This window comes from Mycobacterium sp. NAZ190054 (genome assembly GCF_001545925.1).
Classification (GTDB): domain Bacteria; phylum Actinomycetota; class Actinomycetes; order Mycobacteriales; family Mycobacteriaceae; genus Mycobacterium.
On record NZ_LMVQ01000334.1, the window covers coordinates 1 to 55,884 of the forward strand.

Genomic DNA, 55,884 nt, shown 5'->3' on the forward strand with positions numbered 1-55,884 from the left:
GTGCGCTCGCCGATGTTGACGAACAGGGAGTCGTCGTCGATGTTGAGCGGCTCCAGACCGGCGAGCCGGGTGGCCACCGGGATGTCCGGCACCTTCCGCGGCGGCTTACCCTCGACCACCTCGGCGATCTCGGCGATGTGCGCGGGCGTCGTCCCGCAGCAGCCACCGACCAGGTTGACGAAACCGGCCTCGGCGAACTCGGCGACGTAGCCGGCCTGACGCTTCGGGGACTCGTCGTACTCGCCGAACGCGTTGGGCAGCCCGGCGTTCGGGTAGCAGGAGACGTAGGTGTCCGCGATCCGCGCCAGCTCGGCGATGTAGGGCCTCATCTCCGGCGCGCCCAGGGCGCAGTTGAGGCCGACCGCGAGCGGCTTGGCGTGCCTGATCGAGTTCCAGAAGGCTTCGGTGACCTGACCGGACAACGTCCGCCCGGACGCGTCGGTGATGGTGCCGGAGATGATCACCGGCCAGCGGCGTCCGCGGTCCTCGAACAGCGTCTCGATGGCGAACACCGCGGCCTTGGCGTTCAGCGTGTCGAAGATCGTCTCGACGATGAGGAGGTCGGCCCCACCGTCGACCAGGCCCTTCGCCGCTTCGAGGTAGGCGGCCACCAGCTCGTCGTAGGAGACGTTGCGGGCGCCAGGATCGTTGACGTCCGGCGAGATCGACGCGGTCCGTGTCGTGGGCCCCAGCGCGCCGGCGACGTAACGGGGCTTCTCCGGGGTGCTGAACTCGTCGCAGGCCGCCCGCGCCAGGGCGGCGCCGGCGTAGTTCAGTTCGTAGCCGAACTCCTCCATGCCGTAATCGGACAGCGAGACCGCGTTCGCGTTGAACGTGTTGGTCTCCAGGATGTCGGCGCCCGCCTCGAGGTACTCGCGGTGGATCGCCTCGATGATCTGCGGCTGCGTCAGGTTGAGCAGGTCGTTGTTGCCGACCAGATCGCTCGGCCAGTCCTTGAACCGCTCGCCGCGGTATCCGGCCTCGTCGGGCCGGTCCCGCTGGATCGCCGTGCCCATGGCGCCGTCGATGACCAGGATCCGCCGGTCGAGGGCGGCCTCCAGTTCGGCGGTGCAGTCGGGGCGGATGTTCGGCGCGGAGGTGTTCGGCTCAGGGATGTTCACGCACGTTCCTTCCGTAGTGGAAGGCGTCCTTGACTCTGCCGAGCGTGGCGGATACCAGGGGAAACGAGGCCCCGGGGTAGCCGTTGCAACGCCTCTCGACCGGCAAAGTCTACGTCGTCACCCGATCGACGTCTGGACGCCCAGCTCATCGCCGCGATCAAGCCCGACCCACTCGGCGATCGCGGTGCCCACGAGCCACAGCTCGCGGATCTTGTCGGCGATGTCGTCGTCACCAAGGTTAACCAGAGTGCAGCCGAACGAATTTCGTATCCACGCCGTCGGCCGCCGGCGGCTGGGTTCCCATCGTGCCGTCGCCGACCAAGACGTGCGTCGACGAAACGTCGAGCACGTCGGTGTCGTACACGCGGTCGTCTGCGCCAGTCACACCGCCAGGGTAGTCGGGCAGACAAACGCGGGCGCGGGTCGATGCCCGTCATCGAGCCCGTACAGGGCTTACGCTGGCCTTGTGACCACCTCGGATTTCAGCGGTCCGATGCGATCCGACCTGCCCGATCTTCGCGACACGATCGTCGTCGCGGCGTTCGAGGGCTGGAATGATGCCGGAGACGCGGCCAGCGACGCGCTGGAGCACCTGGACGCGATCTGGGAGGCCGAGACCATCGTCGAGATCGACGACGAGTCGTATTACGACTACCAGGTCAACCGTCCGGTGATCCGCCAGGTCGACGGGGTCACCCGCGAACTGGTGTGGCCGTCGATGCGCATCTCGCACTGCCGTCCCCCCGGCAGTGACCGCGACATCGTGCTGATGCACGGGGTGGAACCGAACATGCGCTGGCGCACGTTCTGCGCGGAGTTACTGGCCGTCGCCGACAAGTTGAACGTGCAGACCGTCGTGATCCTGGGCGCGCTGCTGGCCGATACCCCGCACACCCGGCCGGTCCCGGTGTCGGGCGCGGCGTACTCCGCCGACTCGGCCAAGACGTTCGGGCTGGAGGAGACCCGGTACGAGGGGCCGACGGGCATCGCCGGGGTGTTCCAGGACGCGTGCGTGCAGGCCGGCATCCCCGCGGTGACGTTCTGGGCCGCGGTGCCGCACTACGTGTCGCAGCCACCGAACCCGAAAGCCACCGTCGCGCTGCTGCGCCGGGTCGAGGACGTGCTCGACATCGAAGTGCCGCTGGCGGACCTGCCCGCCCAGGCCGAGGAATGGGAGCAGGCCGTCACCGAGATGACCTCCGAGGACGACGAGATCGCCGAGTACGTGCAGTCGCTGGAGGAACGCGGCGACGCCGAGGTCGACATGAACGAGGCGCTCGGCAAGATCGACGGCGATGCGCTGGCCGCGGAGTTCGAGCGCTATCTGCGCCGTCGCGGCCCCGGCTTCCGCGGCTGACGCTCGCCTCTTCCCCTACTCGCGAGGGTGCGCGCTTAGGCCTCGAGGTCCTGGGTGCGGGCGCCCATCGACCGGCCCAGCGCGGCGACCTCGGCGTCCATCCGTGGCAGCAGGTCCGGCACGAACTTGAGGACCTGACGCTCGCCGACCGGCGTCGCGAGCAGGGGCTTGAGCCAGCGCAGCGCCCCGACCCAGCCGGGACAGTTGATCTGGCGGCTGCGCTTCTCGATGCCTTTGACGAACGCCGCCCCGCACGCCTCCACCGAGGTCGTCTTGTTCAGCGGGAACGGCAGCCGGCTCAGCATCTCGGTGAACGTCGGCAGGTCGGCCTTGGTGTCGCGCACGAGTGGGGTGTCGATCCAGGACATGTGCGCCGAGCCGACGGCGACGCCGCGGTAGCCGACCTCGAGCCGTAGCGCGTTGGCGAAGTGTTCGACAGCGGCCTTGGCGCTGTTGTACGGGGCCAGCCCCGCGCGACCGCGACCCGCTCGCCGGCCAGCACGGTGTACACCGTGGCGTCGGCCAGCGCGCTGCGGGACGGGCGGGACCAGCCGAATCCCGCGGTGGCGCGCTCGAACATCTGCAGCAGCGCGGCGTGCCTGCTGTCGTCCTCGCCGGCCCGCAACGCGATGACACGCAGCGACGTGGGCGGCAGACCGAGCCGGCTGGCCAGTGTCGCGGCGTCCGCCGGGGACTCCAGCAGCCGGATCACCAGCTCCGATTCGACCTGACGTTCCAGGTCGGCGCTGGCCCGCGAGCGCAGCAGGTGCAGCGCGACGGTGTGGGCGCCGTCGGCCAGCGCCCGTCGCCGTTCGCCGGTCAGCGGGTCCCCGCACGCCACCCACACCGACCCCAGCAGTTCCCGTCCGGCGCGCGCGGCCACCACCATCCGACCGGTCAGCCCGATGCCGGCGTCCCCCGGCACGAACACCGGATCGTCGGACACCGCCAGGTGCGCGAACACCCCGTGGGATTCGAACACCGCCCGCACCTGCGGCGGCGCCTGCCGCGCAAGGATCGTCGCCGCGCGGCACGGGTCGGCGTCCTGCTGTTCCCGGGAGAACGCCAGCACCTGGGATGCGCGGTCCTCGATGACGACCGCGCCGCCGACGGCGCCGGAGAGGCTGTCGGCGAGCGCGAACAGATCGGTCGGACCCCGTCCCGACTCGGTTTCGCGGCCCTCCATGACCAGGCCGTAGACGATCGCGGCGAACTCGCTCCACGGCATCGCCGGGTCGAGGACGACGACCGCGACGCCGGCGGTGTGCAGGTCGGCGCCGGCGTCCGCGCAGCGGGTGAGCACGACGACGGAGCGGGCGGCCCGCGCCCACTGCAGCGCCTCGGTCTGCGAGGACGCTCCGACGGCGAGCAGCACGTCACCGGTCACCGTGCGGCCGTCGACCTGTTCGGGGAGCACGACACTGCGCAGTTCGACGCGCCGGTCCGCCGAGCCGCCGTGCCAGCGCGCACCGTATCCGCCCAGGACGTTGATCAGCCGATCCAGCGTGATCATGGTGCTTGACGCTACGCCGGCACGCAGGCCTGCCCGGTTACCCTGTGACGCGTGGCTGTGTCCGACAAGCCGGGTGGTTCCGACACCTCCGTGCGCGCGCCGCGCGCCCGGATGACCGGCACCGAGCGGCGCCAGCAGTTGATCGAGATCGCCAAGTCGCTGTTCGCGGAACGCGGCTTCGACGGCACCTCGATCGAGGAGATCGCGCTGCGGGCCAACGTGTCCAAACCGGTGGTCTACGAACACTTCGGCGGCAAGGAGGGCCTCTACGCCGTCGTCGTCGACCGGGAGATGTCGGCGCTGCTCGACGGCATCACGCGGTCACTGACCAACAACCGGTCCCGGGTACGGGTGGAACGGGTCGCGCTGGCGCTGCTGACCTACGTCGAGGAACACACCGACGGTTTCCGCATCCTGATCCGGGACTCACCGGCCAGCATCACCTCGGGCACCTACTCGACGCTGCTCAACGACGCGGTCAGCCAGGTCGCCTCGATCCTGGCCGGCGACTTCTCCCGCCGCGGGCTCGATCCCGATCTGGCGCCGCTGTATGCGCAGGCGCTGGTGGGGTCGGTCTCGATGGCCGCGCAGTGGTGGCTGGATGTGCGGGAGCCCAAGAAAGAGGTCGTCGCCGCGCATCTGGTCAACCTGTGCTGGAACGGGCTGACCCATCTCGAATCGGACCCGGCGCTGCACCAGGAGTGACCGCCCGGGCGCCGCGGTGCCCGACGTCGGGGACCGCCGGTGAGTGCCTACGATGGAGTCATCATGACCGTATCGGGGACCCTCCATGTCCACACCCCGATCGCGGGCCTCGTCGACCTGGCACTGCGTGATCCCTGCCTGCAGGAGATCTCCCGTCGCGCCGCCGACCGGCCCGCCGATCTCCAGCTCGTCGGCCCGGCCGGCGCCCGCGTGTTCGTCGCATCCGCGCTCGCCCGGTCGGGTCCGCTGCTGGTCGTCACCGCCACCGGCCGGGAGGCCGACGACCTGACCACCGAGCTGCACGGGGTGTTCGGCGACGCGGTGGCGCTGTTCCCGTCGTGGGAGACGTTGCCGCACGAGCGGCTCTCACCCGGGGTGGACACCGTCGGCGCCCGCATGATGTTGCTGCGCCGTCTCACCCACCCCGACGACGCGCGGCTGGGGCCGCCGCTGCGGATCGTGGTCACCACCGCCCGGTCGCTGTTGCAGCCGATGGCCCCCGACCTGGCCCGGGTCGATCCGGTCACGCTCACCGTGGGCGGTGAGGCGGACTTCGACGCGACGGTCGCGCGTCTGGTCGACCTGGCCTACACCCGCGTGGACATGGTCGGCAAGCGCGGCGAATTCGCGGTCCGCGGAGGCATTCTCGACGTCTTCCCGCCGACGGCCGAACACCCGGTGCGTATCGAGTTCTGGGGTGACGAGGTTTCCGAGATGCGGATGTTCTCGGTCGCCGACCAGCGTTCGATCCCGGAGATCGAGATCGACACGATGATCGCGGTGCCGTGCCGGGAACTGCTGCTGACCGCCGATGTGCGGGAGCGCGCCGCGGCGCTGTCGGCGGAGCATCCGGTCAAGGAGAACAGCGTGCCGGGCAGCGTGCCCGAGATGCTGGCCCGGCTGGCCGAGGGCATTCCGGTCGACGGCATGGAGGCGCTGCTTCCGTTGTTGCGCCCCAGCGACTTCGCGACGTTGCCCGACCATCTGCCCGCGGGCACCCCAATGCTGGTGTGCGATCCGGAGAAGGTCCGCACCCGCGCCGCCGACCTGATCAAGACGGGGCGCGAGTTCCTGGAGGCGTCGTGGTCGACCGCGGCGGTCGGCGGGGACGTGCCCATCGACATCGAGGCGCTCGGCGCGTCCGGCTACGTCGGCTATGACGACGCCCGCGACGCGGCGCGCGCCGGCGGACATCCGTGGTGGACGCTGAGCCAGCTCGACAGCGGTTCCGGGGAATCGGTCGCGGTCGACATCCGGCCGGCGCCGTCGGCGCGGGGTAAACAGCACAACCTCGAAGAGATCTTCGCGATGCTGCGCGCCCACGTCGCCACCGGCGGCTACGGGGCGGTGGTCACCCCCGGCAGCGGCACCTGCAAGCGCGTCGTCGAGCAGTTGTCCGAAACCGACACGCCCGCAGCGGTTCTGGAGCCGGGTGAGGAACCCAAGGCGGGTGTGGTCGGGGTGATCAAGGGCCCGCTGCACGACGGGGTGGTGCTGCCCGGCGCCAACCTGGTGGTGATCACCGAGACCGACCTGACCGGCAACCGCGCGTCGGCCACCGAGGGCAAGAAGCTCGCGGCCAAGCGCCGCAACGTCGTCGACCCGCTGGCGCTGACCGCCGGCGACCTCGTCGTCCACGACCAGCACGGGATCGGTCGCTTCGTCGAGATGACCGAGCGGGTGGTCGGCGGCGCGCGCCGCGAGTACCTGGTGCTGGAGTACGCATCGGGGCGCAGGGGCGCCGGAAAAGACGGTACCGACAAGCTGTATGTGCCGATGGACTCGCTGGACCAGCTGTCGCGCTACGTCGGCGGCGAGGCGCCCACGCTGAGCCGGCTCGGCGGCAGCGACTGGGCCAACACGAAGACCAAGGCGCGCCGCGCGGTGCGCGAGATCGCCGCCGAGCTGGTCGCGCTCTACGCCAAGCGGCAGGCCTCGCCAGGGCACGCGTTCGCCCCGGACACGCCGTGGCAGACCGAGATGGAGGACGCGTTCGGGTTCACCGAGACCGTCGACCAGCTCACCGCGATCACCGAGGTGAAGTCCGACATGGAGAAGCCGGTCCCGATGGACCGGGTGATCTGTGGCGACGTCGGCTACGGCAAGACCGAGATCGCGGTGCGGGCGGCGTTCAAGGCGGTCCAGGACGGCAAGCAGGTCGCGGTGCTGGTGCCGACCACGCTGCTGGCCGACCAGCACCTGCAGACGTTCACCGCGCGGATGACCGGCTTCCCGGTCACCGTCAAAGGCCTGTCGCGGTTCACCGACCCGGCCGAGTCCCGCGCCACCGTCGAGGGCATGAAGGACGGGTCGGTCGACATCGTGATCGGCACCCACCGGCTGCTGCAGACCGGTGTGACGTGGAAGGACCTCGGCCTGGTCATCGTCGACGAGGAGCAGCGCTTCGGCGTCGAACACAAGGAGCACATCAAGTCGATGCGCACCCACGTCGACGTGCTGACCATGAGCGCCACCCCGATCCCGCGCACGCTGGAGATGAGCCTGGCCGGCATCCGCGAGATGTCGACCATCCTGACCCCGCCCGAAGAGCGCTACCCGGTGCTCACCTACGTCGGCCCGCACGACGACAAGCAGGTCGCCGCCGCGCTGCGCCGCGAGATGCTGCGCGACGGGCAGGCGTTCTACATCCACAACCGGGTGCGCACCATCGACTCCGCCGCGGCCAAGGTGCGGCAGCTGGTGCCCGAGGCCCGCGTGGTGGTCGCCCACGGTCAGATGCCCGAGGAGCAGCTGGAGAAGACGGTCGAAGGCTTCTGGAACCGCGAGTTCGACATCCTGGTCTGCACCACGATCGTCGAGACGGGCCTGGACATCTCGAACGCCAACACGCTGATCGTGGAGCGGGCCGACACCTTCGGCCTGTCGCAGCTGCACCAGTTGCGCGGCCGGGTGGGCCGGTCCCGCGAACGGGGTTACGCCTACTTCCTGTATCCGCCCGAGGTTCCGCTGACCGAGACGGCCTACGACCGGTTGGCGACCATCGCGCAGAACAACGAGCTGGGCGCGGGCATGGCCGTGGCGATGAAGGACCTGGAGATCCGCGGCGCCGGAAACGTGTTGGGCGCCGAGCAGTCCGGGCACGTCGCCGGGGTGGGCTTCGACCTGTACGTGCGCCTGGTCGGCGAGGCCGTCGAAGCGTACCGGGCCGCCGCGGACGGGAAAACCGTTGCCACACCGGAAGAACCGAAGGACGTCCGGATCGACCTGCCGGTCGATGCGCACCTGCCGCCGGACTACATCGGCAGCGACCGGCTGCGGTTGGAGGCCTACCGCCGGCTGGCCGCGGCACCCGACGACGCCGCCGTCGACGCGGTGGTCGACGAGCTCGTCGACCGGTACGGGCCGCTGCCCGAGCCGGCCCTGCGGCTGGTCGCGGTCGCACGGCTGCGGCTGTTGGCGCGCAGGCACGGGATCACCGAGATGGGCGCCCCGTCGGCGTCGACGTTGCGGATCGCGCCGCTGACGCTGCCGGACTCCGCGCAGCTGCGGCTCAAGCGCCTCTACTCGGGTGCGAACTACCGCGCCACCACCTCCACGGTGCAGGTGCCGATCCCGCGCGCGGGCAGCGGGGTGGGGGCTCCGCGGATCCGCGACCTGGAGCTGGTCGCGTTCGTCGCGGGATTGTTGCTGGCCATCGACGGGAAACCGGACGAGGAAGTTGATATAACCAAGTTCGGAGGTGGCTCATGACGGTCGTCCTGGTGGACCCGCGGCGTCCGTCACTGATACCCATCGAGGCGATCGGACTGCTCAGCGGTGACGTCCAGTACACCGAGGAGATGCCGATCAAGGTGCCGTGGTCGCTGCCGTCGGCGCGGCCGGCCTACGACGGGGAGCACGCGGAGGTGCTGCTGTCGTCGGATCCCGAGCATCCGTCGGTGACCGCGCGCGTCGCGGCGGGGGAGAAGGTGATCTCCGCACCCGAGCCGCAGTCCGGTGAGCGTCTGGTCGACGCCGTCGCGCTGATGGACAAGCTGCGTACCGCCGGGCCGTGGGAGAGCCAGCAGACCCACGACTCGCTGCGGCGGTACCTGCTGGAGGAGACCTACGAACTGTTCGACGCCGTCCACGGCGGGGATCTGACCGAACTGCGCGACGAACTCGGCGACGTGCTGCTGCAGGTGCTGTTCCACGCCCGCATCGCCGAGGACGCGCCCGAGCATGCATTCGACATCGACGATGTCGCCGACGCGCTGGTCCGCAAACTCGGCAACAGGGTGCCCGCAGTGCTTGCCGGAGAATCCATTTCGTTGGAGGATCAGCTGGCGCAGTGGGAGCAGCGCAAAGCCCTCGAGGGCTCGGCGCGCCAGTCGGTCATGGACGGCATCCCCACCGCGCAGCCCGCACTGGCGCTGGCGCAGAAGGTGCTGGCCCGCGCCGAGACGGGCGGAGTCCCGGCCGACCTGCTGCCCGCGGAGATCACCACGGTGGCTGTGTCCGCTGAGGTTGACGCCGAGAATGCTTTGCGCTCAGCGGTTTTGGAGTTCATGGCCGACGTGCGTATCGCCGAGCGGGCGGTGAAGGCGGCGCGGCGCAGCGCCGATGTGGCCGAGGAACTCGACGACAACCCGGCCGGGGTCATCTCGGCCGAGGAGTGGCGGACGCACTGGCCGGGGACCGATGCCGACTCGGCGGATGACGCCGAAGCGTCGGAACCCCGGGACGAGGTCGCCGAACCCGACGGGTGAGAAATCCCGGGTTGCGTAACCACACGGCGATTTCGGGGCCCGTTTCCGCCCTGCCGTTACGCAAATCGGCTCAGTCGAACAGCGTGGAACCCCAGAACGTCGAGGTGTCGCCCTCGGGAATGCCTGGTGGGCAGGCGAACACCGCTGAGCTGGTCGGTGTGACGTACTCGTTCATCGCGTCCTGCCGTGAGATCGCGTTCTGCATCGGCACGAACTGCGTGACCGGGTTGCGCACGAACGCGATGAAGAACAATCCCGCATCGAGATGGCCGAAACCGTCCGACCCGTCGGTGAAGTTGTAACCGCGGCGCAGGATCTCGATCCCGCCGAGATGCTCCGGCGAGGCCAGCCGGACGTGGGCCAGCGGGTCGATCAGCGGCTCGTCCTCGTCGTCGGTCAGGTCGAAGTTCAGTTCTTCGAACTCGTCGGTCAGCCCCATCGGGGCGCCGCTGCCCTTCTGCCTGCCGATGACGCGCTCCTGCTCCAGCAGCGTGGTGCGGTCCCACTGCTCGATGCGCATCCTGATCCGCCGCGCCACCAGATACGTGCCACCGGTCAACCATGCCGGGCCGTCACCGTCGGCGACCCAGACGAACCTGTCCAGCTTGTCCGTCTCGTCCGAGCGCAGGTTCGCCGTTCCGTCTTTGAACCCGAACAGGTTTCGCGGCGTGGTCTGCTCCCGCGTGGTCGACGACGTGCGGCCGAACCCCAGCTGCGAGTAGCGCACCGCGACGGTGCCGAAACCGATCCGGGCCAGGTTGCGGATCGCGTGGACGGCCACCTGCGGGTCGTTGGCGCAGGCCTGCACCACGATGTCGCCACCGCTGCGGGCCGGGTCGATCTTCTCGTTCGGGAACTTCGGCAGGTCGACGAGTTCGGCCGGCTTCCTGTCGGCGATGCCGAACCGGTCGACGCCGTCCTTGACGAAGAACGACGGCCCGAACCCGATGGTGAGTGTCAGCTGTGACGCCGGCAGGCCCAGGGCCTCGCCGGTGTCCGACGGCGGCGAGTACGGGTTCTGGCCGGTGGCCCCGTTCGGGAACGCCTCCTCGCCCTGGGTCATCCGCTCGGCCATCTCGGTCCAGTCGGCGAGCATCTTGACCACGTCGTCCCGGCGCTTCGTGGTCACGTCGAACGTGGCGAAGTGCATCCGGTCCTGGGCTTCGGTGACGATGCCGGCCTGGTGCCCGCCGCGGAACGGCACCGCGGTGTTCAGGTGGTTCGGAGGCTGGGCCGCCGACGCCCGGCCGGCCAGCGCTCCCGCCCCGGCCGCCCCGACCACCGCGGCCGTCACCCCTGCGGCGCCGAACAGCTTGCGCCGGCTCAGCCCCGACCGTTGCGGATCAGGCCGGGGCTCGGCGTCGTGACTACTGGGGTGCGATGACACCTTGCACCTGGCTGACTTCCTTGCTCAACGCGTCGATCGCACGGGAGAGTTCCTGGCGCTCCGGCTCGGTCACCTTGTCGTAGGTGACGAATCCGTCGCCGTCCCGGTACTTCTCCAGCAGCGCCTCCACCTCTTCGAAACGCTGGTCGACACGGGTGCCCAGATCGGGGTTGCGCTCGTCGAGGATCGGGCGCACCGACGCCACCGCGGTCTGCGACCCCTGCAGGTTGGCGTTGAAATCCCACAGGTCGGTGTGGCTGAAGATGTCCTCCTCACCGGTGATCTTGCTGGTGGCGATCTCGTCGAGCAGACCCTGCGCGCCGCCGGCGATCTGGGTGGAGTCGACCGAGAAGTCCGGCGCGCCGACCCCGGCCTGGAGTTCCTTGACGTCGGCGACCAGCTGGTCGGCGATCGCGTTGGTGTCCGGCTGCGGCCCGGTCACCCACAGGTCCTTCTCCAGCCGGTGGAAGCCGGTCCACTGCTGGCCGGGCTCCAGGTCGGCCTCGCGAAGGTCGATGCGCGGGTCGAGGTCGTTCGGGAACGACTCGGCGACCGGCTCGATGCGCTCGTAGTACACCCGCGACGTCGGGTACTGGGCCTTGGCCGCCTCGATGTCGCCGCTCTTGACGGCCGCGACGAACGCCTCGACCGCCGGCACCAGAGCCTCGACCTGGCTGTTGACGTAACGCTTGTAGTTGTCGGCGGCCTCTTTGAACTTGCCCTCGGTGTCGATCTGCACCTCGTCGCCGGTCACCGTGAAGTCGCTGCGGATACCGTCGCCGATCATGCCCGGCTTGCACGCGGTCTGGTAGGTGCCGGGCTGGCTGAGCTGCACGATCAGCTTGCGCTGCAGCCCGGGGGAGATGTTCTCGACCTCGCCCATCACCCGTTCGCCGTCGTCGTAGACGTAGAACTCGGTGACCTTGGTGCCGTTGTTGGTGACGACGAACGTGTTGGCGCCGGTCTGACCTTCGGTGCCCGACAGTTCGCAGGAGTCGTCCGAGGCCTCGACGGTGATCTCGGACGGGGCCGTGCCGCCGCCCTCTTCGGACGCCGCCGGGGCCTCCTCCTTGGCCTGGCAGCTGGTCAGTGTCAACGCCGCCAACGCCGCCGCGACAACGGCAGCAGAGGTGTGAACCTTCACGTGGAGGACCTTTCGGGAGAGGGATCGGGTGTGGTCGGACTCTTGGGCGTCGGAACCCGTGTCGGCCGCAGGAACAGGGCCAGCACGACGACGAGGTAGGCGAGGTAGCCGGTGAGTTGCAGCACGGTCGGCGTGGGCGTGACGTTGAAGATGCCCTGGATGACCTCGCCGTACCAGGACGACCAGTTGATCCAGGTGCTGATGTCGAAGGCCCTGCTCGAAAGGCCGGGCAGCCAGCCGACGGTCTGTAGCGCGCCGACACCGTAGGACAGGATGCCCGCGGCGACGACGATCAGGAACACGCCGGTGTAGGTGAAGAACTTGCCGAGGTTGATGCTCAGCGCGCCGCGGTAGATCCCGTAGGCGATCGCGCCCGCGACGGCCACGCCGGCGATCAACCCGATCAGCGGCCAGACCGTCTGCGCCTCCGCGTAACCCACCATGAACAGCGCGGTCTCCACGCCTTCGCGGCCGACCGCCAGGAATGCCAGCAGCGTCACGGCCAGCGGCCCGGTCTCCAGCGCGCGGGCCATCTCGCTGCGCAGCTCGCCCGACATGGATGCGGCCGCCCTCTTCATCCACAGCACCATGGTCGTGACGATGCCGACGGCGACCAGGGACGCGACACCGGCGATCGCCTCGGCGGCCAGGCCGGTGATGGTGTTCGAGCCGAACTGGATCGTCAGGAACACGGTGACCGTCAGTGCGACCGCGGCGCCGACCCCCAGCCAGACCCATCTGAGCGCGTCGCGGCGCTCGGACTTGGTCAGGAACGCGACCAGGATCGACACGACGATCGCGGCTTCGAGTCCCTCCCGCAGACCTATGAGCCCGCTGCCAAAAAGCTGTGAGGTGATGTTCGGGGCCGCGTAGTAGGTGGTGACCATCTGGTCCGTGCCGGCACCCATCATGACGTCCTCGCTACGCGTCGCCCACTGTGCTTCGGCTTACCAAAGCAAGGTGTGGCTCACCTCATTTTCAGAGGCGCGAACAGAAATGTACACCGGCATTCCGCGGCCCGGGGTCGGTAACCTGTCCGGTTTTGCATGGGAACATGGGCTACGTACCAAAGTGGGTGTAGGGAGTCCGGTGACGCGGGTGCGTTGGCTACAGGCGATGGCCGTGATCGGCGCGACAGCGCTGATTCTGGCCTCCAGCTGTTCCTGGCAGCTCGGCACCGTGATTCCCGACGGGGTGCCACCCCCTCCCGGGGACGCGGTGCCGCAGATCGACACCTACGCCAAGGGCAGGCCCGCCGACCAGCTGCACGACTGGGCCGCCGAGCGCGCGCCCGCGCTGGGCATCCCGGTGACCGCGCTGGAGGCCTACGCCTACGCCGCCCGCGTAGCCGAGGTGGAGAACCCCGACTGTCACCTGAAGTGGACGACGCTGGCCGGCATCGGCCAGGTGGAAAGCCACCACGGCACCTACCGCGGGGCGACCGTCGCCCCCGACGGCGAGGTGACCCCTCCGATCCGCGGTGTGCTGCTCGACGGCACCGGCGGGAATCTGGCGATCCTCGACCACGACTCGGTGAGCCACGACGGTGAGGAGCCCTACGCACGCGCCATGGGGCCGATGCAGTTCATCCCGGAGACGTGGCGGCTGTACGGCGTCGATGCGAACAACGACGGCGACGTCAGCGCCGACAACATCGACGACGCGGCGCTGTCGGCAGCCGGTTATCTGTGCTGGCGGGGCAAGGATCTGTCGAGGCCGCGGGGCTGGATGGAGGCCCTGCGCGCCTACAACCACTCCGACCAGTACGCCCGCACGGTCCGGGACTGGGCGACGGCGTACGCGCAAGGACATCCGCTCTGACCACGCCCGCCGGCGGGCCACACTCTAGGCTCAATGCCGGAAACGTCTGAGCAGAGACCAGGAGGCGACAAAGTGCCCATCATCGAGCAGGTCGGAGCCCGCGAGATTCTGGATTCCCGGGGGAATCCGACAGTCGAGGTCGAGGTGGGTCTGCTGGACGGGACGGTGTCGCGGGCCGCGGTGCCGTCGGGCGCATCGACCGGTGAGCACGAGGCCGTCGAACTGCGCGACGGCGGATCCCGCTACCTGGGCAAGGGCGTCGAGAAGGCGGTCGAGGCGGTGCTCGACGAGATCGCACCCGCCGTGATCGGTCTCGGCGCCGACGAGCAGCGCCTCGTCGACCAGGCGTTGGTGGACCTGGACGGCACACCGGACAAGTCGCGGCTGGGCGCCAACGCGATCCTGGGCGTGTCGCTGGCGGTGGCCAAGGCGGCGGCACAGTCGGCGGAGCTGCCGCTGTTCCGCTACGTCGGCGGGCCGAACGCCCACATCCTCCCGGTGCCGATGATGAACATCATCAACGGCGGCGCGCACGCCGACACCGGCGTCGACGTGCAGGAGTTCATGATCGCCCCGATCGGCGCCCCGAGCTTCAAGGAGGCGCTGCGGTGGGGCGCCGAGGTGTATCACGCGCTGAAGTCGGTGCTCAAGAAGCAGGGCCTGGCCACCGGTCTGGGCGACGAGGGCGGTTTCGCGCCCGACCTGCCCGGCACGACGGCCGCGCTCGACCTGATCGCCACCGCGATCGAGGCCGCGGGCCTGAAGGTGGGTGCCGACGTGGCGCTGGCGCTCGACGTCGCCGCGACCGAGTTCTACACCGCCGGCAGCGGTTACGCCTTCGAGAAGGAGACGCGCACCGCCGAGCAGATGGCCGCGTTCTACGAACAGCTGATCGGCGGCTATCCGCTGCTGTCGATCGAGGATCCGCTGTCCGAGGACGACTGGGACGGCTGGGTGGCGCTGACCGCCGCGATCGGTGACAAGGTGCAGCTGGTCGGCGACGACCTGTTCGTCACCAACCCCGAACGGCTCGAGGACGGGATCGAGCGGGGCGCCGCCAACGCGCTGCTGGTGAAGGTGAACCAGATCGGCACGCTGACCGAGACCCTCGATGCGGTGTCGTTGGCGCACAACGCCGGTTACAAGACGATGATGAGTCACCGCAGCGGCGAGACGGAGGACACCACGATCGCCGACCTCGCCGTCGCGGTGGGCAGCGGGCAGATCAAGACCGGCGCGCCGGCCCGCAGCGAGCGGGTGGCGAAGTACAACCAGCTGCTTCGCATCGAGGAGGAGCTCGGCGACGCCGCCCGTTACGCCGGTGACCTGGCCTTCCCGCGATACAGCGTGGAGACCAAATAGCCCGTGCCCGAAGCGAATCGGCCCGATCCCCGGCGGAAGAAGAAAGCCTCGACGGACGCGAGGAGCAAGAAGGCTCCCGCGTCGCGTCCGGGTAAGCCGGGCAAGTCCGGCGACGCCGGCCGGGCCAAGCCGCGCAGTGTGTCGGCGCGGCGCGACCCCCGCGGCGCCGACCTCCCGCCGCAGGAAACCGCCGGGGCCGGAACCGATCCGGGATTCGTCGACGACGGCGGTGCGCGAACCGGCGCCGGTTCGATCAGGCAGTCGATCATCGCGTCGGCCGAGGAGGCGGCAGAACAGCGGTTCGGCTCGGCCGCGCGCCGGGCGGCGATCCTGGCCGCCCTGGTGTGCGTGCTCACGCTGACGATCGCCGGGCCGGTGCGGACGTACTTCTCGCAGCGCACCGAGATGAAGCAGCTTCAGGCCAGCGAGGCCCAGCTGCGGGAACAGATCGCCGACCTCGAAGAGCAGAAGGCCAAGCTCGCCGACCCGGTGTTCATCGCCGCGCAGGCCCGGGAACGGCTCGGCTTCGTGATGCCGGGGGAGATCCCGTATCAGGTGCAGCTCCCGCCGGGGGCGACACAGCCGGAGGCATCGCCGGAGGAACTGGCCGAAGCGAAGAGCAACGACCCCTGGTACACCACCCTGTGGCACACCATTGCCGATGCGCCGCACGGGGTTTCGCCGACGTCACCGCCACCCGCGCCGCCCGGCGCGCCGGCTCCGCCGCCACCCGCCCCCGGGCCCCATGGTTGACCCGTCGGACCTCGAGGCGGTCGCGCGGCAGTTGGGCCGGGAGCCGCGCGGCGTGCTCGAGATCGCCTATCGCTGCCCCAACGGTGAGCCCGCGGTGGTCAAGACCGCGCCGAAACTGCCTGACGGCACCCCGTTTCCGACACTCTTCTACCTGACCCATCCCGCGCTCACCGCGGCGGCGAGCCGACTGGAATCGTCGGGGATGATGCGGGAGATGACCGAACGCCTGGCCCGTGATCCCGAACTGGCCGCGGCGTACCGGCGGGCGCACGAGTCCTATCTGGCCGAACGCGACGCGATCGAGCCGTTGGGCACCACGTTCTCCGGCGGCGGCATGCCCGACCGGGTCAAGTGCCTGCATGTGGTGATCGCCCATGCGCTGGCGAAAGGGCCGGGGGTCAACCCGTTCGGGGACGAGGCGCTCGCGGTGCTGGCCGCGGAGCCCGGTATGGCAGGGATCCTGGACAGAGGGGTGTGGACATGAGGGTGGCTGCGGTCGACTGCGGGACGAACTCGATCCGCCTCCTGATCGCCGACAGCGCCGGTGGGGGACTGCACGATGTGCACCGGGAGATGCGGATCGTGCGCCTCGGGCAGGGGGTCGACGCGACGGGACAGTTCGCGCCGGACGCGTTGGCGCGCACCCACGCCGCGTTGTCGGACTACGCCGAGTTGATGCGCCGCAACGACGTCGGCGCCGTGCGCATGGTCGCGACGTCGGCGGCGCGCGATGTGGCCAATCGCGACGAGTTCTTCACGATGACCTCGGAGGTCCTGGGCGCGGTGGTGCCCGGCACGGTGGCCGAGGTGATCACCGGCACCGAGGAGGCCGAGCTGTCTTTCCGTGGCGCGGTCGGTGAACTCGATTCTGCTGCAGCTCCTTTCGTCGTCGTCGATCTCGGGGGCGGTTCGACCGAGGTGGTGCTGGGCTCCGGCGAGATGGAGGCCGCGTACTCGGCGGACATCGGCTGCGTGCGGCTGACCGAACGGTGCCTGCGGTCGGACCCGCCCACCGCTGACGAGGTCGAGGCGGCGCGGTCGGTGGTGCGTGTCGCGCTGGCCGAGGTCGTGCAGACCGTGCCCGTGGACCGTGCCCGCACCTGGGTGGGCGTGGCGGGCACGATGACCACCCTGGCGGCGCTGGCGCGCAAGCTGACCACCTACGATCCGGACGCCATCCATCTGTCCCGGGTGAGTTTCGACGACCTGCTACCGGTGTGCGCGGATCTGCTGGCGATGACGCGGCAACAGCGCGCCGCTCTGGGGCCGATGCACGAGGGCCGCGTCGACGTCATCGGTGGAGGGGCGTTGATCGTGCAGGAGCTGGCCGCACTGCTGGGGGAGCGGGCGGGGATCACCGACCTGGTGGTCAGCGAGCACGACATCCTCGACGGCATCGCACTGTCGATCGCTTGAACCCGAGGGGCATTGCCGCCCGCGTCCGGGCGGAGGACAATCGGCCCCGACGGCAGCGCCGTCGCGACGCTGCCTCGTCGGAAGGAGGCAGATTGTGTACGCACGAACAACGACCGTCTGGGGGCGGCCGTCGTCGCTGGACGACGGCATAGCGAACATCCGCGGGTCGGTGATGCCCGAGCTGCAGAAAATGCACGGCTTCATCGGGTTGTCGATGCTCGCGGACCGGGAGTCGGGCCGGTGCATCGCCACCAGCGCGTGGCAGTCCGAGGACGCGATGCGTGCCAGCGGACCGCTGATCCGGGAGGTCCGCGACCGGGCGGCGCAGATTCTCGGCGGCACCGCGGAGGTCGCCGAATGGGAGATCGCGGTCATGCACCGTCACCATGAAAGCGCCGAGGGCGCCTGTGTGCGGGTCAGCTGGGCCAAGATCGACCCGAGCCGGGTCGAGTCGGGTATCGACATCTTCAGAAGCCAGGTGCTGCCCGCGCTGGAGGAACTCGAAGGACACTGCAGCACAAGCCTGTTGGTGAACCGCGCGACCGCCCGGGCGGTGGTGTCGTCGGCTTTCGACAGCGCCGAGGCGCTACAGCGGCACCGGCCGCGGCTGGACCGGATCCGGGACGCCACCGTCGACCAGGCCGGTGCGGAAGTGCTGGAGGAATGCGATTTCGAGTTGGTGATCGCCCATCTGAGGGTGCCTGAACTGGTCTGACCGCGCCCCTGGGCCGCGGATCGGGCGCGCAATGCGACACAGAAGGTGCACAACCGCGCCGGATTCGCCGAAGGGCGGAAGGTCACGGCGTGGCCGGGCGGCGCAGCCGTGCGCGCCGCTTGGTCGGGTCATGCTGTCCTGCCAGGGTGACGGCCAGCAGCGCCATCACCGTTCCGAGCCCCAGGTGCAGCCAGTTGGTGGCCCCGTTGAGCGGGATGACGCGGGCGTTGCTGCCCACCTCGACGAACGTGCCGTACAGCCACAGCCCGACATAGAGCACGCCGCCGGCGAGCAGGTAGGCCCGTGACCCGGCGTAGGTACGCGCGAAGTAGAAACCGGCCGCACCGACCACCAGGTGGGTGAGGTTGAGCAGCACCGACACCGCGAACGTGCCGAACAGGCGGGCGCCGGAATGCTGGCCGAACCAGGCGAGCTGGTCGAGGTGGGAGGTCACCCCGGGGACGAACCCGAGCACCCCGAGAACCGTGAGCGCGGTGGCGATGATCATGGCCGCGCCTTGTACCGCCATGTATTTCGGGGCCGCCGATGACATGACCCGCCTCCCTCCGGAACACTTATTGACGAGTGTGTTGCGGAGATACCCATCCTCGGCGGCCCGTAACACGGGCGGTGCGGGCTGCGTCAGGAACGCAGGATCGGGCCGAGCGCGTCGAGCACGGACGGATCCTCGATGGTCGACGGCACCGGCTCGTCCCGTCCGGCGGCCAGCCCACGCATCGTCTTACGCAGGATCTTTCCCGACCGCGTCTTCGGCAGCGCCGGGACGACGTCGACGAGCTTGAACGCCGCGACGGCGCCGATCTCGTCGCGGACCAGCTGCACGAGCTCCTCGGTGAGACCGTCGGTGTTCGCGCCGGCCTTGACGACGACGAGCCCGCGCGGCGCCTGGCCCTTGATCTCGTCGTTCACGCCGATCACCGCGCACTCGGCCACGGCCGGATGCGTGGCCAGCACTTCCTCGATCGCGCCGGTCGAGAGCCGGTGGCCGGCCACGTTGATGACGTCGTCGATGCGACCCATCACGTACAGGTAGCCGTCGTCGTCGAAACGGCCGCCGTCGCCGGTCAGGTAGTAGCCGGGGTGCTCGGTCAGGTAGGACACCTGGTAGCGGTCATCGGCGTTCCACAGCGTGGGCAGCGTGCCGGGCGGCAGCGGCAGCTTGATGCAGATGGCGCCTTCCTCGCCCGGGGCGCATTCGTGCCCGTCGTCGTGCAGGACACGCACGTCGTAGCCCGGCATCGGCACCGTGGGCGAGCCGGCCTTGACCGGAAGATGTTCCACGCCCATCGGATTGGCGGCGATCGCCCAGCCGGTCTCGGTCTGCCACCAGTGGTCGATGACCGGGATGCCGAGTTTCTCCGAGGCCCAGTGATAGGTGTCGGGGTCGAGCCGCTCCCCGGCCAGGAACAGGTACTTCAGCCCGGACAGGTCGTAGTCGTCGATGTACTTGCCCTGCGGGTCCTCCTTGCGGATCGCGCGCATCGCCGTCGGCGCGGTGAACAGCGCCTTCGCGCGGTGCTCGGACGCCACCCGCCAGAACGCGCCCGGGTCGGGCGTGCCGACCGGCTTCCCCTCGTAGAGCACCGTGGTCGCGCCCAGCAGCAGCGGCCCGTAGACGATGTAGGAGTGGCCGACCACCCACCCCACGTCGGAGGCGGTCCAGAACACGTCACCGGGTGCGATGTCGTAGATGTGGCGCATGCTCCACAGCAGCGCGACGGCGTACCCGCCGTTGTCGCGGACGATGCCCTTGGGCTTCCCCGTGGTGCCGGAGGTGTACAGCACATACAGCGGGTCGGTCGCCGCGACGGGCACCGGGTCGACGGGCGCAGCGTCGGCCATCACGTCCGCCCAGTCCAGGTCCCGGCCTTCGATGAGGTCGCACCGCAGCCGGTCACGTTGCACCACAACGCAATGCGCCGGCGGGTGGTCGACCATCCCGATCGCCGCGTCGAGCATCGGCTTGTACTCGACGCAGCGGGACGGTTCGATGCCGCACGACGCCGACACGACCACCTTCGGGCGGACGTCGTCGATGCGGACCGCGAGCTCGTGCGGCGCGAAGCCGCCGAACACCACCGAATGCACCGCACCCAGCCGCGCGCAGGCCAGCATCGCGATGACGGCCTCGGGGATCATCGGCATGTAGATCACGACACGGTCGCCCTTGCCGACGCCGAGGTTGCGCAGCACTCCGGCGAACCGGGCGGTCTGGTCGAGCAGTTCGGCGTAGGTGTAGGTGCGTTTGGTGTCGGTCACCGCCGAGTCGTAGATCAGCGCGGGCTGGTCGGCGCGCCCGGTCTCGACGTGCCGGTCCAGCGCGTTCGCGCAGACGTTCAGTTCGGCGCCGGGAAACCACCGGTAGAACGGCGGGTTGCTGTCGTCGAGAACCCGTTCAGGGGCCACCGTCCAGGTCACGGCTCTGGCCGCGTCCTTCCAGAACGCGACGGGATCGTTGATGCTGGCGTCGAAGAGGTCGCGATACCCGGGCATATCTGCACCGTAGACCTTCCCGGTTACTCTCAGGGCCATGACCACCCAACCCCCGCCGATCGGAGGGGTGCGCCGCAGCCGCGTCACCGCCCGAGGGGTCGATTTCCATGTGACCGAGGCAGGCCCCGAGGACGGCAGGCCGGTCCTGGCGTTGCACGGCTGGCCCCAGCACCACTGGGCGTACCGTTCGTTGCTGGCCGACCCGCCGGAAGGCCTGCGCATCATCGCCCCCGACCTGCCCGGATACGGGTGGTCCGGCCCCGCGCCGCACAAGTGGGCCAAGGAGGACGTGGTCAGTGACCTGGTGGCGCTGATGGACGCCATGGGCCTGGACCGGGTGCTGCTCGTCGGTCACGACTGGGGCGGCTACATCGGGCACCTGCTCGGGCTGCGGGTGCCCGAACGGATCGACGCCTACCTGGCGCTGAACATCGCCCACCCGTGGGTGCCGCCGAAGGTGATGGCACCGCACCTGTGGCGCTTCCTGCTCTACCAGCCGTTCGTCGCGTCGGTGGGGGTGCCGCTGCAGCGGCACACCCCGTACCTGGAGAAGGTGATCTTCCGGGTGGCGGCCAAGCTGGATCGGCAGACCGCCCGGGTGTACGCCGAGCGCTTCCGGGATCCGGTGGTCGCCCGCGCCGCACGCGACACCTACCGGACGTTCCTCACCAAGGAGGTCCCCGCCGGTGCGCGCCACGGCGAGCGCCGCTGGTCGACGGTGCCGACGCGGGCGCTGTTCGGCCGCAAGGACACCGCGATCCACCCGGCCCTGGCCGCGGCCGAGACGGCGAAGGCCGACGACTACCGGCTCGACGTCGTCGACGGCGGGCACTTCATCCTCGACGAGCAGCCAGACCTGGTGCGCGCCAGGCTGATCGCCCTGGCCGAGGAGTTCCCGGCGGGGTAACCGCCCCTCCGCGAGCAGACGCAAACTTGCCCAATTCGACGCGGAAATGGGCAGTTTGGTGTCTGCTCGCGGAGGGGCGCTACTGCTGGAAGCGGTAGCCCATGCCGGCCTCGGTGAGCAGATGCACCGGATGGGACGGGTCGTCTTCGAGTTTGCGCCGCAACTGCGCCAGGTACACCCGCAGATAGTGGGTCTCCTTGGCGTAGGCCGGGCCCCATACCTCTTTGAGCAGTTCCTCGCGGCCGACGAGCTTGCCGCGGTGGCGCACCAGCATCTCCAGCATGCCCCATTCGGTCGGGGTCAGGTGCACCTCGGCGCCGCTCTTGGTGACCCGCTTCGCCGCGAGGTCGACGGTGAACGACGAGGTCTCGATCACCGGTTCGTCGGTCTCGGCGGCCGCGGCCCCGCGCCGCACCGCGGCACGCAGACGCGCCAGGAACTCGTCCATGCCGAAGGGTTTGGTGACGTAGTCGTCGGCGCCGGCGTCGAGGGCCTCCACTTTGTCGGTCGAATCGCTGCGGGCGGACAGCACGATCACCGGCGCCGAGAGCCACCCCCGCAGCCCGGCCAGCACCTCGATGCCCGACAAGTCCGGTAGACCGAGGTCGAGCACGATCACATCGGGACGGCGGTCGGCCGCAACCCGCAACGCATCGGCCCCCGTCGCGGCGGTGAGCACTTCGTAACCGCGCACCGACAGGTTGATCCGCAGCGCGCGCAGGATCTGCGGTTCGTCGTCGATGACGAGCACGCGGGTCTTGGCGGCGCTCACCGCGGGGCCGCCAGGTCGATCTCCACGGTCAGCCCGCCGCCGGGGGTGTCGCCGGCGGTGATGGTCCCACCCATCGCCTCCACAAACCCGCGCGCCACCGAAAGGCCAAGGCCCACACCGCTGCTGGTGTCCTGATCGCCGAGCCGTTGAAAGGGAGCGAACAGTTCGGTCTCGGCGCCGCGCGCGATCCCCGGTCCCTCGTCGGCGACCGCGATCAGCACACGCCCGCCGATCCGCCCGGCCGTGACACGCACCGGACCGTCCGGGGCGTAGCGCAGCGCGTTGTCGATGACGTTGGCCAGCACCCGCTCCAGCAGGCCGCTGTCGGCCTTCACCACGGCGTCGCCGACCTCCACCTTCACCCGGTCCAGCCCGGCGCGTAAACCGGTGCTGCCGCGGCCGATTCCGAGCAGCGCCCGTGGAACCGCCTCCTCGAGGTAGACCTCGCGCAGCTCGGGCCGTACCACGCCCGCCGCCAGCCGCGACGAGTCCAGCAGGTTGCCGACCAGACCCGACAGCTGATCGACCGACTCCTCGACGGTGGCCAGCAGTTCGGCGGTGTCCTCGGGCGAGAAATCGACGTCGCCGCTGCGCAGACTCGATACCGCCGCCTTGGCCGCCGCCAGCGGGGTGCGCAGGTCGTGGCTGACGGCCGACAACAGGGAGCGACGCAGTTCGTCGGCCTGCGAGAGAGCCTGGGCCCGGCCGGCTTCCTCGGCCAGTTCGCGCTGCCTGGCCAACCCTGCGGCCTGGTTGGCGACCGCGCCGAGCACCCGGCGGTCGCGGGCGTCGAGTTTGCGTCCCGCCAGCAGCAACCAGAATTCCTCCGGGGCGTCCCTGGAACCCACTTCGATCGCGGTGTCGGCGGCCGCGGCCGTCACGCAGGGTTCGGATCCGGCGCAGCCGACCACCCCGCCGCCACCTGCCTCACCGCGCACCAGGGTCACCGACCGCTGCGAGTAGGCCTCGCGGACCCGTTCCAGCAGGGTGTCGAGGTCGGCGCCGCGCAACACGGCCCCGGCGAACATGGCGAGCAGTTCGGCCTCCCGCGCCGCGCGCCGGGACTCGCGCGCCCGGTTCGCCGCGCTGTCGACGAGTGCGGCGACCGCGACGGCCACCACCAGCAGCACCACGATCGTGATCGCGCTGTCGGGTTCGGCGATCGTGAACGTGTGCCGCGGTTCGACGAGGAAGAAGTTGAGCAGCACACCGGACAGCACGGCCGAAAGGGCCGCCGGCGCGACCCCGCCCAACAGCGCGACGACGAGGACGCCGATGAAGAACATCGCGCTCTCGCCGCCGATGCCGAGCAGCGGGTCCAGCAGCAGCACGGTGGCCGCACAGATGACGCCCGGCACCGCGAGGGCGGCCGGCCACGACACGGCGTGGCGTTGCCGCGGAGTCACCCGGGCCCAGAGCGGTTCCGCGCCGGCCTGCTCGTGGGTGACCGTGTGCACGTCGATCCGGCCCGACTTCTGCACGACGGAGGCGCCGATGCCCTCGTCGAAGATCCGCGCCCACCGGGAGCGGCGGGACGTGCCGAGCACCAGCTGGGTGGCGTTCATCTCTTTGGCGAAGTCGAGCAGGGCAGCCGGCACCCCGCCGGGGCCGTCGCCGACGACGGTGTGAAGGGTCGCGCCGAGGCTGGCGGCCAGCTCGCGCACCTTGTTCATGCCCTGGCCCATCCGGGCCTCCGAGGCACCGGACAACCCGTCGCCGCGGATCACGTGGACGACCATCAGTTCGGCGCTGGCCTTCGAGGCGATACGAGATGCCCTGCGCACCAGGGTTTCCGACTCGGGGCCTCCGGTCACGGCGACGACGACGCGTTCCCGGGCCTCCCAGGTGTCGGTGATCTTGTTGTCGGCGCGGTACTTCTCCAGCGCGGCATCGACCTGGTCGGCCAGCCACAACAGCGCTAGCTCCCGCAGGGCGGTGAGGTTGCCGCGGCGGAAGTAATTGGACAGGGCCGCGTCGATCCGTTCGGGGGCGTACACGTTTCCGTGGGCGAGCCTGCGCCGCAACGCTTCCGGGGTGATGTCGACCAGCTCCACCTGGTCGGCGGCGCGTACCACCTCGTCGGGCACCGTCTCCTGCTGCTCGATGCCGGTGATCTGGGTGACGACGTCGTTGAGGCTCTCCAGGTGCTGGACGTTGACGGTGGTGATCACCGTGATGCCGGCGTCGAGCAGCTCCTCGATGTCCTGCCAGCGTTTGGCGTTCCGGCTTCCCGGGGTGTTGGTGTGGGCGAGTTCGTCGACGAGCACCACCTGCGGGTCGCGCCGCAGCACGGCCTGGACGTCGAGCTCGGCGAATGTCCGGCCGCGGTACTCGATGCGCTTGGCGGGGACGGTTTCGATGCCTTCGAACAATTCCGCGGTCTTCTTGCGGCCGTGGGTCTCGACGACGGCGGCGACCAGGTCGGTGCCGCGTTCCAGGCGGCGGTGCGCCTCGCCGAGCATCGCGTAGGTCTTGCCGACACCGGGCGCCGCACCCAGGTAGATGCGCAGCTCCCCGCGTCTCGGCCGATGAGGTGGTGCCGCCACAGATCCATCATCCACGGCGCGGTCACGTCCTGTCCGGGGTCTTCCCGTCCAGCGCGAGGTTGAGCTCCAGCACGTTGACCCGCGGTTCGCCGAGGAAACCGAGGGTGCGGCCCTCGGTGTGTTCGGCGATAAGCGCGCGCACGTCGTCGGGGCTCATGCCTCGGGCCGCGGCGATCCGGTTCACCTGGAGCTCGGCGTAGGCGGGGGAGATGTGGGGGTCCAGCCCGCTGCCGCCGGCGGTGACGGCGTCGGCGGGCACCGGCGGGTCGGGCGGCGCCGCACCGCGCACCGGCACGAGTCGACCGGTGCGGTAGTCCTCGCCCGGGGCGGCGCACTGCACCCGCACTCCCCGGTAGTCGGCGATGAACGGCGTCGCCGTGGTCGCGCACGGCTCGTTCACGCTGATCACCGCGGTCGGGTGCCCGACGTCGCCGTCGGCGTCGCGGGGCCCGATCACCGACAGCACCGCACCGACACCGTCTCCGGTGCAGTACGGACGGGCGCCGCTGACCCCGTCGAGTTCACCGATCGCCGCGCTGCGGGCACACACCTGCGTGAGCAGGCTCGGCTGGCCGGGTCGATCGACGATGCTCTCCGGTCCCAGGTTGCTCGCGCCGGTGGCCATCGGGTCATAGCCGTCTCCGGCGGCCGACGGCCGTCCCTGGAAGTACCGGGGCAGCGGATCACCGTCGGCGTCGGTGTAGAGCTGCCCGATCAGGCTGCTGCCCACGGGTTCTCCGTCGACTCGCAGCAACGAGCCGTCGGCTTGGGCGGACAGGGGTGGTGCCTGGGCGATCAGCCACACCAGAACCGGATATCCGATGCCGAGCACGACGGTGAAGACCAGCAGCGCCCGCAGCGCCGCCCAGTGCTGTCGAAAGACGTTGGACAGGTTCATGATCACATTCCCGGGAGGAGTTGGACGACGAGATCGATCAGCTTGATGCCGACGAACGGCACGACGACGCCGCCGAGACCGAAGAGGTACAGATTGCGGCTCAGCAGCTTCGCGGCGCTGCTCGGGGTGTAGCGAACCCCGCGCAGCGCCAACGGGATCAACGCGACGATGATGACCGCGTTGAAGATGACCGCGGACAGGATCGCCGACTGCGGGCTGTGCAGCCGCATGACGTTGAGCAGGTCCAGGCCCGGGTACAGCCCGACGAACAGCGCCGGGATGATCGCGAAGTACTTGGCGATGTCGTTGGCGATCGAGAAGGTGGTCAGCGCGCCACGGGTGATCAGCAGCTGCTTGCCGATTTCGACGATCTCGATCAGCTTGGTCGGGTCCGAGTCGAGGTCGACCATGTTGCCGGCCTCCTTGGCCGCGGACGTGCCGGTGTTCATCGCCACGCCGACCGTAACCCGTACTCCTGCTTGGCGAACACCACGATCGACCGGCCCTCCGGGGTCTCGTCGGTGAGGCTGGACAGCTGCGCCGCGTCGGCCAGTGCCTGCGGTGTCACGCCGGGCAGCGGGAGGAACTCCGAGGCTTGCCGGTTGCCGAGGGTGATCGTGCCGGTCTTGGCGAGCAGCAGGGTGTTGACGTCACCGGCGGCTTCCACGGCGCGTCCGGACACGGCGAGCACGTTGCGCTGCACCAGCCGGTCCATGCCCGCGATGCCGATGGCGCTGAGCAGGGCGCCGATGGTGGTCGGGATGAGGCACACCAGCAGCGCGACCAGGACGATGCCGGTGACCCCGTCTGCGTTGAGCGCCAGGCTGTCCGGCGCGCCGGGGTTGTCCGCCTTGGAGTAGATCGCCAAGGGCTGCAGGGTCACGACGGCGAACAGGAAGATGATGGTCAACGCGGCCAGCAGGATGTTGAGGGCGATCTCGTTCGGGGTCTTCTGCCGGTCAGCGCCCTCGACGAGCGCGATCATCCGGTCGATGAAGCTCTCACCGGGCTTCTGGGTGATCCTGACGACGATGCGGTCGGACAGCACCGTGGTGCCCCCGGTGACCGCCGAGCGGTCACCGCCCGACTCCCGGATCACGGGCGCCGATTCACCGGTGATGGCCGACTCGTCCACCGAGGCAATACCTTCCACGACGTCCCCGTCGCCCGGGATCACCTGTCCGGCCTCGACGACGACGATGTCGCCCTGCTGCAGCAGGGGTGCGGCCACCTGCTCCTCGCGTCCAGGGGTCCCCGGCGCCCACCCTGTCAGCCGCCGCGCCATCGTCGCGGTCTTGGTGTTGCGCAGGCTGTCGGCCTGCGCCTTGCCGCGGCCCTCGGCCACGGCCTCGGCGAGGTTGGCGAAGATCACGGTGAGCCACAGCCAGGCCACGACCAGCCAGGCGAACCACGACGGGTCGACGAGGGCCAGAACGGTGCTCCACAGCGCGCCCACCTCGACGATGAACATCACCGGGGTGCGCCACAGGGTGCGCGGATCGAGTTTGCGCAGCGCGTCGGGCAGGGACGTGCGCAGCGTCCCGGGGTCGAGCAGTCCGCCCCGGACCCTGGTGGCGGACCGGGCCGCGTCGTGTCTGCGGTGTGCGGCGTCGACGGCCGTGACGGTCATGTGTGGATTCCTTCGGCGAGGGGCCCGAGCGCGAGCATGGGCAGGAAGGTCAGGGCGACCAGGATCAGCGTCACGCCGGTGACCATGCCGACGAACTGCGGCCGGTGGGTGGGCAGGGTGCCGGCCGATTCCGGTGTCCTGCCCTGGCGGGCGAGCGCGCCGGCGAGTGCGAGCGCGAAGATCATCGGCAGGAACCGCCCGAAGATCATGGCCAGCCCGAGAGCGGTGTTGTACCAGGCGGTGTCGACGCTGAGTCCGGCGAACGCGGATCCGTTGTTGTTGGCCGCCGACGTGAACGCGTAGAGCACCTCGGACAAGCCGTGAGGCCCGGTGTTGAGCATGCCGGCACGCTGGCCCGGCGTCGCCATGGCGGCCGCGGTCCCGGCCAGCACGATCAGCGGTGAGATGAGGAAATAGGTTGCGGCCAGCTTGATCTCGCGTGGGGTGAGCTTCTTGCCGAGATACTCCGGGGTGCGCCCGACCATCAGCCCGGCGATGAACACGGTGATGATCGCCAGGATCAGCATGCCGTACAGGCCGGAACCGACCCCGCCGGGCGCGACCTCGCCGAGCATCATGTTGATCATCGGCATCATCCCGCCGAGGCTGGTGTACGAGTCGTGGAACGAGTTCACCGCCCCGGTCGAGGTCAGGGTGGTCGCCGCGGCGAACACTGCCGAATTCGCCACTCCGAAGCGCTGTTCCACACCTTCCATGGATGCGCCCGCTGCGCTGGGCACGGTGCCGTGGTGCTGCAGCTGGAAGAACATCGTCAGCGCGACGCTGCCCAGCGCGATGAGGGCCATGACCGCGACGATGGCCCGGCCCTGCCGGGTGCTGCCGACCATGCGGCCGAACGTGCGGGGCAGCGAGAACGCGATGACGCTGAGCAGGAAGATCTCCACCCAGTTCGTCCACGTGGTCGGGTTCTCGAACGGGTGCGCCGAGTTGGCGTTGAAGAATCCGCCGCCGTTGGTGCCGAGCTCCTTGATGACCTCCTGGCCGGCCACCGGACCGCCGGGGATGGTCTGCTGCGCACCGGCCAGGGTGGTGACCACCTGGTCGTGCACGGTGAAGTTCTGCACCACACCCCCGGAGATCGGGATGACGGCCCCGATGACGCAGAGCGGCAACAGGATCCGGAAGCATCCGCGCACCAGGTCCACCCAGAAATTGCCGAGCTCGCCCGTGCTGCTGCGGGCCAGACCCCGGACGAACGCGATCGCCACGGCGATGCCGACGGCGGCGGAGACGAAGTTCTGCACGGCGAGCCCGGCCATCTGCACCAGGTGACCCTGCGTCGATTCACCGGCGTACGCCTGCCAGTTGGTGTTGGTGACGAAGCTGACCGCGGTGTTCCAGGCCAGCGCCGGCGTGATCTCGGTGCCGGGATCGGTCAGCGCCAGCAGCAGCCGGCCCTGCACCAGTTGCAGGGTGAACAGGAACAGCAGGCTCACCGCGGAGAACGCGAGCACACTGCGCGCGTAGGCGCCCCAGCTCTGTTCGGCGCCGGGATCGGCGCCGATGATCCGGTAGACCACCCGCTCGGCCCGCGAGTCCCGAGCCGTGTTGTACACGCGGTACATGTAGTCGCCGAGCGGGATGTGCACCGCGGCCAGCGCGACGGCGAGCGAGATCAGGAACAGGATCCCGGCCACGTGGGTGCTCACTAGAACCTCTCCGGAAAGAGCAGGGAGGCGACCAGGAACACCGCGATCAGGGCCGCCAGTGCGCCGCCGACGAGGTTCTCGATCACAGTCTTTCCACCCATTTCTGGACGGCGCCGAGGGCGGCGAAGATCGCCGCCGTCAGCGCGAGGTAGATCACCACAGAGGTCACGGTCGTCAGCACTCCTGCTCGGGTCATGCACCCGCCCGTAGAGGCGGTCTGCGCAGGCCAACGTACGGCCGCCGGGGCGCCGCCGGCCTCCGCGTTGACGGTTTCTTGACGGTGTCGCGGGGCGTCTTTACGTGCTCCATGCGGGGGTCGGCAGACCGTTGACAGGAAGCGCGCGTACACCGAATGCATGACGCTCGTGGAACTCAGCCCCGGCCGGCACCGGCTGCCCGCTTCGGTCCAGTCGGTGCGACAAATCCTGGCGATGGCCGGATGCGGTCTGCCGGCGGCCGCGCTGCACAATCCCGCCGTCGCGGTCTGTGTGCGTGCCCAGGGTCTGGCCGTGACCGTGTGCAGCCAGGACGAGCTGGCTCTGGCGCAGGCCGGTGGCGTGCGGCCGCTGCAAGTGGTGCTGCGCTGCCGGGACAGCGCCACCATCCGGCGGGCCGCGGCGCTCGGCGTCGTGCGGTTCGTGGTGTCGACCGCGCGGCACGTCGACGTGCTGGCGTCCTGTCCGCAGTCTCGCAGGCACGTCTACCTGGAAGAGGGCGCGCCCGTCGTTCTCGGCGAGCGTCCCCCGGAGGTGGTCGGGATGCACTGCGACATCAGCGGTTCACCGGGACCGGACCAGTGGGGGGCGGCGGCCGAACAGCTGCTGGGCAGGATCGCGCTGATGCGTGACGGTGGGTCGACGCTGCCCCGGATCAGCATGTCCGGCGGGTCAGCACAGATCTGGCTCGGCGGTCACACGCGGCAGCTGCGCCGAATCGCAGCTGCGGTCGACGAGGCACTCGACGACGGCTGCGCGCGGTGGCGGCTGCCGCGCCCGGCGGTGGCGCTGACGCCGCTGACCACCTGACCCGGCCACGTCGATCAGGGCGCGACGACGCCGGCGGCACGGGCATTCTCGACCATGCGCGCCCACGCGCACTCCCCGGCGACGAACACGACCAGCACGGCCGCCACGCCCAGCGACGACACCGCCCAGTAGACGGGCGGGGAGAACGTGCCGGGGGACGCGGACAGCGTCATCGCCAGACCGGCCACCACCGCGAACGCGGCGGCGACCGACGCCCGCAGACGCTTGCTGAAGCCCATGCGTCCACGGTCGGCGGATCGGTTAAGAGACGGCTCACCGAAGTCTGTGAAACGACTTTGAATTCGGCGAGCTGGCTAAGAGGGCGGCAACTCGTGGGTGACGGCCCGGTATCCGCGCGCGCCGGCACGCTGCAGCAGCGCCCGCACGATGCCCACGATCAGTCCCTGGATCGCGGCGGCGGTGATGACCATGGCCGTGGACTGGGTCAGGTCCTTGGGGTCGGGCGGCTCCGGGTCGTTGTCTCCGACGCGTTTCCAGATCTGGCCGAAGATCGTCCCGGCAAGCAACCCGCCGCCGACCCCGGTGGCCACCGACAGCGGCGTGTACAGCGATCTTGCGACCTTGCTCATCGTCACTCCAATCTGTGTGCGGCACAGTGCGGCTTGCCCAGCGTCTACCCAGGCGGGCACCGGCCAAACCCGGTGCGGCCGCACGCGGCCGATGCGAAGATCGTCAAATGGACGCCGAGCGCACGGCAGACGAGGCGTACTGGGATCCCCATCGCCGCCGGGAGACCCCGACCGAGCGGCTCGACCGGAACTGGGCCAGCCTGCTGCAGGAGCTGCGGGTGGTGCAGACCGGTATCCAGCTGCTGACGGGATTCCTGCTGACCCTGCCGTTCCAGCAGCGCTTCGACCTTCTCGACGACTCCATGCAACGGGTGTACCTCGCGACGGTGTGCGCCGCGGTGGCCTCCACCGCGCTGCTGATCGCGCCGGTGGGCATGCACCGGTTTCTGTTCCGCCGGCACCGGCTCGCGTCTCTGGTCCGGGCGGCCCACTACTGCGCATATGCGGGACTGGCGCTCCTGGGCGCCGCCTTGACCGGCATGACGACCATCATCTTCGAGGCGGTGGCAGGCAGGGTGCCCGCACTTCTGGCGGGAGCCGGCGCACTGCTGCTGTTCACCGCGTTCTGGCTGGTGTACCCGCTGGTGATGCGTCGGGGTGACGAGGAGCCGCCGGCGCCGTAGTTTCGGCCGGCCGTGGTCGGGTACGTACGCGCCGTGAGTGATGACGTAACCCCTGACGGGGTGATCCCATACCCCGGGGAGACCGGGGACATGACACCCAAACCGCGCGATGAGATGCGGGACTACGTCGGCACCGGCCTGCTGTCGGACAAGCGGGCGCTGGTCACCGGAGGGGACTCCGGTATCGGCCGGGCGGTGGCGATCGCGTTCGCCAAAGAAGGCGCCGACGTCGCCATCGCGTACCTGAACGAAGAGGACGACGCCGCGCACACGGTGTCGTTGATCGAGGAGGCCGGGCAGCGGGCGATCCGCCTGCCCGGGGACCTGGCGGAGCCGGCGCAGTGCCGGGCCGTGGTCGAGGAGACGGTGAAACAGCTTGGCGGACTGGACATCGTGGTCAACAACGTCGCCTTCCAGTCGCCGGTCTCGGACCTCACCGAGCTCAGCGACGAGCAGTGGCGGCGCACGTTCGCGGTCAACATCGACAGCTTCTTCCACGTCACCAAGGCTGCGCTCAAGCACCTGCCCGACGGCTCGGCGATCATCAATACCGGATCGATCAACGGGCTGCGCGGAAACAAGACCCTGATCGACTACTCGGCGACCAAGGGTGCGGTGATCGCGCTGACGTACTCGCTGGCGCAGTCGCTGTCCGACCGCAACATCCGGGTCAACTGCGTGGCGCCGGGCCCCGTCTGGACTCCGCTGATCCCGGCCACCATGGACGCCGAGAAGACCGAGTCGTTCGGCGAGCAGGTGCCGATGGGCCGCGCCGCGCAGCCGGACGAGATCGCCCCCTCCTACGTGTTCTTCGCCGCCTCGCGGCTGTCGTCGTACTACAGCGGCGAGGTGCTGGCCCCGATCGGTGGCGAAACCCTGCCCGGCTGAGCCGGATTCAGCTCCGCGTGTACCGCAGATACAGATAACCGCCGGAGTCGAGCAGCAGCTGGTCCAGCCGCATGTCGGTCGGCCGGGTCAGCCCGACCGGCGCCGACCGGCCGACCGGCTGATGGCCCGCCAGCCGGGGCGCCATCGTCACGCAGAGCTCGTCGACCAGGTCCGCGGTCACCAGCTCGTCGAGAAGCGTCGGGCCACCCTCGCAGAGTATCCGGTGCATCCCGCGGCGTCGCAGTTCGCCGACGGCCTGCTCGATGTTCACGGTGTGTTCCCCGGAAACGATGACGTCGCAACGGTGTTCGTCGGTCGGGCCGGCAGCGCTGGTCACCAGGATGGGCCGGACCGGGGAATCGAACATGCTCTCGGGGAGCCGGCCGCTGCCGGAGACGACGGCGATGGGCGGCGGATCGGCGCCCAGCCCCAACTCCCGGCGCCGGTCCCGGTGTTCGGGGCGCAGCCGCACCGGGCCGTACCCCTCGGCCCGCGCCGTGCCCGCCCCGACGAGAACCACGTCGGCGTAGGCGCGCAACGCCAGCAGCAGCCGGTAGTCGGTCGGGCACGACAGCGGGCCCGCCCGGTCCTGGAACGCCGCGCTTCCGTCGGCGCTGAAGATCATGTTCACCCGGACACCGGGCGGGGCGGGTCGGTAGCCGTGGTCCTCGGCGGCGTCGCCGGGCGCCAGCGTGATGACTTCGGTCATGCCTCGTGCCCGGCCTCCACGTGAGCGACATCAGAGAAGGTGATGACCTCGCCGAGTTGATCTGGGGCGCTGCCGGATACGGGTTCCAGCAGGTGCCCGACGTGGTCGCCGAGGTCGAATCGACGGACCACCTTCCCGACGAACCATGCCGGTGCGGCGTCGAGGAGGGGCACGCCCTCCGGGCTGAGGTGCCACCTGCACCGGGCGAACTTGTCCGTGGTGTCGCCGGTCTCCCCGCCGAACATCTCGGCCAGCTCGAGCTCCTCCCGCGGCAACAGGTGCACCGCGAGGTGGTCGGCTTTCATCGCGATCGAGAACGTGTGGTTCTTCCGGGACACGCCGACGAGGAACCGCGGGGGATGGATGCTCGTCTGGGACGTGAAGCCGACCAGGCAGCCGGCGAGCTGGTCGCCGGCTGCCGTGGTCACGACGAACACCGGATAGTCGAGCAGTGCGACCAGATCGTTGAAGGCGGCGTCTCCGCTGTGTTCACCCATGGCTTCCGATCCAACACCGGCGTCAGCTCCTGCCGGGTCCGAACGCGCCGTTGAGCGCGTCACGCGCGCGGTCCAGGATCGACGCGAACGGGCCGGCGGCGAAGTTCGCGGCGGCGGACTCCACGCCCGGGTGGGGACGGGTCGGGGCGATGCGTTCGGCGACCGCGACGGCGTCGGCCAGCTTGGCCAGTTCGTCCTCACCGACTGCCGCCTCCAGCGCGGTGAACTCCAGCTCCTCCTCGTTGCGGGCGTGCTCGAGCACGGCCCCCGACTTGAGGTAGTCGACGACGTCCCGGGCCGATGCGATGGTCGGTGCGGTCACGTGAACCTCCTTGGTGGAGCTGGGTTTTGGGCTGGGCGGTGCCCGCTGCGTCGCGGAACGCCGTACCCGGTCGGTACCCGGGCCGGCAACGGCGAAAACCCGTCGTGGGGGCGGCCACACCGGGTTTGGAATGGCTGTCACCGGGTAGTGACCGCCACATGAAGGCAGTCACCTGGCATGGACGTCGGGACGTACGGGTCGACACCGTTCCCGATCCGGAGATCAAAGAACCCACCGACGCCGTCATCGAGGTCACCTCGACCAACATCTGCGGCTCCGACCTGCACCTCTACGAGGTTCTCGGCGCATTCATGAACGAAGGGGACATCCTCGGTCACGAACCGATGGGGGTGGTCCGCGAGGTCGGCAGCGCGGTGTCGGATCTCAAGGTGGGGGACCGGGTGGTCATCCCGTTCCAGATCTCCTGTGGGCACTGTTTCATGTGCGACCGCAAGCTCTACACCCAGTGCGAGACCACGCAGGTCCGTGACCAGGGCATGGGGGCGGCGCTGTTCGGTTATTCCGAGCTGTACGGGTCGATACCCGGAGGTCAGGCCGAGTACCTGCGGGTGCCGCAGGCGCAGTTCACCCACATCAAGGTGCCCGACGGGCCCCCGGACTCGCGGTTCGTCTACCTGTCCGACGTGCTGCCGACGGCCTGGCAGTCGGTGGCGTACGCCGAGGTGCCCGACGGCGGCACCGTCACCGTGCTGGGGCTGGGCCCCATCGGGGACATGGCGGCGCGGATCGCCCAGCACCTGGGCTATCAGGTGTTCGCGGTGGATCTGGTGCCCGAGCGGCTGGCCCGCGCCACCGCGCGCGGCATCCACGCGATCGATGCGAGGAACGTCGACGGCTCGGTGGGCGACGAGGTGCGTCGGCTCACCGGCGGCCGCGGCAGCGATTCGGTGATCGACGCCGTCGGTATGGAGGCGCACGGCTCCCCGGTGGCCAAGATCGCCCAGCGGGCCACCGCGCTGCTGCCCGACGCGATCGCCAAACCGATGATGAAGAACGCCGGTCTGGATCGGCTGGATGCGCTGTACACGGCGATCGACTGCGTCCGCCGGGGTGGCACGTTGTCGCTGATCGGTGTCTACGGCGGGATGGCGGACCCGATACCGATGCTGACGCTGTTCGACAAGCAGATCCAGGTGCGGATGGGCCAGGCCAACGTCAAGAAGTGGGTCGACGACATCATGCCGTTGCTGACCGACTCCGACCCGCTCGGCGTGGACACCTTCGCCACCCACGTCCTGCCGCTGGATGAGGCGCCGCACGCGTACAAGATCTTCCAGGAGAAGCAGGACGGTGCGGTGAAGGTCATACTGCAGCCGTGAGCTGCGGTGACGGTGTGAAATAACCGACGGGTGGGTACCCCGGGCGGGCAACACACCGGTTCCGAGAGGCGTCCTCCGTGCGGCTCACACGCAGCGATCCGAACTCCCCTGGAATTGTGCGCAAGCGACGCGGCAAGGGGTTTGCCTACTACACGCCCGACGGCGAATTGCTGGCCGATCCGGACACCGCGCAGCGCATCCGGGAGCTCGTCATCCCGCCGGCGTGGAAGCACGTGTGGATCTGCCCCAAGCCCAACGGTCACATTCAGGCCGTGGGTACCGACGCCGCGGGCCGGCGCCAGTACCTCTACCACGAGCGGTGACAACAGGAGCGGGCCGAGGAGAAGTTCGACCGGGTGCTGGAGCTGTCGGCCCGGCTGCCGCAGTGGCGGGCGCAGATCGCCCGGGACCTGGCCAGGCGCGGCCTGCAGCGGGAGCGGGTGCTCGCGCTGGCGCTGCAGCTGCTCGACCGCGGCTACTTCCGCGCCGGCGGTGAGCAGTACGCCGAGGAGCACGAGCACTACGGGCTGGCCACGTTGCTGTGCGAGCACGTCGCGTTCCGCGACGGCGCGGTGCTGTTCGACTATCCGGCCAAGAGCGGTGTGCGGCGCAGCGTCGAGATCGACGATCCCGCCGTGGTGCGCGCGGTCCGCGCGCTGATGCGCCGGGAGGGGCGGTCGGATCGACTGCTGGTGTGCCGCAACGGATCCGACGGCGGCTGGGTCGATGTGCGCGCCGACGACCTGAACGCACGCTTCAAGGAGCTCGTCGGTGACGAGTTCAGCGTCAAGGATCTGAGGACGTGGCACGGCACGGTGCTGGCCGCGGCGGCGTTCGCGGACGCGAAGCCGCCCACCTCCAAGACCGCGATCAAACGAGCAACCGCCGGGGTGATGAAAGAGGTCGCCGAAGAACTCGGCAACACACCCGCCGTGGCCAGGGCGTCCTATGTCGATCCGCGCGTCGTCGACGGATACACGCAGGGGGTGACGATCGCGACGGCGGTGCGGCGGGCGGCCAAGGTCTCCGCGGCGGACGAGGCGCAGGCCATCCTGGAGAAGGCGACGCGGACCCTGATCCGCCGGATGGCCAACAGCTAGGGCGTTTGACGGCCGGCACCCGGGGAAAGCCTGAAATGAACACATCGTCATCTAGGCCTAGGGAGGCGGAGTTCATGCCGAGCTCATCGATCAAGAACGAGAAGATGTATGAGGACCTCCGGCGCGACGGCAACTCGAAGGAAAAGGCGGCGCGGATCGCCAATGCCGCCGCTGCGCGCGGCAAATCCAAGGTCGGCCGCAAGGGCGGGGAGTCCGGGTCGTACTACGACTGGACGGTCAGTGACCTCAAGAAGCGGGCAAAGGAACTCGGCATCTCCGGATACTCGCACCTGACCAAGGACAAGCTGATCTCCTGCCTGCGTGATCACTAGTCGTCATGGCGGTCACGGCATTTCAAGATCTACCGCTGGCGGACCGGGACCGGGACTGGGACGGTGACGCCGCCGAGAAACGGGTGCGGAAGTGGGCGGACGCCACCGATGAGCCCAACGCGAAGTACCGCGACGCGCACGTCTGGTACGACCAGGACAGCAAGACGAACTTCACCGCCTACAAGCTGCTGATCGCCGACGTCGTCGACGGAGAACTGCGCGCCGTGCCACGGGCGGTGATGGCCGCCGGCGGGATCATGCAGGGCTCCCGGGGCGGTATCGACCTCCCGGATAAGGACATCGACCGCGTCAAGAGCCACCTGGCCAAGTACTACGCCAAGATGGGCGACGATCCGCCGTGGGAGAAAGAGTAAGCGGTACGGGTCTCAGCCGTCGGTGCTGCGGGCCTCGGCTCCGGACTCGCCGGCGTCGAAGTCGTCGTCGTCGCTTGCGCGCCCGACGTAGGGGCCGTCGCTGGGATCGTCGGTGTCCTCGGCCGCGCGTGAACCTGCCACCTTCGAGTCGGGCTCTATGTCGGATTCGGCCTTTTCAGAATGGGGCTCGCTCATGCGGGCGGCATGCCCGCCTGCGCATGATTCAAACGTGTGCCCAATTGCTGTGATGTGGATGCCACAGTCGTTTGGGTGAATTTGCGTCGGGTATGACGACGGCATGGCTGACACCGATGGGTCCGTGCGCGCTCTCGCGTTGATCTGCAGCCTTACACCGAGCCCGGGCGAGAGCAGCAGCGCGTTGATGGCCGAGCACGTGTTCGAGAACCTGCGCAAGTACGGCGCCGAGTGTGAGGCGGTGCGGTGCGTCGACTTCAACATCGAGCCCGGCGTCGAGGCCGACATGGGGGACGCCGACCAGTGGCCGCAGATCCGCCGGAAGGTGCTCGACGCCGACATCCTGTTGATCAGCACGCCGGTGTGGCTGGGCCACCCGTCGTCGGTGACGCAGCGGGTGCTCGAGCGCCTGGACGCCGAACTGTCGAACACCGATGAGCAGGGCCGGCCGACGATGGTCGGCAAGGTCGGCCTGGTCAGCGTGGTCGGTAACGAGGACGGCGCGCACAAGGTCGTCGCCGACGTGTTCCAGGGCCTCAACGATGTGGGGTACAGCATCCCGGCGCAGGGGTGCACGTACTGGAACGGCCCGGCGATGGAGACCGGCGACTACAAAGACCTCGACGAGGTGCCCGAACAGGTGGCCTCGACCACGGCAGCGGCGGCGCGCAACGCCGTGCACCTGGCGCGGGCGTTGAAACACGCGCAATACCCGCCCTATCAGTGAGGACGCCACGTCAGCGGAAGGAGCATCATGCCTGACACGTCACGAGATCCCGTCGATCACGCACGCACCACCCGGCAGCACGCCGGCGAGACCATGAAAGCCGGAGCCAACGCCCCCGGACTGGTGTCGGTCGGCATCGGCGTCCTGAGCTTGGTGATCGGACTGTTCTCCTTCGCCAACAGCAGCCCCACCGCCGGGATCGTCGCGGTGGTGCTGGCGGTGCTGTTCATCGCCGGTGGGCTGGCGTGGCTGGCGCGCACGCACCGCAAAGTGCAGCAGAAGCAGGTGGATTGGCACCAGAAGCACCCCGAGGCGCACTACGAGCCGCCGACGAGCTGAGGATCGCGAAAGCGGCCCTGTAGCGGTGCCGCGCCCTTAGCGTGGATGGATGGCGCCGGCCGATGTGGTGGTGACGTTCCTGAACGCGGTGATGCGGGACAAGGACTTCGACCTCGTCGAGACGTTGCTTGCCGAGGACGTCCGGTACGAGAACGTCGGGTACTCGGCGATGACGGGCGCGCAGCGGATGCTCAGCACCTTCCGCGGCATGGCTGCGCGGATGCCGTGGTTGAACTGGGATGTCGAGATCCACCGCATGGCCACCGAGGGGGAGACCGTGCTGACCGAGCGGACCGATTCGATACTGATCGGCCGGTTCCGGGCCGACTTCTGGGTGTGCGGGCGGTTCGAGGTGCGTGACGGCAGGGTGCAGCTGTGGCGGGATTACTTCGACGCGCTGGACCTCGTCAAGGGCCTGGTTCGCGGCGTCGCCGCGCTGGTGGCGTCTGCCGGACGTGGCCAGGTAGCCCACCGGTCGGCTCACAGCGGGGCAGGGGCATCGTAGGATCAGCGCTGCCGCTGAGCTGTGACGCCCCCATAGCCCAATTGGCAGAGGCAGCGGACTTAAAATCCGCCGAACTGGGCGTTTGCTGTGTTTGCCAGCTCCGGTAACCGCAGAACGAAACATCCCTAGCTGCGGAAACGGTGCTGGCTGCGTTTGCTGGTCATGACTCCGAACGAAGGCACTGCGGTATCGACTGCGGTAGGGCGAAGCGACTCGGGGAGCGGTCTACCCAGGGGCTCCAGACGATCGTGTGTAGGTGAATTCTTGGTTCCGGAGAATGGCACTAGGGCGTTTCGATAGGCTCGCTGCGTTGGCTGGAGTTAGGGGTAGTAGTTCAGCGATGTTGTCGTGGTTAGCGGCCGGCAAAGCGCAACTGTGCTGCGGACAGTTTGCGGATTGGCCGGCTGCGCGGGGCCGCGATGAAGGTCGGAGCTGTTCAGCCATCGCTCAGCAACTTCGAGCGTCTCCTGAGGTGGCTTTATTAACAGCTTGATTGCGGAGGTCTCGCCCTGTGAACAGACCAATGAACCGCAGCCTTGGCCAGCGATATGCACTGCGAGAGAGGTCGGCTGCACTCTGGGCTAGCGTGTTCGCCGATCCGCTCGTCCTCGATCGTTCCACTTGCAAGCCTTTGTGAGCAATGATGACTGGATCGCGCTTCTTGCGAAGATAGACCGCCACGACCCGCTTTAGGAATGAACCTCCGATGACAGATGAAGATGCCGTCGCGGCGTACGACCCAGACCTTGCCTCAGTCTGGAACGAACTCATTTTCGGAATCGTTCGTCCTGTTGGAGTAGATCGCGACAGGTTCGTGTCCGCCCTAACGCAACAGTTGAGTACCTTCGGCTATATCGTGCATCGTGTTCATCTGAGTGAGCTCTTCTCAGAAATGTATATGAGTAACGCTCCACAGCTCAAGAATATGTCTGAGGCGGACCGCATAAATTCGCTCATCGATGCCGGGGATGAGTTGTGCGAACGCAGTGGAACCGCGGCGGCAGTTGCATTATGCGGGGTTTTGGACATTCGCGAACGCCGGAGAGATACTGATCCCGCGCTCGACCGAGTCGCCTACATTTTGGATTCCATAAAGAGGGTTGAAGAAGTTTACCAGCTCAGAAATCTTTACGGAGATAGGTACATTCAATTTGGTTTGCAGTCGGCAGACGATAACCGACGTTCTTTTTTAATTTCGAAAGAAAGATCTAAATCCTTCGCCAAAACGGCGGGCGAAATTGAGTCGAGCGTCAGCATCCTAATGGAGCGTGATCTTCGCGAGTCTAGTAGTTTCGGCCAGAACACGATGCGGTCCTTCCCGTTGTCCGACGTTTTTATCGATATGGATTCCGATCCTGAACGCCAAATAGGTCGTTTCGCAGACTTGTTGTTTGGTCGGCCGGAGTATCCGGTACCGACATGTGAAGAGTATGGAATGCAGCTGGCAACTATAAGCAGCACGAGGTCACCAGAATTGGGCCTTAAGGTTGGGGCGGCGATTCTAGCCGAAGATGATCGGGTCATTGCAATGGGTGTGAATGCGCATCCAGAGGAGAAAACACAATCGCCTGCCTTCGATGAGAATGCTTCAGACATCGGTAAACTCATTCTCGATACGATGAAAAATTTAGCTCCCAACTACCTGAATGAAGCCGCACAGGAAAAGCTGAAAGAAGATCCGGATAAATTCACCCGCGAGCTGCTTGATGGTGCTTTGAAATCGGCTCAGATTCGGGACCTTACCGAGTTCCAGCCCACCGTGCACGCTGAGATGTCGGCATTGCTTGACGCAATACACGCTCAATCTTCGCTCAAGGATGTGACGATGTACGTGACGGCCTATCCATGTCACGGGTGTGCGAAGCACTTGGTAGCTTTGGAGCTACCCGTGGTCTATTTGGAGCCCTATCCCAAAAGTCGCGCAGCAACGATGTACGGAAGAACTGTCAGTAAAACATTCCGAGCGTTCACTGGTGTGGCTCCGACCCGGTATCAGAAATTGTTTGCGGTGGTAGAGGATCGCAAACTTTCTGACGGCACTCGTAAATCATGGACTGATACTGAGCGGAAACTAGCCGAGCCCAAGGTTGATTCAAACGTGACCATCAGCTTGATCAACGAGCGGGAGGTGACAGCGATCGAACGGTTGCCCGATCCTCAGGAACTGGATCTGTCTCGCGGCGTGGATGTCGTACCCGAGGGCAATACTCAACCTTACGAAGGCGATGGGGTACCTTCTGACACAGCGAGTGACGTGGAGGATTGACATGTCAGAGTCTGATCGACCCAACCAGAGAGATGCCCGTCGTGAGGCCATTCTCGCTGCTCGCACGACTGCTAGATCGCTCCCGCAGCGTCGTCGGGAAGAGCTCAATGCCCAGTTTGAGTCGGCCTCGACCAGAGCCCAGCATCAGGCCGAATACAGGCGACGCTAGATCCGTAACGACGATTGCTCCCCAATACTGTGCAACGTCCTGGGGAGCATGAACCGCCCACGTAGGGGATGCGACATCCGTACGACACTTCGCCACTAGTGGCAAAACTGACATCGCCGTGCCGACGTCCGGCGTGCTGACTTTCCTTGAGTTGACCAACTAAGTCAAGCTTTGAATTCAAGTTACTCAGTGCTTCGGACGGCCGGGCATATCTTCGCTTGGCCGTCCAAATGCCCGCTGTGCGAGGTCCCGGATGCGGCGCCACCAGGGCTTGGGGGGCAGTGGAGCGGGGGGTTGGGTGTGGGCTGCTCGGTCCCGGTTGCTCGCGAGCTGGGTCGCCCGCTTTGAGATGCGCGGGAGCCACTCAACGCGGTCAGTGCGGACGTTGTAGTGCGATCGGCAGGGCTGTTGCCCGTTGCCGACGGAGGGGTGCAACGAGACGGTGCCATTGAAGGTGAGTGTCCAGTCATGGCGTCCGAACGGTGTCACCACCTTGGTGGCGCAGCCACAGGCGCACAAGTGGACTGCGGTTTCGTAGCGCATAGAGATGTAGAGGTTTCCCGGTTCGAGATGGGCGGGGATGGACTCAGTGAATACCGGAACGAGGAACTCATTTTTCATGCTGAGTCGTCCTCGTCAGCGTCGGAAGCGTGGTTGTCGCTGATGCCGTACCGATGGTGCAGCTCGCCGCTGTCGACGACGTACACGGTGTGGTGTTCGCCTTCGGCGTCGGCGTAAAAGCCGAGGCCCTTCTTGTAGCGGATAACGGCGAGGTTGGCGGTGATGGCGTTGAGTTCGTCGACCTGGAGGTTGGTGTCGTACTCGGCGTCTTCACCGGCGAAATACGAGATCAGTCCGTCCCTTTCGAGATGTCCGTTCCGTCCGGGAGTGGAGGTAGTGATGCGGAGCTGACCGTTGATGCCGCTGGGGTCCTTGCTCAGGCCTACACCGGTGTCGATGAAGGAAATCCCGTTCGTAGTCAGGGTGTCGATGATGTCCTTCTTGTCCGGCCCGGAGTCCATCGCAAGGAACACGAAGTTGGCGTCGAGAAGCTCGTGGATGTTCGCAGCGGTGGTATTGACCGGATGCGGGACGATGCCGCGCCGCATAGAGGAGTACATCTCGGCGTAGTAGTCCACCTTCTTCTTTCCGGCGGTGAGGTCGTCGGAGCTGGCGGCACCGGGGGCGCGAAAGGCGTTGTGAGTGCGGAAAACGTCACCGTCGTAGAGGTGGATGGTCCGAACCGGAGTCTTGGCGAGGGCGTCCAGAATGTGGGAGCCAGTGCCGCCGAGACCAATGACCACGACCTTGTCGAGGGCGAGCCGGTCGTTCAGGTCGGTGATGCCGGCGCCGCTGGAGAAGGTGTCCACGTAGAGGAACACACCGTCGTCTTCGTCGGTTTGCACGGGCTTATATGTGTGCGGACTCGCGTCCGGATCGATGGCTTGGGCTGGACCCACGATCATGGCGACGTAGTAGGTGACCTTGTCGTAGAAGTCGCAGTAACCGCCGGCAGCGGGTTTCTGCGAAAAGCCGCAGCTGGCGGTGAGCTCGGCCGTGGCGGACCACTTCTCGACGCCGTCATTGACCAGACCATCGATGGGATAGCCGTTCTTGTCTCGGGGGACACCGCCGACGAAACACATGACGTGGGTGCCGGGGGGAGCGGTGGTGGCACCGCTCAGGTCCAAGGGGCACAACAGGGAACCCCACTGGACCTGAGCGTTGTCATCCACGAAAGGGATGTCCTCCACGACGAGGAACCCGTTGACGATGCGGACGGCGAAGCCGTCCTGCACCAAGCGGGCCAGATCAGGGCTATCACGAACGAGTCGTGAGTCGAACATTGAACTCGGTGCCCTTCTTCTTAACCTTCACGGATTCACCGGCCACCAGGGTCCCGCTGGCCTTGCCCCCGTGGGACGGATCGGCGTGGCGGTAAGTGACAGTGAACATGGCGGCCGGATCGTGGCCTGGAAAGGCCAGGTCGCCCAGCTCCTCGTAGGTGATCGTGTCGTGCTTCAAAAAGGTCTCGGTGCCGTTGATGGCGACCTCGTACTCCTTGTCCTTCTTCTTGCCCAGCTCCTGGGTCGCTGCCGTCATAACCGTCTTCCTCTCCACGGGGATTGCTGAGCCTGGTCGCTCCGTAGGAGTGTAACATTGGCATCACCCATTGGGTGATGAGCTGATTACAAGTGTTTACCGCGTCGGAATGCCCCAGTTCAGCGAGGCGGCGTTAAGGTACTACTACGGCTGATATCCGTCATCAGCCGATGGGTGATGGAGAACAGACGCGTGGAACGGGAGTATTCGGACGAGGGCCTGCGCCGCCTCGCCCTAGACCCCGAGTTCCGGCCAGCAGGTTGGACTGACCGCGAGATCCGGGAGTTCCACCGTCTCATCCAGTGCGCACGTGCCGCTCACGTCGAAACCGACCTTCGGAACATGCGCTTGCTGCGGATCGAACCCGACCACTCCGGTGACCCCACACGGGCACGGGCCACGTTGAGTTCAGGCCGCGTTATTGACCTCACGTTCAAGAACTCTGACGACCACGGCGCTGTGGTCTTTGGAGTCTTGGCAGTAGAGATGGAACCCCAGCGATGAGCAACACCACCCACAACGACCCACTACCCATTGATCAGACACCAGTCGGCGAACTCTTAGGCGATGAACTCGACGCCCGCGGATGGTCTCAGGCCGACTTCGCCGCCGTAATCGACCGCCCCACCCAATTCGTGTCCGAGATTGTGACCGGGAAAAAAGAGATCACCCGCGAGTCAGCTGCCCAGATTGGCGCCGCCTTCAACCAATCACCGCAGTACTGGCTCAACCTGCAGGACCAGTACTTCCTGGCCGAACAAGAAAAGAACCAAACAACGAAGGCGAGACTCAGCGATGTACGCCGCCGTGCACGACTCAATGAGCTGGCACCCATTCAACTTCTACAGAAGAGGAAAATCCTCACTGGTTCGACCCTGGACGAGCTAGAAGCCGAAGTGATGGACCTATTCGAACTCACCTCCATCAATGACCATCCCGAGCTCGGAGCGGCAGCAAAACGGACGAATCATGGCGAAGACATCACCATGCTGCAACAAGCATGGGTCGCCTGCGTGCGCAAACAAGCGAGGAAGCTACCTCCAGTCGTTGAGTACTCGCCGGAAATGCTTGCCCAACTTGCCGCGTCACTCCCAAGGTCGGTGAGAACAGCTGAGGACTTCACGACGCTGCCCGACCAATTGCGTGACGCCGGCGTCCGGCTGGTCTACGTCGAAGCACTACCCGGCGCCAAGATCGACGGGTGCGCGCTATTCGTAGACGGTTACCCCGTCATCGGGCTATCGGGACGCGGCAAGCGACTCGACAAAGTCCTATTCACCCTGCTCCACGAGATCGCACACATTCTCCGAGGGCACGTTGACGACGGCCCAATCGTCGAGGACTTAGACGACAGTCATGCACAAGAGTCAAACCGCGAGAAAGAAGCCAACGACGGCGCCGGCAGCTGGATTTTTCCCCACGGGTGGCCGTCAGTGCCCTCGCGGATCAACGCTGCGTGGGTCGAACAGACTGCAACCAGATTCGGACTCGCGAAGATCGTGCTGATTGGCCATCTGCAGAAACGAGGTCGCTTGGACTGGCGGACGACACTGGCCAAGAACGCCCCCTCGGTCAGCGACGTCCTACCTCGCTGGAAATAGCGCAGCGATGCTGGAGGAGACGCTGGCCCGTAAGCCGGCTGCCGAACTGGAAGACGGAGTACGCGACTGTACCTCGCGTTCCTCGCGTAAGTCGTCTGCTGGCTGATATGTCGCGGTAGTCAGCGACAGTGCGATTTTGCGTGCTTTGCGTCGCGAATAACGAGGTCTTGAGTCCTCCCATAACCGGTTGTCGGTGCCGAACTACTGCTCGACGTCGGTAGAGAAAGAAATGCCCGATGGCTACGCCGAAGGTGCGATCGAACACAGCTTCGTACCCGACGGATGCCGCTCGGAGGCCGGAGTGGAGCAACCGAAAAGCGACCGTCCGGGCGTGATGATCGCTTTTTGTCCGTCGATAACCGGCCCCGCCGTACCGGCGCAGGGGTCGTATTCATTCGGGGTGAATACGCCTTCACGCTGGTCGGCATGTAGCGCCGGGTATTGCTCTGTTCGCTTTTCACCTCTCCTGGACCAGCACGTGAGGTGCGTCCTTAATGCCTCCTGGGTTGGTCTGACCGGGTCGCGGGTTTGTTGCTTTGGTGGGCCACCAGCTGGCTTCGCGTAGGAGTGTGGCGATGGCGGGCACGGTGAGGGTGCGCACGAGGAAGGTGTCGAGCAGCAGCCCGAAGCCGATGATGAGGCCGGCTTGGATCATGATGGCGACTGAGCCGACCATGAGGCCGAACATGCTGGCGGCGAATATGAGGCCAGCGGAGGTGATGACGGCTCCGGTGTTTGCCACGGTGCGCAGGACGCCGACGCGGATGTTGGTTCCGGATTCTTCGCGGAGCCGTGAGACGAGCAGCATGTTGTAGTCGGCGCCGACGGCGACGAGGATGATGAACGCCAGCAGCGGTACGGGCCAGGCGATTTCGTGGCCCAGTCCCCATTGGAAGACTACGACGCCGATGCCGAGTGATGCGAGGTAGTTGAGCACGACGGTGCCTAGTAGGTAGAGCGGTGCTAGGAGTGCGCGCAGTAGTAGGACCAGGATGACGCCGACGATGATGATGGTGGCGATGGCTAGTTGTGCGAAGTCGGCCCAGAGGAGTCGTTGGATATCGGAGTTGACGGCGGGGAAGCCGGCTACGGACACGGTGGCGTCGGCGAGTGACGTGTTGGGTCGTGCGGTGTTGGCGGTGTCGGTGATGCGGCTGGCGAGGTCCATGGCTTCAACGCTGTATGGGTCGTGGCTGCTTTCGATCATGAACCGCGCTGTTTTGCCGTCCGGTGAGAGGAATTGTTCGGCGACGTCGGTGAATTGCCGGTTCTCGAATGCGTTGGCGGGCAGGTAGAAACCGCTCGAGGAGTCGGAGTCGGCCGCTGCGCGCGAGGAGTTCTGTAGTTGGGTGGCGATCTGGCTCATGCCGGACAGCATTTCGATGTTGCTGTCGGCGAGGGTGCGGACGCCGGTGGCGAGTGCTTGGGCGCCGGAGGCCAGCTGTCCGATTCCGTCCTGCAATCGGCGGAGATTTGTGGTCAGGTCGGCGGGGTCACCCAGGGCTCCGAATGCCTTGTCCAGTGAGGCGACTGCGTTCTGGACGTTGGCGAGGGTGCCACCAACGGTGGCATTGGTGGCGGGATCGTAGCGGTCCCCGAGGTCGGCGATTTGGTTGAAGAATCCGTTGTCGCGCAGAGTGACCAGGATCTGGACCTGGTTGCGGATTTGGGCGCATTGTGGGGTGGTGGCGCACCAGGGTGAGGTGTTGAGGGCGCCGACGAGTGGGTCGAGTTGAGTGATTGCGTTTTGGGCTTGGTTGGCCAGCGGTCGTAGTCCTGGGCCGGATTGGATGGCTTGGTCGACGGCGGGGGCAGTGGCGGAAAGTTGTTGCAGCAGCGGCCGGAATTGGTTGACCTGAGTTCCTGCGGATTGGGCTTGGGTGAGGATTCCGGCTAGTGGTGTGAAGGCGGTGCGCACGGTGCTGTCGAGTTGGGCGAGGCCGTCGGCGAGCTGGTCGGCGCCGTCGGTGAGTTTGGTGAGGTCGTCCTTGCGGGAGTTGCCCTCGGCGACGGCGCCGGCCATTTTGTCGCCGATCTGGCCGTTCTGCCAGGCCAGTTCTGCTTGGTCGAGGCGCTCTCCGGTGGGGCGGGTGACTCCGGAAACCTTGGTGACGCCGGGGATCTGGGAGACGCGGGAGGCCATCTCGTCAAGATCGGCCAGTCCTTTGCCGGTCCGCATGTCGGTCGGATTTTCCACGACGAGGAATTCGCTGATGACGACGTCTTTGCGGAAGTGGCGGTCCAGCAGGTGGTAGCCCAGGTTGCTGGCCGTGGTGTCTGGTTGGCCCTTGCGGTCGTCGTAGCTGATTTTGATGGTTGCTGCCGCTGCCGACAGGGCGAGCAAGATGACCAGGCTGACGATGAGTAGTGGCACGGGACGGCGGACCACGGCGACGGCGACGCTGTTCCAGTAGCGGCGGGTGCGATCGGGTTTGGGTTCACCGATGCCGCGTTTGGCGGCTAGCGACAGCACCGGTGGCAGCAGGGTTACGGTGGCCAGAAATCCGAACAGTACGGCGATGGCACACGCGGGGCCAAGGGCGGCGAAGACGCTGAGCCGCGCGAAGACCATGGCCAGGAACGCGAGTGCGACGGTGGCGGCGGAGGCGAGGATGACGCGCCCGATGCTGGCGGTGGCGTGGATGACGGCCTGATCGGCGGGTACTTGGGCGCGGCGCTGTTCGTGGTATCGGCTGATCAGAAATACGGTGTAGTCGGTTCCCGCGCCGAGCAGGATCGCAGTCATGAAGGCGACGGTGAACTGGGAGACGGGCATGCCCATCTCGCCGAGGGCGGACAGCACGCCGCGCCCGACTGCCAGGCTCAACCCGATTACTAGCAGCGGTAACAGCGCGGTGAACACCGACCGGTAGACGATCAGCAGGATCAGGGCGATCACGCCCGCGGTAGCGATTGAGATCAGCAGCAGGTCGTGCTCGGCGGATGCGATCATGTCGCTGAAGGTTGCCGGTGGTCCCGTCACTTGCACAGTCGTGGTCGAGCCGGTGAAGACCTCGGCGGCGATGTTGCGCACCGCGTTTACCGATTCGGCGGCCGTGGGGTCTCCGAGGGTGCCGGTGACACCTACGGGCAGGTACCAAGCTTTGCGGTCGGCGCTGACTGCCTGGGCTTCGGTAATCGGATCGGACAGTAGGTCCTGCACCAGCAGGACGTGGTTGCCTTCGCCCTGCAACCGGCGCACGAGTTCGCCGTAGCGCTGCCGTGCAGTCGGAGTCAAGCCATTGGGGTCTTCCATGGCGACGAACACCATGGTTTTTGAGCCTTCTTCGCCGAAAGCGGCGCTCATGCGGTCAACCGTCTGCAAGGACGGCGCATCGCGAGGGATGAGGTCCACCGACTGTTGGCGCACCACGGTTTCTAGCTGGGGGAACAGCAACGCGAGGACGACCGCGGCGCCTAGCCATACCCCGATGACCAGCGCTTTGTGTCGGAGGGTGAATCGGGCTAGCGCTGCCAACCGTTCGCTGTACTCGCGGGTTTCGGCCGGGTTGGGGGATCCGTTGTCCCGCTGGCCACGGCGCGTGGCCTGGCCTGGGGAATCTGCAGTGCCGTCGGTCACTGGGCCTCCACTAGTAGCGAATCGTAGCGATACTATCGGTATCGCTACGCTACCGCATGTAGTGCAAGTGGTGGCGGGGCCGTCGTCGCCAGGCCGCGCAAAGCGCGCGGCTGGCGAAGGGGCCGGCGACCGCTATCGAGTCGGGACCGGGCCGACGGTCGCAGTGGGCAGAGGAATGATCGAACACTCAGTGGGTTTCTGGAAGCCAGGGCTGACGCTGTAAGTCGACGACACTGGCCTTGGATGCCGTTCAGGGTCTTGCTGTTGCTGTTCTCGGACGTTGGTCGTCGGGCGCACGCACGGCCACATCGCGTAGCGGGGCCGCTAGCTCTAGGTTTGCGCTTCGGTTGTGGCCGACTGGCCCGTGTTCTGCAGCAGCACGTAATTGCCTAGGCTGCCCAGGAAACCTGCGCAGTGCTGAACGAGTTCATCTGTGGTGAATTCCAGTTCTCCGTCGAGTCGGCGGCGCAAGACTTCGAATAGCCCTCCCACGCCCAAGGTCGAAGCCAAATGGGCAACCCCCACGGCAGAGTCGGCGATGTCGAGGTGAAGTCTGGCTTCGCGCAAGACAAGGTCGGTGAAACCTGCCATTAGTTCGCTGCGTAGCTCTCGGAGCAGCGGCTCGGTTGCAGATTCCACGAACAGGATCCGACCCAGCCGCGGGTCGTTGTCGATCATGCCGACCAGCCTGCGGATTGGCGCGTACGCCAATACCTCCGGTGGCTCGCCGGCATCGGGGATCGCGTCGACTATCACCTCCTGGAAGGTGGCATAGAGCTGCTGGTAGACAGCCCGCAGGAGTGCGTCTCGGTCGGAGAAGTGCTGGTAGAAGTACCGTGACGTGACACCCGATTCAGCGCAGACGGCAGTCACAGTGGCGGCGGCAACGCCGCGCGTGCCGATCAACTCCGTTGCGGCCTCGATGAGACGGGTGCGCCGGTTCCGGTGACGCTCCTCGGCGGACATTCCGCTATACACCCGCGCCGAAACCACGTGGATAGCTTGCCATCTAATTCTGACAAGGCTTAGAGTCAGATTGACAGCGCGTCCTTGGCGAATGGGAGAACAACATGAGCGACGATTCGTCCACACGGCCCACCGCACGGGTCGTCCCGAAGCCCCGCCGTGTTCGATTCGATATGCCTGCTGGGACCAGTCGGCAGCACTTCGTTGATGGCGACTTGGTGATGAGCCACTTTGTGTCCACCTTGTCGGCCACGTTCCCCGAAGGCGAAGACTTCTTTATCCGGTCAGTCCGCGAGTACCGGGACCACATCAGCGACGCTGACCTCAAGGAGGCGGTCAAGGGGTTTATCGCACAAGAGGCCACCCACCGACACCAGCATCGGCTGCTCAACGATCGGCTTCAAGCAATGGGCTATCCCACCGAGGGGATCGATCGGCATGTCAAGAAGCTGGTTGGCCGACTTGAGAAGCGTTTTTCTCCCAAGATGCGCCTGGCTGTGACGGCCGCCCTCGAGCACTACACGGCGACATTCGCCGAGATCATTCTCACCAGCGACGAAGCTCAAGAACTGATCGGCGACACCGAAGTGCGGCCTATTCTGCTCTGGCACGCACTGGAAGAATGCGAGCATAAGGCCGTTGCTTTCGATGTCTACGAGACGGTCGGTGGAAGCGAACGCACCAGGGTCTGGGGGATGCGGATCGCCAGCCTCCTCTTGTTCAGCGAGTTGGTCATCCAGACCACCCGCTCTCTGGCTGGTGACCGTTCCGCCTACAACCCGGTGCGCTTGCTGCGCAGCCTTCGAGCCTTCCGTCATAACCCGCTATTCAGCCCAGCAGCAATTGCGCGCTTTCGCTCCTACACCCGCGCCGGATTTCATCCCGACGACTGGGACAGCGCAGAAATCCTCGAACGCTGGACCAAGGAACTCTTCGACGCCGATGGTGGCCAGCAAGTGCGTAGTGGCGTCTAGCTCGACCAGAGCCCGGCACAGTTCAAAGTCGGCCTTAACCGAAGAACACTTCATGGGCTCCGCTTCGCGCGCTGTGAAGTCAAGATCGGTTCTGACTACTGGCCGATCGATGGTGCTCGACCAACGTCGCGACCTACAGGAGGTTCCGGCCGAGGAACTCGGTGACGGCGCAGCCGAAGGCGTCGTTGTCGTCGCCGGCGATCATGTGTCCGGTGCCGGATACGTCGACGGTCTCGGCGTGGGGAACCAGTTGCTTGAACTCGTCGACGGTGGCTTGGGAGACCACGTCGGACAAGAGGCCCCTTACGAGAAGTGTTGGGGCATTGACCCGTCGGGCTCCGTCGATCAGCAGGTGGCTGATTGCGTCGAATTGCTCCGTTCCCGTGGTCGATTCGTCGCGGAGAAAGTCGAAGTTGGAGTGAATGAATGCCGGGTCCCACCGCCAGATCCAGCGGCCGTCGTGACGCTGCCGTAGCACCTTGCGCAGGCCGTCGACGTTGGCCGGGCGCGAGCGATGGGGGTTGTACGCGGCGATCACCTCTGCGGCGTCAGAGAGGGTGCTAAAGCCATCGGGATGTGCGGCCATGAACGTCACCACGCGACGGGCGCCCTGGAATTCAAGTCGCGGGGTGACGTCGACCAGGACGACCGCCGCCCACGACGCCCCGGATGTCAACAGATGCGTGCCGAGCACGGTCATGCCCCCAAGGGATGCACCTACGACCGCAGGGGCGGTATAGGCGCTGAAGTGCTCGCGCACGGCGAGAAGATCGGTCGCGAGTCGCTCGATGTCGTACCTGCCGGCTGGGTCCCAGTCGCTGTCGCCGTGACCGCGGGTGTCGTAGGCGACGACTGTGTATCCGCATGCGTGGAGGCGACGCGCTGAAGTGCTCCACGCGTGCCGGTTCTGGCCGCCGCCGTGCAGGAGCAGCACGACGGGACGGGCGTCATCGTGGCCGTAGCAGTCCGCAGCCAGGGCGATCCCGTCCTGGGTTCGGACCCGATGCTGCACGGCGGAGGTCATGACACCTTCCTGGCGAGATCGTCGTCCGCCCGAAGCGTGGGCCCGGCAGCAAGCGCCTTCATAGTGCGTTGCCCGCGGCGTTCACGATCGTGACCGTGCCCTGGGCTACGCAGACGGCTTTGTCGCCGTTGCTAATGTCGATGCGCGCCACTCCACTGCGCTTGCCCAGCGACACGATGTCGGTGACGGCGACACACACACCGGTGGACACGGGTCGCAGCAGGTTTAGCTTGAATTCGGTGGTGGCGACCCATGATCCGGCCGGAATGACGGGGTAGAACACGACTCCGAGACAGTGGTCGACCATCGCCGATAGACATCCGCCGTGCAGGGTGCCGAAGGGTGTGAGCAGTTCGGCACGGGTTTCCATCTCTGCCACCAGCCGACCGGCGGCGAGTTCGGTGTGCCGAAAGCTCAGAAACCTCGACAGTCCACCTGCTGTGTTCGGCGATCTGAGCAGCTGGTCGGCGATCTGCTCATCGAAGTGCGCGAATGTCACTGCCACCACCATGCCCCTTTCTCCTGTCCGGTCATGGGTCGATCACCGTTCGAGCCCGCGAATCGTTTGAGCATGTCGCCGAATGCGCCGAGGTCGCCGTGCGCGGCGGAGTGCTCGATATCGACGGCGATGAAGAACCTGGCCGCGCGGTGATGCACACGACGCGTCGTCGAGGAGGGGCACGGGCTAGACCGGTGTGGTCCAAGTGATGGGCAGCGATGTGTAGCCGCGGATCGGTCCGGACCGCAGCCGCCGCGCCGATTCAAGATCGACCTCCCAGTCGGGCACCTTGTCCAACAGAGCATCCAGAGCGATGCGGGCCTCCATCCGCGCCAGTGCCGCGCCCAGACAGAAGTGGATGCCGCGACCGAAGGCGACCTGGTGCTCACTGGTGCGCTCGATGTCGAACACGTCAGGATCGGGGAAGGCGCGCTCGTCGCGGTTGGCCGACCCGAACAGCAGCAGCACCTTCTCACCTTGACGCATGGTCGTGTCGTGCAGTGTGACGTCGCGGGTCAGGGTTCGTGAAAGTCCCTGTGCCGGTGAGTCGTAGCGCAGCAACTCCTCAACTGCCGGCCCCAATAGTGTTCGATCGGCGGCCAGGCGTCGGCGGGTCTGCCGATGCTGGGCCAGCACGACCGCGGAGTTCCCCAGCAGATTGGTGGTGGTCTCGTAGCCCGCGACGAGCAGCAGCGCGCAGAAGCCGAGGACTTCCTCGTCGGTCAGTCTGATCCCGTCGACTGTGGCGTTCGCCAACGCCGACATCATGTCCTCGCGGGGGGTTTGGCGGCGGTCGGCGAGGAAGTCGGTGAAGTAGGCGTAGATCGAGGTGGCGGCGGTCAGTGCGTCGGTGGTTTGTCCGTGGTTGACGTCGACCTGGACCAGTTGGCTCGACCACAATCGGAACTGATCACGATCGGTGGCGGGAATGCCCAGTAGATCGGCGATCACCGCGGCGGGCAGGATCGCGGCGAAGTCGGTCACGAAGTCCGCCGAACCAGAGCCCTCGTCGAGGCGCTCGAACAACTCCGCGGCCATCTGTGTGATGGCGCCCTGCAGCCCGGCCACCCGCCGGGGAGTGAACGCCCGGCTCACCAGGGCACGCAACTGGTCGTGGCGCGGAGGGTCCATCACGATCATCATCGGCAGGAACGAGCCGATGAAGTCCGATCCCGGTGGGGTGGGGAAGATGCCGTCCACCGAGGAGTACGTGCCGTGATCCAGTGCTGCGGCCTGGACGTCGGCGTGCCGGCTCAACACCCAGGTATGGGATTCCTCGGCGCGGTACACCGGAGCCGTGTCACGCAACGACCGATACGTCGGATAGGGGTCGTTGAGAATCGAGGCGTCGAACGGGTCGTAACGAATTTGCACCGAGACCACCAAGACCTCCGACCACCAAAGTAACGACGGTTTAGACTCGCAGTCTAAACCGGCCGAACGGGACAGGGGGGCAATGCGCAAGATTCCACGTCAGATCTCTGACCGGCTTCCCGCCGCGGCGGACTTGTTCGCCGAGAAGGGGCTCAACGACTCCAAGATCGAAGACGTCGCCGCGGTGACCGGTGTGCCGAAAGCGACGCTGTACTACTACTTCGCCGGTAAAGAGGACATCCTTGCTTTCCTGCTCGAAGACCTCCTCAAGGACATCTTCGATGCTGTGACCGCGATCGTGCACACCGGCGGCACCGGTGCCGAACGCCTCGAACTCGTGATCCGCGCACAACTGCGGGCAATGGCGCAGCGGCCAGCGGTATGCCGTGCACTCATCGGCGAATTGGGACGAGCGGCCCGCATGCCGGCTATCGCCGAGATGATCAATACCGCCTACCAACAACCCGTCGAAACCCTGCTCATCGAAGGGGCCCGCGACGGATCCCTCGTCGCTCAGCCCGATGCGCGATCGACGTCGATTGCGCTGTTCGGCGCGGTCACCATCAATGCACTCATGTACCTGGTCACCGATAACCACCTCGACGAGACGGTGGTCGCCAGCACCCTCAGCGCCGTCATGTTCGACGGGCTGCGCCCGCGCACAGGAGACCAGTCATGAGCACCTACGGCCTGTCGGTTCTCGGCGCGGATCTGAAGTCACTGGCCCAGACCGCCCAGGCCGCTGATGCGGCCGGGTTCGACGCCGTATGGGCCTCGGAGTTCTATTCTCGGTCCGGATCGATCTCCATGGCCGCGATGGCCAACAGCACCCAGAACTGTCGGATCGGTTCCTCCATTCTCTACGGCGTCGGCCGAAGCCCCCTGGTGCTGGCCACCGAGGCGCGCGACCTCGACGAACTCTCCAACGGACGACTGGTACTCGGCATCGGCAACGGCACCAAACGGATGATGGGCGACTGGCACGGCGTGCCCGACACCTCCGCACCCGCCCTGCGGATGGAAGAACTCGTGATGCTGCTGCGCCGGATATGGAACCTGCATGAAGGCCCGATCCATCACGAGGGCCGTTTCTACAGAATGAATCTCACCCCGACCGGCGACGTGGGACCCTCCAGCAGGCCGATCCCGATCGTCACTGCCGGTGTCCGGCCCCGGATGTGCGAGGCGGCCGGGCGGGTGGCCGACGGCCTAGCCGGACATCCGCTGTTCACAACCACCTACGTCGAAGAGGTCGTCCGGCCCGCTATCGCCAGGGGCGCCGCGCACACCGGCCGCGACCCCAATGACGTGGAAATCATTTCCATGGTGATGTGCGCCATCCACGACGACGCCGAGGTCGCCAGGCGCGAACTGGCGCAGCAGATTGCGTTCTACTCCTCGGTCAAATCCTACGAGACGGTACTCGATGTGAACGGCTTCGCCAGCGAAGGCCGAGCCATCCGGCAAGCATTCGCCCAGCGCGATTTCCCGGCGATGTTCGCCGCTGTGTCCGAGGAGATGATCGACGCCATGGGTGTCGCCGGGACGGCGCACGAGGTCCGTGAACAATTGAGACGGTACAACGGCGTCCTCGACCACATCATGCTGTATTCACCATCGGTCGGCATCACTGCCGAACGCGTGCAACAAAACCTCGACAGCATCATCCGGGAATGCTCGCCCGCCTCGATGTCGCCAGGGCGGTCCTGTCCACGTTCAACCTGATCCACGTATTGCCGCCCAAGTCGACCCGTCGCAGTGTCCGCGGCCGGATTAGTGGGTCTGCCGCGCCGACCCCGCCGATGATTGCCTGACGCTGTTGACGATGTTGGCGTCGTCGGTGTCGGGGAGGTCATGGCGGACCACGCGTACCCGTCCTTGAGGTAGACAGGCCATGTAGCCGTGGCGCATGCCATAGAGCTCCCACGCTGTCTGTTCAGCGTCGGGATCGACATCGATGCGATGTCCGCGCGAGAAGCTCAGGTGTAGCCCTCCATCGTCGCTGGACCAGGCCTGGGTGCACAGTGCGCCGGCGAGGTTCAGCAGCGGGCGTTCGTGGGTCGCGATCCTGAGGGGGTCAATACGCACCGCCTCGATGGGGTAGGTGCCGACGGCAGGAAGCGTCAATAGTAGGGGGCAGGAGATGACGATTTCGTTGTAATCATCGAAATCCAGAACCAGGCCGCCGTGCAGCGAGAGGCGTTGTACGACAAGGTTTTCGATCCATTGGGTGTACATGGCAGTCTCTTTTCGACGCATCGTTGAGCCGTATCCCCAAAGAGTACGCCAAGTATCGCTGCGATACCAGCAGTATCGTTACCGGTAGACGGCTGGCCTAGCAGCGCTGGTCACGACGCGCCTGGTGGCTCGGTCAATGCGGTCGCGGGTGTCGGCGGCTGTCGCGCGGTGGCCGCTGAAGGCCACGAGGTTGGCCAGCCAGATGTCGGAGATGATCCCAGCCACGTGCAGATCGGTAGGAGTGGGCTCGCCGCCCCTGAGCGTGCGGGCCAGCAGGATCTGGATCTCATCGGCCGCGCGGTCGAGTTCCGCGGCGGCGCGGGTATCTGCGACTGCGAAGGCCCGTGTCATGGCCGTCGTCAGCCATGGGTCGCGCTGCCAGCGGTCATGCAGATGTGCGGTGAGCCGTTCGAGCCGTTCCAGCGGTGTGCCCTCACCACTCGCCCAGTCCCCGGCCGAGTCGAGTCGACGGAACTCGCGCGTCAGCGCTGCCACCAGCAAGTGGGTTTTCGCCGGGAAATAGCGGTAAAGCGTGCCGACGGCGATGCCGACCCGCTCGGCAACTGTCCGCATCTGAACCGCCT

General features: G+C 67.1%; 52 protein-coding genes and 6 pseudogenes (1 of these 58 only partly in view). 26 read left to right on the forward strand and 32 right to left on the reverse strand.

All coding sequences use genetic code 11. From position 1 onward, the window contains the following. Window positions 1-1,121: homocysteine S-methyltransferase family protein (locus tag ASJ79_RS20560; protein ID WP_197420303.1), on the reverse strand; the 1,121-nt coding region annotated here is incomplete at its 3' end. Window positions 1,122-1,286: 165 nt separating this feature from the next. Beyond that, window positions 1,287-1,506 (reverse strand): annotated as a pseudogene (locus ASJ79_RS32535) (hypothetical protein); the annotation flags it as partial. Between the two features lie 108 nt (window positions 1,507-1,614). Here ASJ79_RS32535 and ASJ79_RS20565 point away from each other — a divergent pair. Beyond that, on the forward strand, window positions 1,615-2,478 hold the full coding sequence (locus ASJ79_RS20565; RefSeq protein ID WP_156448550.1) for a PAC2 family protein: 864 nt from the start codon (window positions 1,615-1,617) through the stop codon (window positions 2,476-2,478). Between the two features lie 35 nt (window positions 2,479-2,513). On the opposite strand, the pseudogene ASJ79_RS20570 reads toward ASJ79_RS20565, so the two are convergent. Both ASJ79_RS20570 and ASJ79_RS20575 read right to left on the reverse strand, forming a co-directional pair. Continuing rightward, a pseudogene (locus tag ASJ79_RS20570) lies at window positions 2,514-2,948 on the reverse strand (SDR family NAD(P)-dependent oxidoreductase); the annotation flags it as partial. After that, window positions 2,942-3,991 (reverse strand): annotated as a pseudogene (locus tag ASJ79_RS20575) (PucR family transcriptional regulator); the annotation flags it as partial. The pseudogenes ASJ79_RS20570 and ASJ79_RS20575, both read right to left, overlap by 7 nt. Before the next feature lie 111 nt (window positions 3,992-4,102). Between ASJ79_RS20575 and ASJ79_RS20580 the strand changes: the two are divergent. The 3 genes from ASJ79_RS20580 to ASJ79_RS20590 all read left to right on the forward strand — a co-directional run bounded on the left by ASJ79_RS20580 (window position 4,103) and on the right by ASJ79_RS20590 (window position 9,405). Next, a complete protein-coding gene (locus ASJ79_RS20580) occupies window positions 4,103-4,696 on the forward strand; it encodes a TetR/AcrR family transcriptional regulator (RefSeq protein ID WP_067959325.1) in 594 nt (197 codons plus the stop codon). Window positions 4,697-4,759: 63 nt separating this feature from the next. After that, on the forward strand, window positions 4,760-8,407 hold the full coding sequence (mfd, locus tag ASJ79_RS20585; protein ID WP_067959338.1) for a transcription-repair coupling factor: 3,648 nt from the start codon (window positions 4,760-4,762) through the stop codon (window positions 8,405-8,407). Then, the gene (locus ASJ79_RS20590) at window positions 8,404-9,405 is read left to right on the forward strand and encodes a nucleoside triphosphate pyrophosphohydrolase (RefSeq protein WP_067959221.1); all 1,002 of its coding nucleotides are present in this window, start codon (window positions 8,404-8,406) and stop codon (window positions 9,403-9,405) included. Before mfd ends, ASJ79_RS20590 begins: the two co-directional genes overlap by 4 nt. Before the next feature lie 70 nt (window positions 9,406-9,475). Here the strand turns inward: ASJ79_RS20590 and efeB are convergent, their stop codons facing one another. The 3 genes from efeB to efeU are packed head-to-tail and all read right to left on the reverse strand — an operon-like array spanning window position 9,476 to window position 12,847. Next, window positions 9,476-10,792: an iron uptake transporter deferrochelatase/peroxidase subunit gene (gene efeB / locus ASJ79_RS20595; RefSeq protein WP_067959224.1), complete on the reverse strand. Its 1,317-nt coding sequence runs from the start codon at window positions 10,790-10,792 to the stop codon at window positions 9,476-9,478. Next, entirely contained in the window at window positions 10,773-11,936 is a 1,164-nt protein-coding gene (gene efeO, locus ASJ79_RS20600) for an iron uptake system protein EfeO (RefSeq protein ID WP_067959227.1), read from the reverse strand. The genes efeB and efeO overlap by 20 nt, the downstream gene beginning before the upstream one ends. Then, on the reverse strand, window positions 11,933-12,847 hold the full coding sequence (efeU, locus tag ASJ79_RS20605; protein WP_369803728.1) for an iron uptake transporter permease EfeU: 915 nt from the start codon (window positions 12,845-12,847) through the stop codon (window positions 11,933-11,935). The genes efeO and efeU overlap by 4 nt, the downstream gene beginning before the upstream one ends. A 178-nt stretch (window positions 12,848-13,025) precedes the next feature. On the opposite strand from efeU, the gene ASJ79_RS20610 reads away from it, so the two are divergent. From ASJ79_RS20610 to ASJ79_RS20635, 6 genes are all read left to right on the forward strand, one after another. Then, window positions 13,026-13,757, forward strand: a complete 732-nt coding sequence (locus ASJ79_RS20610; protein ID WP_067959229.1) for a lytic transglycosylase domain-containing protein — start codon at window positions 13,026-13,028, stop codon at window positions 13,755-13,757. 72 nt (window positions 13,758-13,829) lie between these two features. Next, window positions 13,830-15,119 (forward strand): phosphopyruvate hydratase, encoded by a 1,290-nt coding sequence (eno, locus tag ASJ79_RS20615; RefSeq protein ID WP_067959232.1) that lies wholly within the window; start codon window positions 13,830-13,832, stop codon window positions 15,117-15,119. A 3-nt stretch (window positions 15,120-15,122) separates the two neighbouring features. Continuing rightward, window positions 15,123-15,872, forward strand: a complete 750-nt coding sequence (locus ASJ79_RS20620) for a septum formation initiator family protein (RefSeq protein ID WP_067959235.1) — start codon at window positions 15,123-15,125, stop codon at window positions 15,870-15,872. Continuing rightward, window positions 15,865-16,356, forward strand: a complete 492-nt coding sequence (locus tag ASJ79_RS20625) for a DUF501 domain-containing protein (RefSeq protein WP_067959238.1) — start codon at window positions 15,865-15,867, stop codon at window positions 16,354-16,356. Before ASJ79_RS20620 ends, ASJ79_RS20625 begins: the two co-directional genes overlap by 8 nt. Next, complete coding sequence (locus ASJ79_RS20630) at window positions 16,353-17,288, forward strand: Ppx/GppA phosphatase family protein (protein WP_067959241.1); 936 nt, start codon at window positions 16,353-16,355, stop codon at window positions 17,286-17,288. Before ASJ79_RS20625 ends, ASJ79_RS20630 begins: the two co-directional genes overlap by 4 nt. A gap of 94 nt (window positions 17,289-17,382) precedes the next feature. Next, window positions 17,383-18,003 carry a hypothetical protein gene (locus ASJ79_RS20635; protein WP_067959244.1) on the forward strand — a complete coding sequence of 207 codons (621 nt, stop codon included), beginning with the start codon at window positions 17,383-17,385 and terminating at the stop codon, window positions 18,001-18,003. 82 nt (window positions 18,004-18,085) lie between these two features. Here ASJ79_RS20635 and ASJ79_RS20640 read toward each other — a convergent pair whose 3' ends face one another. Both ASJ79_RS20640 and ASJ79_RS20645 read right to left on the reverse strand, forming a co-directional pair. Continuing rightward, the gene (locus ASJ79_RS20640) at window positions 18,086-18,556 is read right to left on the reverse strand and encodes a DUF4383 domain-containing protein (RefSeq protein ID WP_067959248.1); all 471 of its coding nucleotides are present in this window, start codon (window positions 18,554-18,556) and stop codon (window positions 18,086-18,088) included. Window positions 18,557-18,645: 89 nt separating this feature from the next. Next, window positions 18,646-20,517 (reverse strand): propionyl-CoA synthetase, encoded by a 1,872-nt coding sequence (locus ASJ79_RS20645; protein WP_067959251.1) that lies wholly within the window; start codon window positions 20,515-20,517, stop codon window positions 18,646-18,648. A gap of 37 nt (window positions 20,518-20,554) precedes the next feature. Between ASJ79_RS20645 and ASJ79_RS20650 the strand changes: the two genes are divergently transcribed. After that, complete coding sequence (locus ASJ79_RS20650; protein WP_067959254.1) at window positions 20,555-21,424, forward strand: alpha/beta fold hydrolase; 870 nt, start codon at window positions 20,555-20,557, stop codon at window positions 21,422-21,424. A gap of 79 nt (window positions 21,425-21,503) precedes the next feature. Here ASJ79_RS20650 and ASJ79_RS20655 read toward each other — a convergent pair whose 3' ends face one another. The 6 genes and pseudogenes from ASJ79_RS20655 to ASJ79_RS34245 form a co-directional block, all read right to left on the reverse strand. Continuing rightward, a complete protein-coding gene (locus ASJ79_RS20655) occupies window positions 21,504-22,196 on the reverse strand; it encodes a response regulator (RefSeq protein ID WP_067959257.1) in 693 nt (230 codons plus the stop codon). Further along, on the reverse strand, window positions 22,193-24,757 hold the full coding sequence (locus tag ASJ79_RS20660; RefSeq protein WP_067959260.1) for a sensor histidine kinase KdpD: 2,565 nt from the start codon (window positions 24,755-24,757) through the stop codon (window positions 22,193-22,195). The genes ASJ79_RS20655 and ASJ79_RS20660 overlap by 4 nt, the downstream gene beginning before the upstream one ends. Before the next feature lie 7 nt (window positions 24,758-24,764). Next, window positions 24,765-25,640, reverse strand: a complete 876-nt coding sequence (locus ASJ79_RS20665) for a potassium-transporting ATPase subunit C (protein ID WP_067959263.1) — start codon at window positions 25,638-25,640, stop codon at window positions 24,765-24,767. Between the two features lie 2 nt (window positions 25,641-25,642). Continuing rightward, window positions 25,643-27,270: pseudogene (locus ASJ79_RS20670) on the reverse strand (ATPase). Continuing rightward, window positions 27,267-28,940: a potassium-transporting ATPase subunit KdpA gene (gene kdpA / locus ASJ79_RS20675; RefSeq protein WP_067959266.1), complete on the reverse strand. Its 1,674-nt coding sequence runs from the start codon at window positions 28,938-28,940 to the stop codon at window positions 27,267-27,269. Before kdpA ends, ASJ79_RS20670 begins: the two are co-directional and overlap by 4 nt. Further along, window positions 28,940-29,041, reverse strand: a complete 102-nt coding sequence (locus ASJ79_RS34245; RefSeq protein ID WP_156448549.1) for a potassium-transporting ATPase subunit F — start codon at window positions 29,039-29,041, stop codon at window positions 28,940-28,942. Before ASJ79_RS34245 ends, kdpA begins: the two co-directional genes overlap by 1 nt. A gap of 255 nt (window positions 29,042-29,296) precedes the next feature. Between ASJ79_RS34245 and ASJ79_RS20685 the strand changes: the two genes are divergently transcribed. Beyond that, window positions 29,297-29,965, forward strand: a complete 669-nt coding sequence (locus tag ASJ79_RS20685; protein WP_067959271.1) for a hypothetical protein — start codon at window positions 29,297-29,299, stop codon at window positions 29,963-29,965. Window positions 29,966-29,979: 14 nt separating this feature from the next. On the opposite strand, the gene ASJ79_RS20690 is transcribed toward ASJ79_RS20685, so the two are convergent. After that, a complete protein-coding gene (locus ASJ79_RS20690; protein ID WP_067959274.1) occupies window positions 29,980-30,204 on the reverse strand; it encodes a hypothetical protein in 225 nt (74 codons plus the stop codon). Window positions 30,205-30,279: 75 nt separating this feature from the next. Next, window positions 30,280-30,555 carry a DUF4235 domain-containing protein gene (locus ASJ79_RS20695; RefSeq protein ID WP_067959277.1) on the reverse strand — a complete coding sequence of 92 codons (276 nt, stop codon included), beginning with the start codon at window positions 30,553-30,555 and terminating at the stop codon, window positions 30,280-30,282. A 107-nt stretch (window positions 30,556-30,662) separates the two neighbouring features. Here ASJ79_RS20695 and ASJ79_RS20700 point away from each other — a divergent pair, with 107 nt between their 5' ends. Next, a complete protein-coding gene (locus ASJ79_RS20700; protein WP_067959280.1) occupies window positions 30,663-31,178 on the forward strand; it encodes a DUF6328 family protein in 516 nt (171 codons plus the stop codon). 90 nt (window positions 31,179-31,268) lie between these two features. Further along, the gene (locus ASJ79_RS20705) at window positions 31,269-32,066 is read left to right on the forward strand and encodes an SDR family oxidoreductase (RefSeq protein ID WP_231750957.1); all 798 of its coding nucleotides are present in this window, start codon (window positions 31,269-31,271) and stop codon (window positions 32,064-32,066) included. 7 nt (window positions 32,067-32,073) lie between these two features. Here ASJ79_RS20705 and ASJ79_RS20710 read toward each other — a convergent pair whose 3' ends face one another. The 3 genes and pseudogenes from ASJ79_RS20710 to ASJ79_RS20720 all read right to left on the reverse strand — a co-directional run. Beyond that, on the reverse strand, window positions 32,074-32,775 hold the full coding sequence (locus ASJ79_RS20710) for a pyrimidine reductase family protein (RefSeq protein WP_067959284.1): 702 nt from the start codon (window positions 32,773-32,775) through the stop codon (window positions 32,074-32,076). Beyond that, window positions 32,772-33,272: a flavin reductase family protein gene (locus ASJ79_RS20715; protein WP_067959287.1), complete on the reverse strand. Its 501-nt coding sequence runs from the start codon at window positions 33,270-33,272 to the stop codon at window positions 32,772-32,774. The genes ASJ79_RS20710 and ASJ79_RS20715 overlap by 4 nt, the downstream gene beginning before the upstream one ends. Window positions 33,273-33,294: 22 nt before the next feature. Then, window positions 33,295-33,537 (reverse strand): annotated as a pseudogene (locus ASJ79_RS20720) (hemerythrin domain-containing protein); the annotation flags it as partial. Between the two features lie 215 nt (window positions 33,538-33,752). Between ASJ79_RS20720 and ASJ79_RS20725 the strand changes: the two are divergent. From ASJ79_RS20725 to ASJ79_RS20740, 4 genes and pseudogenes are all read left to right on the forward strand, one after another. Continuing rightward, window positions 33,753-34,934, forward strand: a complete 1,182-nt coding sequence (locus ASJ79_RS20725) for a zinc-dependent alcohol dehydrogenase (RefSeq protein ID WP_067959290.1) — start codon at window positions 33,753-33,755, stop codon at window positions 34,932-34,934. 77 nt (window positions 34,935-35,011) lie between these two features. Continuing rightward, window positions 35,012-36,034 (forward strand): annotated as a pseudogene (locus ASJ79_RS20730) (DNA topoisomerase IB). Window positions 36,035-36,108: 74 nt separating this feature from the next. Further along, window positions 36,109-36,366, forward strand: coding sequence for a Rho termination factor (locus ASJ79_RS20735; RefSeq protein WP_067959293.1), 258 nt, complete (start codon window positions 36,109-36,111; stop codon window positions 36,364-36,366). Between the two features lie 5 nt (window positions 36,367-36,371). Then, window positions 36,372-36,740 carry a hypothetical protein gene (locus tag ASJ79_RS20740; RefSeq protein ID WP_067959296.1) on the forward strand — a complete coding sequence of 123 codons (369 nt, stop codon included), beginning with the start codon at window positions 36,372-36,374 and terminating at the stop codon, window positions 36,738-36,740. Between the two features lie 12 nt (window positions 36,741-36,752). Here the strand turns inward: ASJ79_RS20740 and ASJ79_RS20745 are convergent, their stop codons facing one another. Then, a complete protein-coding gene (locus tag ASJ79_RS20745) occupies window positions 36,753-36,935 on the reverse strand; it encodes a hypothetical protein (protein WP_067959298.1) in 183 nt (60 codons plus the stop codon). Between the two features lie 103 nt (window positions 36,936-37,038). Here ASJ79_RS20745 and ASJ79_RS20750 point away from each other — a divergent pair, with 103 nt between their 5' ends. The 4 genes from ASJ79_RS20750 (at window position 37,039) to ASJ79_RS31330 (ending at window position 40,772) form a co-directional block, all read left to right on the forward strand. After that, entirely contained in the window at window positions 37,039-37,662 is a 624-nt protein-coding gene (locus tag ASJ79_RS20750) for a flavodoxin family protein (protein WP_067959301.1), read from the forward strand. Window positions 37,663-37,689: 27 nt separating this feature from the next. After that, window positions 37,690-38,001 carry a DUF308 domain-containing protein gene (locus ASJ79_RS20755; protein ID WP_067959304.1) on the forward strand — a complete coding sequence of 104 codons (312 nt, stop codon included), beginning with the start codon at window positions 37,690-37,692 and terminating at the stop codon, window positions 37,999-38,001. A gap of 49 nt (window positions 38,002-38,050) precedes the next feature. Then, window positions 38,051-38,506 carry a limonene-1,2-epoxide hydrolase family protein gene (locus ASJ79_RS20760; RefSeq protein WP_067959307.1) on the forward strand — a complete coding sequence of 152 codons (456 nt, stop codon included), beginning with the start codon at window positions 38,051-38,053 and terminating at the stop codon, window positions 38,504-38,506. 706 nt (window positions 38,507-39,212) lie between these two features. After that, the gene (locus tag ASJ79_RS31330) at window positions 39,213-40,772 is read left to right on the forward strand and encodes a deaminase (RefSeq protein ID WP_082753958.1); all 1,560 of its coding nucleotides are present in this window, start codon (window positions 39,213-39,215) and stop codon (window positions 40,770-40,772) included. 355 nt (window positions 40,773-41,127) lie between these two features. Here the strand turns inward: ASJ79_RS31330 and ASJ79_RS35185 are convergent, their stop codons facing one another. The 3 genes from ASJ79_RS35185 to ASJ79_RS20770 are packed head-to-tail and all read right to left on the reverse strand — an operon-like array spanning window position 41,128 to window position 43,044. Then, a complete protein-coding gene (locus tag ASJ79_RS35185) occupies window positions 41,128-41,562 on the reverse strand; it encodes a DUF6527 family protein (protein WP_369803729.1) in 435 nt (144 codons plus the stop codon). Then, window positions 41,559-42,788 (reverse strand): ThiF family adenylyltransferase, encoded by a 1,230-nt coding sequence (locus ASJ79_RS20765; protein ID WP_082753959.1) that lies wholly within the window; start codon window positions 42,786-42,788, stop codon window positions 41,559-41,561. Before ASJ79_RS20765 ends, ASJ79_RS35185 begins: the two co-directional genes overlap by 4 nt. Next, window positions 42,763-43,044 carry a multiubiquitin domain-containing protein gene (locus ASJ79_RS20770; RefSeq protein ID WP_067959315.1) on the reverse strand — a complete coding sequence of 94 codons (282 nt, stop codon included), beginning with the start codon at window positions 43,042-43,044 and terminating at the stop codon, window positions 42,763-42,765. The genes ASJ79_RS20765 and ASJ79_RS20770 overlap by 26 nt, the downstream gene beginning before the upstream one ends. A gap of 500 nt (window positions 43,045-43,544) precedes the next feature. On the opposite strand from ASJ79_RS20770, the gene ASJ79_RS20780 reads away from it, so the two are divergent. Beyond that, window positions 43,545-44,645 carry an ImmA/IrrE family metallo-endopeptidase gene (locus ASJ79_RS20780; protein ID WP_067959322.1) on the forward strand — a complete coding sequence of 367 codons (1,101 nt, stop codon included), beginning with the start codon at window positions 43,545-43,547 and terminating at the stop codon, window positions 44,643-44,645. Between the two features lie 457 nt (window positions 44,646-45,102). Here the strand turns inward: ASJ79_RS20780 and ASJ79_RS20785 are convergent, their stop codons facing one another. Beyond that, window positions 45,103-48,225: an RND family transporter gene (locus tag ASJ79_RS20785; protein ID WP_011856887.1), complete on the reverse strand. Its 3,123-nt coding sequence runs from the start codon at window positions 48,223-48,225 to the stop codon at window positions 45,103-45,105. Window positions 48,226-48,555: 330 nt separating this feature from the next. Beyond that, complete coding sequence (locus ASJ79_RS20790) at window positions 48,556-49,191, reverse strand: TetR/AcrR family transcriptional regulator (RefSeq protein ID WP_011856886.1); 636 nt, start codon at window positions 49,189-49,191, stop codon at window positions 48,556-48,558. 104 nt (window positions 49,192-49,295) lie between these two features. Here ASJ79_RS20790 and ASJ79_RS20795 point away from each other — a divergent pair, with 104 nt between their 5' ends. After that, window positions 49,296-50,165 (forward strand): metal-dependent hydrolase, encoded by an 870-nt coding sequence (locus ASJ79_RS20795; RefSeq protein WP_011856885.1) that lies wholly within the window; start codon window positions 49,296-49,298, stop codon window positions 50,163-50,165. Window positions 50,166-50,298: 133 nt separating this feature from the next. Here the strand turns inward: ASJ79_RS20795 and ASJ79_RS20800 are convergent, their stop codons facing one another. From ASJ79_RS20800 to ASJ79_RS20810, 4 genes are read right to left on the reverse strand one after another with little or no spacing between them, the layout of a single operon-like run. After that, complete coding sequence (locus tag ASJ79_RS20800; RefSeq protein WP_011856884.1) at window positions 50,299-51,189, reverse strand: alpha/beta fold hydrolase; 891 nt, start codon at window positions 51,187-51,189, stop codon at window positions 50,299-50,301. Between the two features lie 58 nt (window positions 51,190-51,247). Further along, window positions 51,248-51,700 (reverse strand): PaaI family thioesterase, encoded by a 453-nt coding sequence (locus ASJ79_RS20805; protein ID WP_011856883.1) that lies wholly within the window; start codon window positions 51,698-51,700, stop codon window positions 51,248-51,250. Further along, window positions 51,685-51,846 (reverse strand): hypothetical protein, encoded by a 162-nt coding sequence (locus ASJ79_RS32550; protein ID WP_156442342.1) that lies wholly within the window; start codon window positions 51,844-51,846, stop codon window positions 51,685-51,687. The genes ASJ79_RS20805 and ASJ79_RS32550 overlap by 16 nt, the downstream gene beginning before the upstream one ends. Before the next feature lie 28 nt (window positions 51,847-51,874). Beyond that, window positions 51,875-53,071, reverse strand: a complete 1,197-nt coding sequence (locus ASJ79_RS20810) for a cytochrome P450 (RefSeq protein ID WP_011856882.1) — start codon at window positions 53,069-53,071, stop codon at window positions 51,875-51,877. A gap of 73 nt (window positions 53,072-53,144) precedes the next feature. Between ASJ79_RS20810 and ASJ79_RS20815 the strand changes: the two genes are divergently transcribed. After that, complete coding sequence (locus tag ASJ79_RS20815) at window positions 53,145-53,741, forward strand: TetR/AcrR family transcriptional regulator (protein ID WP_011856881.1); 597 nt, start codon at window positions 53,145-53,147, stop codon at window positions 53,739-53,741. Beyond that, a complete protein-coding gene (locus ASJ79_RS20820; RefSeq protein WP_011856880.1) occupies window positions 53,738-54,787 on the forward strand; it encodes an LLM class flavin-dependent oxidoreductase in 1,050 nt (349 codons plus the stop codon). The genes ASJ79_RS20815 and ASJ79_RS20820 overlap by 4 nt, the downstream gene beginning before the upstream one ends. A 48-nt stretch (window positions 54,788-54,835) precedes the next feature. Here ASJ79_RS20820 and ASJ79_RS20825 read toward each other — a convergent pair whose 3' ends face one another. After that, the gene (locus ASJ79_RS20825; RefSeq protein ID WP_024449209.1) at window positions 54,836-55,300 is read right to left on the reverse strand and encodes a DUF6188 family protein; all 465 of its coding nucleotides are present in this window, start codon (window positions 55,298-55,300) and stop codon (window positions 54,836-54,838) included. A 78-nt stretch (window positions 55,301-55,378) separates the two neighbouring features. Continuing rightward, window positions 55,379-55,884: the 3' portion of a TetR family transcriptional regulator gene (locus ASJ79_RS20830; protein WP_011856878.1), read on the reverse strand. It continues 166 nt past the right edge of the window; only the last 506 of its 672 coding nucleotides appear in the window; its start codon lies off the right edge, out of view; it ends in the stop codon at window positions 55,379-55,381.

Coding starts and splice junctions, on each gene's coding strand:
- ASJ79_RS20565 (WP_156448550.1), top strand. CDS start 1,615: ATGCGATCCGACCTGCCCGATCTTCGCGACACGATCGTCGTCGCGGCG.
- ASJ79_RS20580 (WP_067959325.1), top strand. CDS start 4,103: ATGACCGGCACCGAGCGGCGCCAGCAGTTGATCGAGATCGCCAAGTCG.
- mfd (WP_067959338.1), top strand. CDS start 4,760: ATGACCGTATCGGGGACCCTCCATGTCCACACCCCGATCGCGGGCCTC.
- ASJ79_RS20590 (WP_067959221.1), top strand. CDS start 8,404: ATGACGGTCGTCCTGGTGGACCCGCGGCGTCCGTCACTGATACCCATC.
- efeU (WP_369803728.1), bottom strand. CDS start 12,847: ATGATGGGTGCCGGCACGGACCAGATGGTCACCACCTACTACGCGGCC.
- ASJ79_RS20625 (WP_067959238.1), top strand. CDS start 15,865: ATGGTTGACCCGTCGGACCTCGAGGCGGTCGCGCGGCAGTTGGGCCGG.
- ASJ79_RS20630 (WP_067959241.1), top strand. CDS start 16,353: ATGAGGGTGGCTGCGGTCGACTGCGGGACGAACTCGATCCGCCTCCTG.
- ASJ79_RS20640 (WP_067959248.1), bottom strand. CDS start 18,556: ATGTCATCGGCGGCCCCGAAATACATGGCGGTACAAGGCGCGGCCATG.
- ASJ79_RS20645 (WP_067959251.1), bottom strand. CDS start 20,517: ATGCCCGGGTATCGCGACCTCTTCGACGCCAGCATCAACGATCCCGTC.
- ASJ79_RS20650 (WP_067959254.1), top strand. CDS start 20,555: ATGACCACCCAACCCCCGCCGATCGGAGGGGTGCGCCGCAGCCGCGTC.
- ASJ79_RS20665 (WP_067959263.1), bottom strand. CDS start 25,640: ATGAACCTGTCCAACGTCTTTCGACAGCACTGGGCGGCGCTGCGGGCG.
- ASJ79_RS34245 (WP_156448549.1), bottom strand. CDS start 29,041: ATGGGTGGAAAGACTGTGATCGAGAACCTCGTCGGCGGCGCACTGGCG.
- ASJ79_RS20685 (WP_067959271.1), top strand. CDS start 29,297: ATGACGCTCGTGGAACTCAGCCCCGGCCGGCACCGGCTGCCCGCTTCG.
- ASJ79_RS20690 (WP_067959274.1), bottom strand. CDS start 30,204: ATGGGCTTCAGCAAGCGTCTGCGGGCGTCGGTCGCCGCCGCGTTCGCG.
- ASJ79_RS20695 (WP_067959277.1), bottom strand. CDS start 30,555: ATGAGCAAGGTCGCAAGATCGCTGTACACGCCGCTGTCGGTGGCCACC.
- ASJ79_RS20700 (WP_067959280.1), top strand. CDS start 30,663: ATGGACGCCGAGCGCACGGCAGACGAGGCGTACTGGGATCCCCATCGC.
- ASJ79_RS20705 (WP_231750957.1), top strand. CDS start 31,269: ATGACACCCAAACCGCGCGATGAGATGCGGGACTACGTCGGCACCGGC.
- ASJ79_RS20710 (WP_067959284.1), bottom strand. CDS start 32,775: ATGACCGAAGTCATCACGCTGGCGCCCGGCGACGCCGCCGAGGACCAC.
- ASJ79_RS20715 (WP_067959287.1), bottom strand. CDS start 33,272: ATGGGTGAACACAGCGGAGACGCCGCCTTCAACGATCTGGTCGCACTG.
- ASJ79_RS20725 (WP_067959290.1), top strand. CDS start 33,753: ATGAAGGCAGTCACCTGGCATGGACGTCGGGACGTACGGGTCGACACC.
- ASJ79_RS20735 (WP_067959293.1), top strand. CDS start 36,109: ATGCCGAGCTCATCGATCAAGAACGAGAAGATGTATGAGGACCTCCGG.
- ASJ79_RS20740 (WP_067959296.1), top strand. CDS start 36,372: ATGGCGGTCACGGCATTTCAAGATCTACCGCTGGCGGACCGGGACCGG.
- ASJ79_RS20745 (WP_067959298.1), bottom strand. CDS start 36,935: ATGAGCGAGCCCCATTCTGAAAAGGCCGAATCCGACATAGAGCCCGAC.
- ASJ79_RS20750 (WP_067959301.1), top strand. CDS start 37,039: ATGGCTGACACCGATGGGTCCGTGCGCGCTCTCGCGTTGATCTGCAGC.
- ASJ79_RS20755 (WP_067959304.1), top strand. CDS start 37,690: ATGCCTGACACGTCACGAGATCCCGTCGATCACGCACGCACCACCCGG.
- ASJ79_RS20760 (WP_067959307.1), top strand. CDS start 38,051: ATGGCGCCGGCCGATGTGGTGGTGACGTTCCTGAACGCGGTGATGCGG.
- ASJ79_RS31330 (WP_082753958.1), top strand. CDS start 39,213: ATGACAGATGAAGATGCCGTCGCGGCGTACGACCCAGACCTTGCCTCA.
- ASJ79_RS35185 (WP_369803729.1), bottom strand. CDS start 41,562: ATGAAAAATGAGTTCCTCGTTCCGGTATTCACTGAGTCCATCCCCGCC.
- ASJ79_RS20765 (WP_082753959.1), bottom strand. CDS start 42,788: ATGTTCGACTCACGACTCGTTCGTGATAGCCCTGATCTGGCCCGCTTG.
- ASJ79_RS20770 (WP_067959315.1), bottom strand. CDS start 43,044: ATGACGGCAGCGACCCAGGAGCTGGGCAAGAAGAAGGACAAGGAGTAC.
- ASJ79_RS20780 (WP_067959322.1), top strand. CDS start 43,545: ATGAGCAACACCACCCACAACGACCCACTACCCATTGATCAGACACCA.
- ASJ79_RS20790 (WP_011856886.1), bottom strand. CDS start 49,191: ATGTCCGCCGAGGAGCGTCACCGGAACCGGCGCACCCGTCTCATCGAG.
- ASJ79_RS20795 (WP_011856885.1), top strand. CDS start 49,296: ATGAGCGACGATTCGTCCACACGGCCCACCGCACGGGTCGTCCCGAAG.
- ASJ79_RS20800 (WP_011856884.1), bottom strand. CDS start 51,189: ATGACCTCCGCCGTGCAGCATCGGGTCCGAACCCAGGACGGGATCGCC.
- ASJ79_RS20805 (WP_011856883.1), bottom strand. CDS start 51,700: ATGGTGGTGGCAGTGACATTCGCGCACTTCGATGAGCAGATCGCCGAC.
- ASJ79_RS20815 (WP_011856881.1), top strand. CDS start 53,145: ATGCGCAAGATTCCACGTCAGATCTCTGACCGGCTTCCCGCCGCGGCG.
- ASJ79_RS20820 (WP_011856880.1), top strand. CDS start 53,738: ATGAGCACCTACGGCCTGTCGGTTCTCGGCGCGGATCTGAAGTCACTG.
- ASJ79_RS20825 (WP_024449209.1), bottom strand. CDS start 55,300: ATGTACACCCAATGGATCGAAAACCTTGTCGTACAACGCCTCTCGCTG.